This is a genomic window from Mycobacterium innocens, assembly GCF_900566055.1.
In the GTDB taxonomy this organism is placed as follows: Bacteria; Actinomycetota; Actinomycetes; order Mycobacteriales; family Mycobacteriaceae; genus Mycobacterium; species Mycobacterium innocens.
Window position 1 is genome coordinate 1 of the sequence record NZ_UPHQ01000242.1, and the last position, 48877, is coordinate 48877.

The 48877-nt window shown below is 66.6% G+C and carries 45 protein-coding genes and 8 pseudogenes; 15 read left to right on the forward strand and 38 right to left on the reverse strand.

The features are described from left to right. Positions 1 to 648 precede the first annotated feature (648 nt). The 9 genes from EET03_RS23020 to EET03_RS23060 all read right to left on the reverse strand — a co-directional run bounded on the left by EET03_RS23020 (position 649) and on the right by EET03_RS23060 (position 10499). Positions 649 to 1449, reverse strand: a complete 801-nt coding sequence (locus EET03_RS23020; RefSeq protein ID WP_075540710.1) for an SDR family NAD(P)-dependent oxidoreductase — start codon at positions 1447 to 1449, stop codon at positions 649 to 651. An 8-nt stretch (positions 1450 to 1457) separates the two neighbouring features. Further along, on the reverse strand, positions 1458 to 3884 hold the full coding sequence (locus EET03_RS23025; protein WP_244232495.1) for a CaiB/BaiF CoA transferase family protein: 2427 nt from the start codon (positions 3882 to 3884) through the stop codon (positions 1458 to 1460). Next, complete coding sequence (locus EET03_RS23030) at positions 3884 to 4852, reverse strand: enoyl-CoA hydratase/isomerase family protein (protein ID WP_063473218.1); 969 nt, start codon at positions 4850 to 4852, stop codon at positions 3884 to 3886. The genes EET03_RS23025 and EET03_RS23030 overlap by 1 nt, the downstream gene beginning before the upstream one ends. A gap of 2 nt (positions 4853 to 4854) precedes the next feature. Further along, positions 4855 to 5973: a M24 family metallopeptidase gene (locus EET03_RS23035; protein WP_075540709.1), complete on the reverse strand. Its 1119-nt coding sequence runs from the start codon at positions 5971 to 5973 to the stop codon at positions 4855 to 4857. Then, positions 5963 to 7183, reverse strand: coding sequence for a M24 family metallopeptidase (locus EET03_RS23040; RefSeq protein WP_075540708.1), 1221 nt, complete (start codon positions 7181 to 7183; stop codon positions 5963 to 5965). The genes EET03_RS23035 and EET03_RS23040 overlap by 11 nt, the downstream gene beginning before the upstream one ends. A 2-nt stretch (positions 7184 to 7185) precedes the next feature. After that, entirely contained in the window at positions 7186 to 8247 is a 1062-nt protein-coding gene (locus tag EET03_RS23045) for an amidohydrolase family protein (protein ID WP_208649121.1), read from the reverse strand. A 142-nt stretch (positions 8248 to 8389) separates the two neighbouring features. Beyond that, positions 8390 to 9574: a cytochrome P450 gene (locus tag EET03_RS23050; RefSeq protein ID WP_425271555.1), complete on the reverse strand. Its 1185-nt coding sequence runs from the start codon at positions 9572 to 9574 to the stop codon at positions 8390 to 8392. 62 nt (positions 9575 to 9636) lie between these two features. Then, the gene (locus tag EET03_RS23055; RefSeq protein ID WP_063473293.1) at positions 9637 to 9831 is read right to left on the reverse strand and encodes a ferredoxin; all 195 of its coding nucleotides are present in this window, start codon (positions 9829 to 9831) and stop codon (positions 9637 to 9639) included. Between the two features lie 11 nt (positions 9832 to 9842). Then, positions 9843 to 10499 carry a TetR/AcrR family transcriptional regulator gene (locus EET03_RS23060; protein WP_075540707.1) on the reverse strand — a complete coding sequence of 219 codons (657 nt, stop codon included), beginning with the start codon at positions 10497 to 10499 and terminating at the stop codon, positions 9843 to 9845. A gap of 99 nt (positions 10500 to 10598) precedes the next feature. On the opposite strand from EET03_RS23060, the gene EET03_RS30415 reads away from it, so the two are divergent. Both EET03_RS30415 and EET03_RS23065 read left to right on the forward strand, forming a co-directional pair. Next, the gene (locus EET03_RS30415; protein ID WP_167470686.1) at positions 10599 to 10775 is read left to right on the forward strand and encodes a FitA-like ribbon-helix-helix domain-containing protein; all 177 of its coding nucleotides are present in this window, start codon (positions 10599 to 10601) and stop codon (positions 10773 to 10775) included. 55 nt (positions 10776 to 10830) lie between these two features. Next, the gene (locus EET03_RS23065) at positions 10831 to 11226 is read left to right on the forward strand and encodes a type II toxin-antitoxin system VapC family toxin (protein WP_075540706.1); all 396 of its coding nucleotides are present in this window, start codon (positions 10831 to 10833) and stop codon (positions 11224 to 11226) included. Here the strand turns inward: EET03_RS23065 and EET03_RS29905 are convergent. Beyond that, positions 11223 to 11501 (reverse strand): annotated as a pseudogene (locus EET03_RS29905) (cytochrome P450); the annotation flags it as partial. The gene EET03_RS23065 and the pseudogene EET03_RS29905 overlap by 4 nt on opposite strands. Before the next feature lie 2 nt (positions 11502 to 11503). On the opposite strand from EET03_RS29905, the pseudogene EET03_RS31915 reads away from it, so the two are divergent. After that, positions 11504 to 11635, forward strand: a pseudogene (locus EET03_RS31915) (response regulator transcription factor); the annotation flags it as partial. A gap of 9 nt (positions 11636 to 11644) precedes the next feature. Here the strand turns inward: EET03_RS31915 and EET03_RS23075 are convergent. Together EET03_RS23075 and EET03_RS23080 are read right to left on the reverse strand one after the other, a co-directional pair. Then, positions 11645 to 12022, reverse strand: a pseudogene (locus EET03_RS23075) (type II toxin-antitoxin system death-on-curing family toxin); the annotation flags it as partial. Continuing rightward, positions 12019 to 12225, reverse strand: coding sequence for a hypothetical protein (locus EET03_RS23080; RefSeq protein ID WP_063473294.1), 207 nt, complete (start codon positions 12223 to 12225; stop codon positions 12019 to 12021). The gene EET03_RS23080 and the pseudogene EET03_RS23075, both read right to left, overlap by 4 nt. A 328-nt stretch (positions 12226 to 12553) precedes the next feature. On the opposite strand from EET03_RS23080, the pseudogene EET03_RS23085 reads away from it, so the two are divergent. After that, positions 12554 to 13837 (forward strand): annotated as a pseudogene (locus EET03_RS23085) (ATP-binding protein); the annotation flags it as partial. A gap of 207 nt (positions 13838 to 14044) precedes the next feature. On the opposite strand, the gene EET03_RS23095 reads toward EET03_RS23085, so the two are convergent. Then, on the reverse strand, positions 14045 to 14854 hold the full coding sequence (locus EET03_RS23095; protein ID WP_075540704.1) for an SDR family NAD(P)-dependent oxidoreductase: 810 nt from the start codon (positions 14852 to 14854) through the stop codon (positions 14045 to 14047). A gap of 51 nt (positions 14855 to 14905) precedes the next feature. Between EET03_RS23095 and EET03_RS23100 the strand changes: the two genes are divergently transcribed. Further along, on the forward strand, positions 14906 to 15226 hold the full coding sequence (locus tag EET03_RS23100) for a hypothetical protein (RefSeq protein ID WP_075540703.1): 321 nt from the start codon (positions 14906 to 14908) through the stop codon (positions 15224 to 15226). Between the two features lie 109 nt (positions 15227 to 15335). Here the strand turns inward: EET03_RS23100 and EET03_RS23105 are convergent. Both EET03_RS23105 and lpqS read right to left on the reverse strand, forming a co-directional pair. Then, a pseudogene (locus EET03_RS23105) lies at positions 15336 to 16523 on the reverse strand (MFS transporter); the annotation flags it as partial. Between the two features lie 17 nt (positions 16524 to 16540). Continuing rightward, positions 16541 to 16948: a putative copper homeostasis (lipo)protein LpqS gene (gene lpqS / locus EET03_RS23110; protein WP_099193754.1), complete on the reverse strand. Its 408-nt coding sequence runs from the start codon at positions 16946 to 16948 to the stop codon at positions 16541 to 16543. A gap of 122 nt (positions 16949 to 17070) precedes the next feature. On the opposite strand from lpqS, the gene EET03_RS23115 reads away from it, so the two are divergent. Further along, positions 17071 to 18687: a multicopper oxidase family protein gene (locus tag EET03_RS23115; RefSeq protein ID WP_099193755.1), complete on the forward strand. Its 1617-nt coding sequence runs from the start codon at positions 17071 to 17073 to the stop codon at positions 18685 to 18687. Here the strand turns inward: EET03_RS23115 and EET03_RS23120 are convergent. Genes EET03_RS23120 through EET03_RS23155 form a run of 8 tightly spaced genes read right to left on the reverse strand, consistent with a single transcriptional unit; the run spans position 18675 to position 27819 of the window. Further along, positions 18675 to 19526, reverse strand: coding sequence for an alpha/beta fold hydrolase (locus tag EET03_RS23120; protein ID WP_099193756.1), 852 nt, complete (start codon positions 19524 to 19526; stop codon positions 18675 to 18677). The genes EET03_RS23115 and EET03_RS23120 overlap by 13 nt on opposite strands. Further along, a complete protein-coding gene (locus EET03_RS23125; protein ID WP_075544151.1) occupies positions 19526 to 20515 on the reverse strand; it encodes a cyclase family protein in 990 nt (329 codons plus the stop codon). Before EET03_RS23125 ends, EET03_RS23120 begins: the two co-directional genes overlap by 1 nt. After that, positions 20503 to 21330, reverse strand: a complete 828-nt coding sequence (locus EET03_RS23130) for a coniferyl-alcohol dehydrogenase (RefSeq protein ID WP_075544152.1) — start codon at positions 21328 to 21330, stop codon at positions 20503 to 20505. Before EET03_RS23130 ends, EET03_RS23125 begins: the two co-directional genes overlap by 13 nt. Before the next feature lie 20 nt (positions 21331 to 21350). Further along, positions 21351 to 22661 (reverse strand): LLM class flavin-dependent oxidoreductase, encoded by a 1311-nt coding sequence (locus tag EET03_RS23135; RefSeq protein ID WP_075544153.1) that lies wholly within the window; start codon positions 22659 to 22661, stop codon positions 21351 to 21353. Positions 22662 to 22663: 2 nt separating this feature from the next. After that, complete coding sequence (locus EET03_RS23140; RefSeq protein ID WP_099193757.1) at positions 22664 to 24394, reverse strand: FAD-binding protein; 1731 nt, start codon at positions 24392 to 24394, stop codon at positions 22664 to 22666. Next, positions 24391 to 25311, reverse strand: a complete 921-nt coding sequence (locus EET03_RS23145; protein ID WP_075544155.1) for a 3-carboxyethylcatechol 2,3-dioxygenase — start codon at positions 25309 to 25311, stop codon at positions 24391 to 24393. Before EET03_RS23145 ends, EET03_RS23140 begins: the two co-directional genes overlap by 4 nt. Further along, entirely contained in the window at positions 25259 to 26956 is a 1698-nt protein-coding gene (locus tag EET03_RS23150) for a bifunctional 3-(3-hydroxy-phenyl)propionate/3-hydroxycinnamic acid hydroxylase (RefSeq protein WP_075544156.1), read from the reverse strand. Before EET03_RS23150 ends, EET03_RS23145 begins: the two co-directional genes overlap by 53 nt. After that, a complete protein-coding gene (locus tag EET03_RS23155) occupies positions 26956 to 27819 on the reverse strand; it encodes an alpha/beta fold hydrolase (RefSeq protein ID WP_075544157.1) in 864 nt (287 codons plus the stop codon). Before EET03_RS23155 ends, EET03_RS23150 begins: the two co-directional genes overlap by 1 nt. 115 nt (positions 27820 to 27934) lie before the next feature. Between EET03_RS23155 and EET03_RS23160 the strand changes: the two genes are divergently transcribed. Both EET03_RS23160 and EET03_RS23165 read left to right on the forward strand, forming a co-directional pair. Then, the gene (locus tag EET03_RS23160; protein ID WP_099193758.1) at positions 27935 to 28600 is read left to right on the forward strand and encodes an IclR family transcriptional regulator; all 666 of its coding nucleotides are present in this window, start codon (positions 27935 to 27937) and stop codon (positions 28598 to 28600) included. Positions 28601 to 28613: 13 nt separating this feature from the next. Next, on the forward strand, positions 28614 to 30230 hold the full coding sequence (locus EET03_RS23165; RefSeq protein WP_075544159.1) for an FAD-dependent oxidoreductase: 1617 nt from the start codon (positions 28614 to 28616) through the stop codon (positions 30228 to 30230). Positions 30231 to 30238: 8 nt separating this feature from the next. On the opposite strand, the gene EET03_RS23170 is transcribed toward EET03_RS23165, so the two are convergent. Together EET03_RS23170 and EET03_RS30420 are read right to left on the reverse strand one after the other, a co-directional pair. Further along, on the reverse strand, positions 30239 to 31459 hold the full coding sequence (locus tag EET03_RS23170) for a sensor histidine kinase (protein WP_075544160.1): 1221 nt from the start codon (positions 31457 to 31459) through the stop codon (positions 30239 to 30241). Continuing rightward, entirely contained in the window at positions 31453 to 31599 is a 147-nt protein-coding gene (locus EET03_RS30420) for a hypothetical protein (RefSeq protein WP_167470685.1), read from the reverse strand. Before EET03_RS30420 ends, EET03_RS23170 begins: the two co-directional genes overlap by 7 nt. A 35-nt stretch (positions 31600 to 31634) precedes the next feature. On the opposite strand from EET03_RS30420, the gene narL reads away from it, so the two are divergent. After that, positions 31635 to 32279, forward strand: a complete 645-nt coding sequence (narL, locus tag EET03_RS23175; RefSeq protein WP_075544161.1) for a two-component system response regulator NarL — start codon at positions 31635 to 31637, stop codon at positions 32277 to 32279. Positions 32280 to 32325: 46 nt separating this feature from the next. Here the strand turns inward: narL and EET03_RS23180 are convergent, their stop codons facing one another. From EET03_RS23180 to EET03_RS23220, 7 genes and pseudogenes are all read right to left on the reverse strand, one after another. Beyond that, positions 32326 to 33546, reverse strand: a complete 1221-nt coding sequence (locus EET03_RS23180; RefSeq protein WP_075544174.1) for a sensor histidine kinase — start codon at positions 33544 to 33546, stop codon at positions 32326 to 32328. 83 nt (positions 33547 to 33629) lie between these two features. Beyond that, positions 33630 to 34648: pseudogene (locus EET03_RS23185) on the reverse strand (MFS transporter); the annotation flags it as partial. Positions 34649 to 34755: 107 nt separating this feature from the next. Further along, positions 34756 to 36090, reverse strand: coding sequence for an MFS transporter (locus tag EET03_RS23190; protein WP_082274808.1), 1335 nt, complete (start codon positions 36088 to 36090; stop codon positions 34756 to 34758). Between the two features lie 426 nt (positions 36091 to 36516). Next, positions 36517 to 37653, reverse strand: coding sequence for a PPE family protein (locus EET03_RS30425; protein WP_075544163.1), 1137 nt, complete (start codon positions 37651 to 37653; stop codon positions 36517 to 36519). A gap of 17 nt (positions 37654 to 37670) precedes the next feature. Continuing rightward, on the reverse strand, positions 37671 to 37970 hold the full coding sequence (locus EET03_RS23210; protein ID WP_063473244.1) for a PE family protein: 300 nt from the start codon (positions 37968 to 37970) through the stop codon (positions 37671 to 37673). A gap of 135 nt (positions 37971 to 38105) precedes the next feature. Continuing rightward, positions 38106 to 38990 carry an ArgK/MeaB family GTPase gene (locus tag EET03_RS23215; protein ID WP_075544164.1) on the reverse strand — a complete coding sequence of 295 codons (885 nt, stop codon included), beginning with the start codon at positions 38988 to 38990 and terminating at the stop codon, positions 38106 to 38108. Positions 38991 to 39013: 23 nt separating this feature from the next. Then, complete coding sequence (locus tag EET03_RS23220) at positions 39014 to 40165, reverse strand: thiolase family protein (RefSeq protein WP_075544165.1); 1152 nt, start codon at positions 40163 to 40165, stop codon at positions 39014 to 39016. A gap of 193 nt (positions 40166 to 40358) precedes the next feature. Here EET03_RS23220 and EET03_RS23225 point away from each other — a divergent pair, with 193 nt between their 5' ends. Further along, positions 40359 to 40628: a hypothetical protein gene (locus EET03_RS23225; protein WP_136625757.1), complete on the forward strand. Its 270-nt coding sequence runs from the start codon at positions 40359 to 40361 to the stop codon at positions 40626 to 40628. Continuing rightward, the gene (locus EET03_RS23230; protein WP_075544166.1) at positions 40625 to 41512 is read left to right on the forward strand and encodes a proline iminopeptidase-family hydrolase; all 888 of its coding nucleotides are present in this window, start codon (positions 40625 to 40627) and stop codon (positions 41510 to 41512) included. Before EET03_RS23225 ends, EET03_RS23230 begins: the two co-directional genes overlap by 4 nt. Before the next feature lie 51 nt (positions 41513 to 41563). Here EET03_RS23230 and EET03_RS23235 read toward each other — a convergent pair whose 3' ends face one another. The 4 genes from EET03_RS23235 to EET03_RS23250 are packed head-to-tail and all read right to left on the reverse strand — an operon-like array spanning position 41564 to position 45701. Beyond that, the gene (locus EET03_RS23235) at positions 41564 to 42331 is read right to left on the reverse strand and encodes an enoyl-CoA hydratase/isomerase family protein (RefSeq protein WP_075544167.1); all 768 of its coding nucleotides are present in this window, start codon (positions 42329 to 42331) and stop codon (positions 41564 to 41566) included. Further along, the gene (locus tag EET03_RS23240) at positions 42331 to 43419 is read right to left on the reverse strand and encodes an acyl-CoA dehydrogenase family protein (RefSeq protein WP_075544168.1); all 1089 of its coding nucleotides are present in this window, start codon (positions 43417 to 43419) and stop codon (positions 42331 to 42333) included. Before EET03_RS23240 ends, EET03_RS23235 begins: the two co-directional genes overlap by 1 nt. Continuing rightward, a complete protein-coding gene (locus EET03_RS23245; RefSeq protein WP_075544169.1) occupies positions 43406 to 44311 on the reverse strand; it encodes an acyl-CoA dehydrogenase family protein in 906 nt (301 codons plus the stop codon). Before EET03_RS23245 ends, EET03_RS23240 begins: the two co-directional genes overlap by 14 nt. Continuing rightward, the gene (locus tag EET03_RS23250; protein WP_075544170.1) at positions 44289 to 45701 is read right to left on the reverse strand and encodes a class I adenylate-forming enzyme family protein; all 1413 of its coding nucleotides are present in this window, start codon (positions 45699 to 45701) and stop codon (positions 44289 to 44291) included. The genes EET03_RS23245 and EET03_RS23250 overlap by 23 nt, the downstream gene beginning before the upstream one ends. Before the next feature lie 112 nt (positions 45702 to 45813). Between EET03_RS23250 and EET03_RS23255 the strand changes: the two genes are divergently transcribed. Both EET03_RS23255 and EET03_RS23260 read left to right on the forward strand, forming a co-directional pair. Continuing rightward, positions 45814 to 46095: a 2Fe-2S iron-sulfur cluster-binding protein gene (locus EET03_RS23255; RefSeq protein WP_075544175.1), complete on the forward strand. Its 282-nt coding sequence runs from the start codon at positions 45814 to 45816 to the stop codon at positions 46093 to 46095. Between the two features lie 20 nt (positions 46096 to 46115). After that, positions 46116 to 46436 (forward strand): DUF4286 family protein, encoded by a 321-nt coding sequence (locus EET03_RS23260; protein WP_075544171.1) that lies wholly within the window; start codon positions 46116 to 46118, stop codon positions 46434 to 46436. An 18-nt stretch (positions 46437 to 46454) separates the two neighbouring features. On the opposite strand, the gene EET03_RS23265 is transcribed toward EET03_RS23260, so the two are convergent. After that, on the reverse strand, positions 46455 to 47360 hold the full coding sequence (locus EET03_RS23265) for an RDD family protein (protein ID WP_075544172.1): 906 nt from the start codon (positions 47358 to 47360) through the stop codon (positions 46455 to 46457). A gap of 338 nt (positions 47361 to 47698) precedes the next feature. On the opposite strand from EET03_RS23265, the gene EET03_RS23270 reads away from it, so the two are divergent. Next, on the forward strand, positions 47699 to 47992 hold the full coding sequence (locus EET03_RS23270; RefSeq protein WP_063473255.1) for a hypothetical protein: 294 nt from the start codon (positions 47699 to 47701) through the stop codon (positions 47990 to 47992). 159 nt (positions 47993 to 48151) lie between these two features. After that, positions 48152 to 48511: pseudogene (locus tag EET03_RS32780) on the forward strand (hypothetical protein); the annotation flags it as partial. Positions 48512 to 48770: 259 nt separating this feature from the next. On the opposite strand, the pseudogene EET03_RS23280 reads toward EET03_RS32780, so the two are convergent. Continuing rightward, positions 48771 to 48877 (reverse strand): annotated as a pseudogene (locus EET03_RS23280) (IS982 family transposase); the annotation flags it as partial.

Consider the following 48877-nt stretch of genomic DNA (forward strand, 5'->3'; position numbering starts at 1 on the left):
ATGTGGCGGTTTGAAGCCACCCCCCGCAGGGCGACTCCGAAGGGCCGACAATCCCTCATCTCCTGCACAGCACCGCTTCGGAAAGCTCTACCTACATCGAACTCCCTTCCACGTTCGGGACACACCCGTCACCGCACACTCGATCCGCCGGCATCACAGTCGACCTGGCGAATACGTGAGTCTTCTCTGTCCTCCCCGAACACCTGCCATAGCAACAGGTTTGAGCGAAGATGCGGGTATCGACATACCAGAAACGGACGCCAAGGCGTGCATGCGCATGACGTACCTGGTTACCGAGTCGACGCAGCGTCCTAGGCCTAAAAGCGTCCTAGAAGCGTCCTGGAAAGCCGTTGCCAGCCGGCCGGATCGGATCGGCCCGGCAACCGCCACCTAGCAACCGCCCTGAAGCACCGCCGGGTCAGGATTCCCATTCACCGCCGGGCGAACCGCGATCGGTGCGCTCGAACATCCGATGCTCACCCGCGCCCAACACCAGCAGCCAGCCCCTCACCAGCCCACTCACGTCAAATTGTCGCTATGAGGCGGGCACAACGCGCACCCCAACTCCCAGTGACTGTCGTGACTGCCGTGACTGCCGTGACCGATTCCTCGTCACGTATATCGGCCCACATCAACTGGACAGCCGGGTTAGCCCAGCCGATAGTCGCCGGTCTGCGAGCCATGATGCCAGCCGCCCGCGGCGTGCGTACCACCGTCCACGTGCAGCGTTTCACCGGTGAGGTAGCTCGACATATCGGAGGCGAGAAACACCGCTACACTGGCGATTTCGTCGATGCGTCCGGCGCGCCCCAACGGCACTACGGTGCCGATGCCGGCCGTCTCCGCGCCACCGCCGAGGCGCTCCAGGCCTTCCGTCAGGGTGATATCAGGTGCGATCGCGTTGACTCGGATGCCGTGCGGCGCCAGTTCCAGCGCCGCGGTCTTGGTGTAGCTGATCACGCCCGCCTTGGCCGCGGCGTATGCCGCATAACCTGGTGCGGCGCGCGCGCCTTCAATCGAGGTCAGGTTGACAATGCTGCCCGGCAGTCCGGCGGTCACCAGACGCCTCGCCACACGCTGGGTACACAGCAACACGTGGCGTAAGTTGGCGCGGTACAGCGCATCCCAACCATTCTCGCTGGTCTCCAGCAGCGGCGACAAGAAGACGCCGCCGGCATTGTTGACCACGATGCTCGCCGGCCCCAATTCGGTTTCGGTGCGCCGCAGTGCGGCATCGACCTGGCCGCTGTCCCGAACATCGGTGGTGATACCCACTACTCCGAGGGATTCTGCTGTCCGCGCGCATGTTTCCGGGTCGCGTTCCCAGATGGCCACCGAAGCGCCGAAGGCCGACAGACCGGCGGCGATACCGCGCCCGATCCCCGACCCGCCGCCGGTTACCACCGCGACGCGGCCGTTGAGCAGCATGTCCGACGGGTCAATCGCCATGGCGCACTTCAGGTTGCCGAGTACATAGCCGGTTCCTGGCCGATCACTCCGTCGGCTTCCAATTCGGCGATCTCGGCGGCCGACAGGCCCAGTTCGGTCAGTAACTCGCGATTGTGCTGTCCCAGCAACGGCGCCGGCTCGGTGTGGAACCGGCAAGGCCCGCCGGAGAACCGCATCGGCATGCTGCTGAGCCTAACCGCGCCATTCACCGGGTGATCGATAATCTCGAAAAAGCCGCGAGCGACCAGTTGCGCCAACTCCGGCTGCCGGTGTGGCTGCATCACCTTGGCCACCGGCACACCGGCATTCCATAGCGTTGCCACAATCTCGTCGCTACTTCGCACGGCACACCATGCCGCCAGATGATCGTCGATCACATCCTCGTGGGCACGCCGGCCGCCGGTGGTCGCCAGCGCGGGGTCCGTTGCCCAGGAGGGTGATTCAAGTGCGTTGCACAGGTGTTTCCACTGGTCGTCGGTCGCCACCGCGATGGCCACCCAGCTGTCGGGGCGGCCGAACTCGTCGATGTCGGTGGTGCGGTAGAGGTTCTGCGGCACCGCTGTCGGGCCGTGGTTACCGGCACGCTGCAGCAGTGCCCCATAGGCCGTGTATTCGATCACCTGCTCGGCGGCGATGTTCAGTGCCGAATCCACCATCGCCGCTTCCACCAGCACGCCCTGACCGGTACGACGGCGGTGCTCGAGCGCCAACAGCAGCGCGTTCACCGCATGCACACCCGAATTGGGGTCACCGACCGAATACGGCTCGAACGGCGGAAGGTCCGGATAGCCGGTCAGCCAGCTGATTCCGGCCACGGATTCGATGACGTAGGCGAATGCCGGATTGTCGCGCCACGGCCCGTCGAGGCCGAACCCGGGCATGCGCAGCATCACCACATCGGGACGAATCGATTGAACGGTCGCGAAATCCAGGCCCATCTGGTCTATTACCCGGGGCGTGAAATTCTCCGCAATCACGTCACAGGTCGCGATGAGCCGATGCAGCACCTCTCGGCCGCGATGGCTGCCCAGGTCCAGGGTGAGGTCCTTCTTGTTGGTGTTCAGTGCCGCGAAAATCGGCGACTTCTCCCACCACTGATCCTCGGTCACCGGGATGCCGGCGATCAGCCGGGTCCCATCCGGGTGACGGGTGGACTCGATATGGATGACCTCGGCGCCGAGCATGGCAAGGAAATGAGTGCAGCAGGGGCCGGCCCAGAAAGTCGTCATGTCGAGGACACGAAGACCGCCGAGCGGCAATGACGTCGCTGTATCGGTGGGCGCCGGCTGGGGAGTATGGCAGGCGTCCCGGTAACGGTCGCTATGTTCCCCCAGCCGCGGTGCCGGTTCTGGCCGGCGAAGCTGCGCGGGCCACATCCGATACGGATGACCCGGCTGCAGGAACCCGTCGCGGGGATTGCTCACGAAGGAACCCCTTTCCCGGAAGTGCTCGAGCGACGCGATGTTTGCGCCGTTGGCCACCGGTGCGTTGGGAATCCGGAAAGCCGTCGCGAGTTCCCGGATTTCGTCGACCGGGTGACTGCGTACCCAAGCGTAAATCTCGTCGGCGTGGACGTTGGCCTGTTCGGTGATCGACAGCGGTGACTCTCCGTCGATCCATTCGGCGTGGCCGACCATGGTGCACAGGTCGAACCACTGCTGGGCGGTCCCACATCCGAGGTCCACCAACCCGTCTCGCGCCTGCGCCACCCCCGGCACGGTGAGCTTGCGGGCGTCGCGCCACGCCCGCCCCAGCATCTCGAAATGGGTGACGGGATAGTAGGTCAGACCGAGGATCTGGGTTTCCAGCATCGACAAGTCGATCAGTTCGCCTGTACCACTGCCGATCTGCCGAACACGGTACGCCAGGGTGGCGGCGCTCGCGTAAGCCCCGGCGAGGTATTCGCCGACCTGGCCAGCGACGAACACCGGCGCCCGGTCCGGGACCCCGCGTCCCAAACCGACTATTCCGCCCGACCACGCCTGCAGCGTGAATTCGGTTGCGGGACGGTCGCGCCAGGGACCCTGCAGTCCGAAGGGGGTGATCGAAGTGACGATGAGGTGCCGGTAGCGGCGATGCATCTCCTCAGGTCTGAAACGCGCGGCGACCGCCGAACCGGCTGACCACACCACCGAGTCAGCCGAGGCCAACAGCGTCTCGACCAAGTCGACGTCGGCCTCGCTGGCGGGATCGGCTACCACGCTGTGCTTGGCGCCGTTCAGGAAACTGAACAACGCCCCGTCGGCGCCCGGCTCGACGACCGCTCCCGAAGCAGACCAGGAGCGCAGCGGATCACCTTCTGGCGGTTCGACTTTGATGACGTCAGCGCCGCCGTCGGCCAGCAGTTTGGTGCAGTAGGCGCCCGCGATACCGGTGGACAGCTCCACCACCGTGTAGCCGGCCAGAGGCGGCTCGAGCGCTGGTGTCGCCGCCACTAACCCTTCTTCTTCTTGCGGTTGGGGCGATCCTTCTTGCTCAGCCGCCATTCCGGGGGGAACCTGCTGTCGTTGTCCTTGACCGCAGCACCGAGCCCCTGTTCGATGGCGTCGTCGAGCATCAGGTCGTCAGTGTCGGCCCGCACACCGCTGCCCATCGATTCGAAGAAACCGCTGAGCAGGCTGCCCATATACTCCCCCTGAAACTGCTTCATGATCTCGAAGAACACCTTCTGCATGAAAACGGTGTCGTTGGGCCGGTTGCGTGCGCACGCCAGCGCGTACTTCTGCACCTCGGCTTCGAGTTGGTCGCGGGGCACCACGCTGTTGAGGAAGTTGCAGTCATACATCTCCGCGGCGGTGAAAGCCCGTCCGGTGAACACCATCTCCTGAAACTTCCGGATACCCATGGTCTGTGCCCACCACCACATCCGCGGACCCCACCCGTAGTACCGAAACGACGGATGCCCGAACAGCGCATCGTCGCTGGAGATCACCAAATCAGCGTCGGCCGCCTGATAGAAGTGCCACCCATAGCAATAACCCTTGACCTCCAGGATGCTGATCTTCTTGAAATCCTGCAGACCACGGATCCCCGAGTTCGGGTTGGCATACCACTGGCTGACCGACGCGCCGTGGCGAAACGATCCCGGTGGCGGATACCTGACTTCGTCTGCCCCGATGCGGAATTCGGCAAGCCGCGGACCCTGATCGGCCGAATTCATGACATCCATGAATTCCTCGAGATCGGCGCCCGAACCGAGATCCTCCCCGGCTCCGCGGATCACCAACACCTTGACGTCGTCGTCGATGCTCGCGCGGTGCAGCAGGTCGGCGTAGCGCAACCGGGCGGCGATCGTCGGTGCGTTGAGGTGGCCAGGCCGGTCGAACGTGATGGTGGCGATGCGGGTCTTGCGGTCCTTCTCGTAGCGGATGACCTTTTCCACCGGTGGATCCGATTCGGCCATGGCTATGCCCGCCACATCGGGCTGGAGGTCAGCACTTCGGGTCCGTCGGCGGTGATCAGCACGGCCTCGCGGCCGAACACCGCGCCGATCCCCGGTTCCCACACGTACCCCGTAACGGCAAGAACCATTCCCGGCTCCAATCGCTCGTCGGCTGCTGTCTGCGGTAGCTGTGCGGAGATCACCGGCGGGTCAAAGCCCATGCCCAGGCCCCGTGCCACGGGCATCGGCGGGTCCGGCTCCCCGGATGCGGCATAGGCCGCCAGCAGTTGGCCGGCTCCGGAATCCGGTCGGCATGCCGCAATCAACTTCTGCCACAGGGCTTCCCAGCGCCGGTAAAGAGCCGCGGCGGGGGCAGCACCGCCGGCAGGCCAGGTCCGGCCCACCTCGCCGATGTACCCGCCGGCCAGCACTCCGGCCGCGAAGGCGACCATGTCGCCGTCGTGCACGCGGCCGTCGCGGCTCACCAGGCGCCACGGGTGATCGCGCGAAGTCGCCCACACCACATCCTGATTCGACGGAGTACTCACCCCGCCCGCGGCCAGGGCTTCCAGCAGCACCCCGGCCAAGAGCTGTTCGCTGACCCCGGGTCGCAGCTCGGCGACCGCTGCGGCCAGGCCCGATTCGGCCACCGCGATGGCTTGGCGCAGCGCGGCCACTTCCTCGTCGATCTTGATCCGCCGCGCCGCGCGCATGGCCAGTTCGCCGTCCACCAGTTCGGCGTGGGGGAAGGCCGTCGGTAACAGGCGGGCGAAAACCGGTGACAGCGCATCGGTTCCCACCCGCAGGGCGGTCGCGGCGCCCTCGATGCGCTGCAACACCGCAATGGTGTTCAGCGGATTCCAGGAGATCCCATACAGGTTCTCGTGCGGGATATCGTCGGGAACACCTTCGTCCCAGGTGCTGAGCAGATGAACGGCACCGGTGGCGCGCACCAGCACACAGGTCGGGCCGAACGGGCGGGTCCCGGCGACCCACAGTTGCGGTGTGCCCGAGACATACCGGACATTGGCCTGGCGACCGAGAACCAGGACATCGAGGTCATGCGCCGCCATCTGCTCCAGCGCCCGTTGCCGGCGTCCCGAACGCAGTGCCCGGTCGTCGGGCAGGACTTCAGTCGGCATAAGGGTCGTAGGGGTAGTCGGTCAGCCGGGTCGAGCCCTGCTCGGTGATCACCAGCACCTCTTCGCTGCGGTAGCCGCCGGTGCCGTCCTCCCACACCACCGGCTCCAGGACCAGCACCATTCCCGGTTGCAGGACAAAGCTTTCGTCGAATGAGTCGCCGAGATCCGTCCCGATCATCGGCATTTCGGCGGCATTGACACCGATGCCGTGGCCCAGGTAGAAGTGCGGCAGCCAGGGCCGGGCGCCGCCGTTGGCGTCCGTTGCGGCCCGGCCCAGCTCGGCGGCGGTGGCCCCGGCGCGGGCCACGCCCACCACCGCGGCCATGATCTCGCGCCATCTGTCGAACTGTGCCTGCTGCCGCGGCGCGGGGTCACGCCCGACGATCCAGGTCCGCCCGAAGTCCGAGCAATAACCCCGATAGGTGATGCTGACGTCGGTCCACAACACGTCACCCGCGCGCAGTTCCCGCTCGGTGGTGAGCAGCGGCAGCGCCAGGTCGCCGTGGGTGGTCCAGACTCCCTCGGCCCTGCTCGGCGGCATCACCTGCCAGATCGGTTCGAGCATGCTGGCGGTGGCACCCAACTCGAAGGCCCGGCGCAGAAACCGTGCAGACAAATCGATTTGGCGAACGCCAGGCGCCAATCCACGGTGGACGTCGACCATCGCCTCGTCGGTGATCCGGACGGCGGTGCGGATGCACGCCAATTCGTCGCGAGTCTTGACCACCTTGGCGGCGCTGACGACGGCGCTGGCATCCTCAGGAGCGCCATTGGGGAACAACGTGCCACGGGCTCGCGACATGGCGCCGGTCAGTTCGTCGACCCCTATCGTCGCGCCGCCGGGGATCAGGCCGGCCAGCAGGCGGGCGAAAATCTCGACACCCTCGTCGAATTCGAGATAGACCGGCCCGTGCAGGTGATCGGCCGGCAACTCCGCCTCCTGGGAGGCGCCGGCACGGTACGGCAGAAAAAGATGCGGCCACTCGTCGTCGGCGAGCACCACCGCCACCGGCCGCTCGACGTAAGACAGCCCGGCGTCCCCCAGGGGCCAACTGGTTCCGGTGGCGTAGCCGACGGCACTGTTGCCGAGCAGGATCAGCACGTCAATTCCGCGTTCGGCCATCGCCGTTCGCAGCCGGGCACCGGTTTCCCGGCGCATCCGGGTCAGATCCGGGGTGTCGGGAATCTGCAGCTGCGCGAGCGTCGTCACCGTTACAGGCCCAGGAAGTCGCTGATATTGCCGCTGACGATCCGCGCCGCGTTGGCCGGCCCGACGGCTTGCACCACGGCCGCCAGTGATTTCTCGGAATAGCCGTAGGTGCTTTCGTTGTGCGGGTAGTCCGACGACCACATGACCTTGTCGATGCCGATTCGGTCGATCAGCTCCAGCCCCAGCGGGTCGACCATGAACGAGGCGCTCATGTGCCGGTCCCAGTAGTAGCGGATGTCGTGCTCCAGCGGCCGGTTGAACATGTGCCGATAGGACGCGACCAGATGCTCGGCGTCTTGCAAGGCCCACGGCACCCAGGCGATGCCGCCTTCGAACCAGCCGATTCGCACCCCCGGGTGCCGGTCCAGGATGCCGCCGAAGATGTACTTGGAGAAGGTTTCCCGGAACCCGTCGATGTTGATCATCATCCCGACGACCACGCTGTTGAACTCGCACGGACTCTTCGGCGGGGTCTCCCCGATATGGTGGCTGATCGGAATACCGGAAGCCTCGATTTCGTCCCACACCGGGCTCATCGAGGTGCTCGCATAGTCGATCGGATTGCCGTCGTCGTCCTTGCCCGGGTTGAGTGGCATCAGGAAGGTCCTGAGCCCCAACGACTTAAGCTCGGCCAGGGTGCGCCGTGTCCCTTCCGGATCCCACCAGTTGATCAGCCCGGCGCCGTAGAAATGCCCACCCGAGCGCTCTTGCAGATCCGCGATGTACTCGTTGTAGATGCGGAACGCCAGCTCGCGAAGTTTCTTGTCCGGGTAGTGAAACAGCGCCAAGACGGCGTTGGGGAACGCCAGCTCCTTGTCGACGCCGTCGTCGCGCAGCTCTTGAATCCGGGCCTCGATGTTGGTGCTGGCCGCCCCGGGCAGGTCGTCGTACTGCATGAGCACCGCGCTGAAGTCGCCCGGCAGGAACGACTGCCCTTTGCGCCCCACCTGATATGCGCCGTCCTCGTACCAGATGCGCGGCGCCTTGTCCTTCAGGTCATCCGGGAAGCGCTCGTAGAAGATGTCCGCGGCCAACGAGATGTGGTTGTCCGCGGAAAATACCACGGTGCCTTCGGGTAGGCCGGGATCGGTGCCCACGGCATGGCCCCGTCGGTTTTTCGGTGCGCCAAAACCTTCGGGCGGGTAGAGCGAGAGTGTGCTGGGTTGAGCCGACATCATTGGCCCTCCGTTCGGATCGCGGTAGTGGTCACCAGGTGACCGGCAGTTCGTAGACGCCGTAGGCGAGCCGGTCGTGTTTGAACGGGACATCTTCGACGGGGATGGCCAGCGCGAGTGTGGGGATGCGCCGCAACAACGTTCGGTAGATGATCTGCAGTTCGGCACGGGCCAGCTGCTGGCCCACGCACTGATGCCGGCCGTACCCGAACGCCACGTTGCGGTCGGCGCCCGAGCGGTGCAGATACAGCCGGTCCGGTTCGGTGAATGCGTGCGGATCCCAGTTCGCCGGCGCCAGGTCGATGATGATGCCCTCACCGGCGCGGATGGTTTCGCCGGCAATGTGAATGTCTTCGAGCGCAACCCGGCGCTGGCCGTTTTGGATGATGCTGAGATAGCGCAGCAGTTCCTCGACCGCGTTGGCGACGACCTTCGGGTCGTCGGCGTCGCGCAGGATGGCCGCCTGGTCCGGATGTTCCAGCAGGGCAAGCACACCGAGACCGATCATGTTCGCGGTGGTCTCATGCCCGGCGATCAGCAAGCCGGTACTCAACTGAGCGGCTTCTTTGACGCTGAGCTCGCCGGCCTTGACCCGTTCGGCCAGATCGGAAACCGCGTCGTGGGCCGGACTTTCTATTTTCAACTCGACCAGCCGGGCCAGGTACTTGTGCAGGCTCATCGCCCCTTTGACGGTGTCCTCGGCGGTGGCATACCGGGCCAAGCCGACCGTCGCGTGATGCTGGAACATCTCCGCGTCCTCATAGGGCACCCCCAACAGCTGGCTGATCACCAGCGACGGCACCGGCAAGGCAAGGGCCGCAACGAGATCGGCCGGTTTCGGTCCGGCCAGCATCGCGTCGATATGGTCGTCGGTGATCTGCTGGATGGTCGGGCGCAGCCCCTCAACCCTCTTGAAGGTGAACGGTTTTGACAACATCCGCCGAAAACGGGTGTGCTCTTCGCCGTCGGAAGTGAACACCGATCTGGGGCGTTTGTGGACGGTTGACAACATGCCGGCGTTCCAGTGCGGAAAGCCGGGAAGCCGGTCATCGACGCTGACCCGCGAATCCGAAAAAAGTTCACGCACTTGCTCGTAGCCCGTGATGAGCCACGGCGTGCTGCCGTCCCAGATCCGGACCCGCGACAGCGGCCTGGCGGCGCCCAGCACCATCACGTCGGGAGGCGGCGCGAATGGGCACCGTGCGGCCCGGGGCATCGGATAGTCGGGGACCTCCGCGGCCGCCTCGGGGGTGCTACTGGCGAGTGGGTGCAACACGGTCACTCCTCGATGCGGATGGCCATTGCCGGGCAGGCGGCGGCGGCTTTGCGGGCGGCTTCGGCGTGCTCTGCGGGCGGGTGCGCGGTGAGCAGGACGACGACACCGTCCTCGTCACGCTGGTCGAACACCTCGGGTGCGTGCATGACGCAGTTCCCGGACGAGGCGCAAACATTCTGGTCCACGGTCACTTTCATCTGCCGGCCCTTCACTCGGGCGATGTCACGGGGGCCAGCCATAGGCCCACGATCGCGTCGATGAGTGCGTCAGCCGCGGCCCGCCAGGAAGGCCGGGGCGTCGAAGTGCCCGTCGCCAGCGCACGTTCGAGATCAGCGCAGGTGTGCATCAACAGGTTTCGGGCCATCAGGTTGCGCTGGTAGCGGATGTCGACCGGCAGATCGGGAAGGCAGCTGTTGATGCCGTCGATCACCCGAACCAGCGACGGCGAGCTCAGCGCGTCCTTGACGACGATGTTGTGGTAGGCGGGATCGGTCATCGCCTGGGCAGCGAACCGGGCGTACCACGTCGGATTGCCCAGAGCCTCCAGGTGCTCGGTGAGCGGGCACACCAGGCATGCCACCCAATCGCGCATGTCGGCGGTCTCGTCCAACTCGGCCACCATCTGCTCGCGAAGTCGTTCGACCGGCAGGCGATGCTTCTGCTCGATGGCACGCACCAAGTCGGCCTTGGTCCCGAAGTGATAGCCGACCGCGGCGTTGTTGCCCTGCCCGGCGGCCTCGCTGACCTGCCGGTTGGACACCGCGAACACTCCGTGCTCGGCGAACAGCCGCTCGGCGGCCGCCAGGATCGCCTCCTGCGTCGAGCTGGCCCGCTCGCCGCGCACGGCCCTCCCGGCGGTGGTCATATCGACAAGTCAACCGCTCGGCCCGTCATTAAGTCAAGCGCTTGATTTAGACTGCGTATCTGCACCGAGTCATGCAACATCGCATGACATAATGCAGCTGTGCCTAAGACGGTTCAAATTCGCGACATAGACGACGAGGTATACGCAGCTTTGGTCCAGCGCGCCGCGGCAGAGGGCATTACGGTGCCCGAGCTGCTGCGCCGCGAGGCCGCTCGGCTGGCGGCCCGGCCGTCGGTTACCCAGTGGCTGGCACGCACCGGGCGGCGGCCCTCGTAGATATCCACGGCCGAGGTGCTGGCGACGCTGGACGAGTGGCGCGGCGAGTGGCCCGATGCTGGTCGTTGATGCCTCCTGCCTGTTCGAGGTCGTCGCGGACACACCGCGGGCGAGTGAGATCTCGACCCGCCTGGCGTCCGACACCGACCAGGCAGCGCCGCACGTTATCGACGTCGAGGTGATGGCAGTGATCCGCGCTCAACACCTGCGCGGGCGCCTGGACGGCACGGCCGCCGCACAGGCACTCGCCGATCTACGGGACTGGCCCGGCGAACGATTCGGGCACCGCCGGCTGCTGGAGCGGGCATGGCAACTGCGGAACTCGGTACGCGGATGGGACGCGTTCTACGTGGCACTCGCGGAGGCGTTCGACGCGACGCTGCTCACGCTGGACACTCGGCTCGCCCGTGCGCACGGGCCGAGTTGCCGGATCGAGGTCCTCGATCGCTAGCGGGAGTGTCGGGCGCGGAATTCGATCGGCAGCGCGATCGGGCCGCTGATTCCCGCGATGGGCCGCCACGTGACCGGTCCGCAACGGCGTGCCTGCGGTATGCGACGGGTGATGACTTTCGATGCTTCGGCAAGTTCGATTCTGGCCAGATGCGCACCGAGCCAGTAGTGCCCGCCACCGCCGAAGGTCAGCATCGGCGCCGGGCCCTGCCGGGTGATGTCGAGACGATCGGGGTCGGCGTAGACCGCTGGGTCGCGATTGGCCGCGGCCGTATTGGGCGAACAAGGACATCGCCACCCGGCTATTCGTCTCACCGCGCACCGTGCAGGCCCACCTCACTCACGTCTACACCAAACTCGGCCTGACTTCTCGCGTGCAGCTGGCTCGGGAGGCAGTTCGCCGCAGCTGACTCAGCCCTCTCGTCGTAGCTCCATGCGCGTAGTTGTTCGGCCAGCTTGGGAAGGTCGGGCAATGCGCCCGTCGCGACCTGGATGACGAATTCGAAGCGGTCATCCTCGGGGGCACTAATCCACTGGCCGTTGATGGCGAGGAAAGTCCGGCAGGCCGTCCACGCCAGTCGCTTGTTTCCATCTACCAGCGCGTGGTTCCGCGCCAGGGAGTGCAGCAGCGCGGCGGCCTTGAGGTGCAGACTCGGGTAGGCATCTTGACCGAACACCGACGCGCGGGGGCGCGCCAGAGCTGATTCGAGCAAGCCGTAATCCCCGACCACGACATCAGCGCCGACAGCCTCGTGGGCAATGTCGAGCAGATCGTCGAGATCCAGGTACTCGGTCATGCGTCCTTAAGGCGCCGCAGGACCCCGGCCTCCTCCCGCACTACGCGCTGCAGAGCCGCGGCAACCTTCGCCTTGTGCGTGCGCCGCGCGATGTATTCGTCGATGGCCGACAGTGCCACGGCCTGCATCGACCGTCCTTCCGCGGCCGCCTGCCTGCGCAGCGCTTCCGCCTGCTCAGCACTGGTGCGTAGCGTCATGCCCATGACGGCATGATACCTGATTGATACCACAGCTTTCGTCGCCACCTGAGCCACGTCTACCGATCCGGCCCGGCATGCGCGCAATCACATCCGCCACACAAATCACTAGAAGCAGCCGGTACCCCGACTTGCCCGGCTACCAGCGACAACCTCAGGCGCGCAACGAACTTGTCGCTGACAGGCGGGCACAACACCCACCCCGACCCTCAGTGACTCCGGTGACTGAAGGGACCACTCGCCATCGCACCCAGCGCCGCGGGCACGGGGGATCCGCACCGGGGACAGACCGTTCTACGCGTTTGTGCTGATGTTTCGCCGCCGATGAAACCGCATGCTGGCTAGCATGAGCGACACGGATCCAGGCACGGATTTTACGCTGGCGGACTGGAGTGAGCCGGGTATGAGCACCTTGCCGACCGGAACGGTGACGTTGGCTGTTGGCCGATGTCGAGGGATCGACCCAGCTGTGGGAAACCCAGCCGGAGCAGACGGCGGCGGCGATCGTCCAACTCGACCGCGCCCTCGCCGGACTCATCGCCGACCACGACGGGGTACGTCCGGTCGAACAGGGCGAGGGCGACAGCTTCGTGATCGCGTTCAGCCGTGCCAGCGATGCACTTGAATGTGCGCTGGCGCTGCAGCGCGCCCCGCTGGCCCGCTGCGGCTGCGAATTGGGCTGCACACCGGCGAGGTGCGGATGCGCGACCCGGAAGACCCGACCAACTATGTTGGTCCAGCCATCAACCGCACGGCGCGGCTGCGCGATCTGGCCCACGGCGGCCAGACCGGACTGTCCGGCACGACAACCGATTTGGTCATCGACAAACTCCCGGCCGGCGTCTGGCTGACCGACCTGGGGACCCACGCCCTGCGTGGCCTGCCGCGGCCCGAACGGGTGGCGCAACTGTGCCATCCGGATCTGCGCAACGATTTCCCGCCGCTGCGGCTACCGAAGAACATTGCGGCCCACGGACTCCCACCTCAGTTGGCGAGTTTTGTCGGCCGTGAACAGGAAATGGTCCACGGGCGCCAACTGCTGACCGCGCATCGGTTGGTAACGCTCACCGGTGCGGGCGGGGTGGGCAAGACCCGGCTGGCAACACAGATCGCCGAGGCCGCAGGCGGGTTCGACGGCGGGGTGTGGTACGTCGACCTGGCGCCGATCACCGACCCCGATGCCGTCCCGCCCGCGATGATGCGCGCGCTGGGGCTGCCCAATCAACCCGGGCGATCGACGCTGGACACCCTGCTGTGGTTCGTCGCCGATCGGTGCCTGCTTGTGGTGCTCGACAATTGCGAGCATCTGCTCGACGCGGTAGCGGAGCTGGTCGTCGCTCTGCTCGGCGGCTCCAGTCAATTGACCTTGCTGGCGACCAGTCGCGAACCGATCGGGGCGCCCGGTGAAGTGACCTGGCGGGTGCCGTCGCTGTCGCTGGCCGACGAAGCCGTGGCGTTGTTCAGCGATCGCGCCCGACGGGTGGTGCCCGACTTCCGCATCGACGCCGAGACGGCGCCGGCGGTGACCGACATCTGCCGTCGGCTGGATGGAATGCCGCTGGCGATCGAGCTGGCCGCGGCCAGAGTGCGGGCGCTGTCGCTGATCGAGATCGTCGATCGCCGGACTCAGCAACAACGACGTCGCCGCACGACTTTTCGTCTCACCACGCACCGTGCATCACACCTCACCCACGTCTACACCAAGCTGGGTATGACCTCCCGGGTGCAACTCGCCCAAGAAGCGGCCCGCCATAGCCATGCACCCGCCGCACCTTCGCCGAACGTGTACTGAGTGCGACAATTCCGCGAAATGTTCGCAGTGGCTTCACGTTCGGCGCGCGGATCGAATCACCTTGCCCGCCACCGTCCCGCCGTCCACCGGGAGCACGGTTCCGGTGACATAGCGGGACCGCTCGCCGGCGAAATACAACACCGCCTCCGCGATGTCCTCGGGCGTGCCCTCGCGCTTCAGCGGCCGGTCGTCCCGCATGGCCTGGCGAATCGCCGCCTCATACCGCTCGAGTTCGTCTCGACTCATCCCCGCCGCCGACGAGGCCAATAATGGCGTGGGTATGTTGCCGGGCGCGATGGCGTTGACTCGAATTTCATAGTGCGCCAACTCGATTGCCGCCGATTTGGTGAACTGGATGACCGCCGCCTTCGACGCGCGGTAGGTCATCACGCCGCCGCCGGCCTGGATGCCGCCAATCGAGGTGAGGTTGACGACGGATCCGCCGCCGTGAGCGGCCATATGCCGGGCGGCATCGCGGGTGCCCACCATCACCCCCAGGACATTGACGGCCATGACCCGGTGAAAATCGGCCAGGTCGTCATCGAGGAATCGGCGGTGCATGGTTCCGGAGACACCGGCGTTGTTCACCATGATGTGCAAGCCGCCGAACGTGTCAACGGCGGCTGCCACCACCGCCGCGACCTGTCCGGGATCGGAGACGTCGGTGCGCCGGAACATGGTTTCGGGTCCCAGGCGGGCCGCCAGCGCCTGACCCATGTCCGCTTGGACGTCGGCGATGACCACCCGCGCGCCCTCGTCCACAAACCGCTCAGCCGTAGCACGGCCGATACCGGATGCCCCACCGGTGACGACGGCGACCTTGCCGGCCAGTTCGTTGACCACACGACGAGTTAATCGGCGCCCGCCGCCTTAAGTCAAGCAGTTGATTTAGCGGTGAAACGGAGACCGGTTGCGCCGAACGCGGCCGCACCCCAACTGCGTGGCACCGACAACCTGCCGACCAAGACGGCGCGACTCCAGGCCGCCGACACCACCAGCCGAGATGAGCCGGACATCGTCGTGGCCATCGCCGCCGGCGTCCCGCTCGACGTCATGGCCAGCGGGGCACTGATCGCCGCCACGAAGCCGCTCACCGGCGACGGGAAAGGCTTGAGCCGCAGCATGTTCGCGATCGTCGAAGCGGCAGACACCGATTGCACCGGCCGCCCGAGGCTGCGCAGCGCAGCGGGCAGGACCCGCATACATTCTCGCTGAAGTGATCTCGGGTGGTAGTGCTCCGAACTCCACCTCGCCGCACCTCCCGGTCGCCGCCTGGCTTCGGGATAGCCGATTTCCGGGCCGAAGTCAGTTACCTTGGCGCTCTTCATAACCGCCGGCTGCGCGGGGTCGAAAAGCTGGCGCGAGGTTCGGCCGGCATCGTTATCGGACCTACTGTCAATCGTGATGTCGGAGCCGGGCAGCGCCCGAAGGAAGGCGGGGTTGGGCGCCGTTGCGAAGATCTGTCCAGCGCGTAGAGCCCGGCGACGGTCGCGAGTCCCACGAGAATCAAACCGCCCCACACGGCATCGGCGTTCACCCGGTGCACCGCGCTCCACAGCGAGCCGACGCCCAGGTTTCCCAGCAGGATGCCGACTCCCACGATGGTGCTGTAGAACCCGTAGTGAGTCGCCACCAACCGGTCGCCCGACAATGCCACCACGGTCCGCATTTCCAACGGAAACAACGCCGCCGAGGCAATCGCAAGCAGACTCGCCGACAGCAACAATGCCGTGACTGCTGCGACGGTCCCGAACCGTTCGACGTCCGGGACCACCGCGAGCGGTACGAACGACGCACCCAGGATGGTGGCCCCGACAACCAGGCTGCGGCCGGCGCTCCAGCGTGCGGCGAACCATCGGGTAATGCGCAGCTGCCCGGCGACCGCGACCACGCCCGATACCGCGAACATTGCTGCCACCAACAGAGATTGGTTGCGCGGCACCAGCACCGATGCTTGCATGGGCAGCGCCGGGTAGATCTGGAACGACAGCAGATAGGCGCTGGTCATGGCCGCGGCGAAGCACCAGAACGCGCGGTTGCGGGCAACTGTCCGCCAGCCCTGCCGGATTGAGGTCTTCTCGTATTCGGGGTCGGCCGACGGCCGCGGCAGCGCCAGCAGCTGGGCCACGGTCAGCGCGGCGAACGCTGCCGCGGCGCCCAGCACGGTCATCCGGAAGTCCAATGCCAGCAATGCCAATCCCACCAGCGGGCCGAGCAGGATGCCCGCCTGATAGAAGATGTTGCACATCGCAAAGGCTTCGATCTTCCGGTCGCCGGAGTCGACGGCGAGGTAGGCGCGCACCGCCGGGTTGAACAGTGCCCCAGCGAAACCGGTTGCACCCGAGGCGATCAGCACGGTGGGCAAGGACTGCGCGAACACCAGCATGGCGAACCCGCCGGTACGGATCAGACAGCTGGCCACGATCAGCGGTTTATAGCCGAACCGGTCCGCCAGTGTGCCGCCCACGAAGAACATGCCCTGCTGGGAGAAGTTGCGCACCCCCATCACCAGGGCCTGACACTGACCGGTCAGCAACGAGACAGGCAGAACCGAGTCAACAAGTCTTGACCGGTGCGCACATCAACCGGGAGGGTCGGCGGTCCGCGCCCGGCGACCACCACGGCAGCGGTGAGTACGCCCGCGATGCCGCTGGCGACCACCACCACGGCAGCTTCGAACGCCGGCGTGTGCGATCGCGGTATCACCGCGCTGGCCTGCAGCGGAGGGCACGGCGACGCCGAGTCGTCGGTGAGATGTGCGTGACCGATGTTCACCGCGAATTCACTGCCCACAGCCGTCGACAGCGGGTGGCTCAGATGCGCCGGTTGACGATCCAACTGCGGCAGCCAACATTGAGCGGCTACCGCGGCGACGACCACGACCAGGACGATTGCGATCCGCGCGGACCGCGTCCACACCGCCTGCCGAAGGTTCACGTCGGCGACTATATACCCCCAGCGGGTATCACCTAAGGTGCGGCATTGCGGCTTGCGCGGCGGTCGATGTCCTAGCAGGGTAGTAGCGCGGGCCCGAATTAACGCCAGACGAGGAGCTGTCCATGCCGGTACTGCCAACGAGCGGTCATCCCCTGGGCGGAGTACAGCTCAGCAGGCGCGGCTTTATCGGCGCCGGAATCGCCAGTGGGTTCGCGCTGGCCGGTTGCGGCCACCCACAGACACACTCGGCAGGCGAGGCGGCCATGGCTGCCGCAATCGACGCGGCCGAGCGGGCCCGGCCGCACAGCGGTCGAACCGTTACCGCCAGCCTGGTCCCTCAGCAGGTGGAGATCGACCTCGGTGGGCCGATCGCCCGTACGCTGGCCTACGGCAACACGGTCCCGGGACCGCTGATCCGGGCCGCCGTCGGCGATGAGATTGTCGTCGCGGTGACGAATCGGCTCGACCGCCCGACGTCGTTGCACTGGCACGGCATCGCGCTGCGCAACGACATGGACGGCGTCGTGCCCGCCGCCCCGAACATCGAGGCCGGCCACGACTTCACCTACCGATTCTCCGCCCCTGATCCGGGCACCTACTGGGCTCATCCGCACGTCGGCCTCGAAGAGGACATGGGGCTCTATCTGCCGGTCATCATTGACGATCCGACCGAACCGGGACGCTACGACGCGGAATGGATTGTCGTGCTTGACGATTGGACCGACGGCGTCGGCAAGAGTCCGCAACAGATTTACGACGCCCTGGTGGACCCGAACAAGCCCACCGCAATGCCCATGCCCACCCCGCCGACCCAGCCGACCCCGCCAACCACGACAAGTACGACGAGCACGACAAGTACGACGAGCACGACCGAGACGCCGCCGCCATCCCCGATGCCCGGTATGCCGGGCGGCGACGTGGCCAGCAGCGAGCTGCTCGGCGGCGACGCGGGCGACGTCGCCTACCCCTACTATCTGATCAACGGCCGGATCCCCGCGGCCCCCACGACCTTCAATGCGAAGCCGGGCCAGCGAATCCGAATCCGGATCATCAATGCCGCTGCCGATACGGCATTCCGCGTCGCGCTGGCCGGACATTCGATGACGGTCACCCACACCGACGGTTACCCGGTGCTTGCGACACCGGTCAACGCGCTGCTGATCGGCATGGGTGAACGTTACGACGTCATCGTGAGGGCGGCATCCGGTGTCTTCCCGCTCGTCGCACTCGCCGAAGGCAAGAACGCCGTGGCACGCTCGCTGCTGTCCACCGGTGCGGGCAGCGCGCCCGATCCGCAGTTCCAGCCGGCGGAACTCACCAAGAGGGTGGGCACCATCGAGATGTTCACCGCCACAACGTCGGCCAATCTGGGCCGGGCCGAACCCGGCCTCGAACTTCCTGTCGTGTTGGGCGGCACCATGGCGAAATACGACTGGACGATCAACGGTGAGCCCTACAGCAGGACCAAGCCGCTGCAGGTACACCAGGGCCAGCGCCAACTTCTGGTGTTCGACAACACCACCATGATGTGGCACCCCATGCACCTGCACGGCCACACCTATCAGATCGTCAAAGCCGACGGTTCCCTCGGCGCCCGTAAGGACACCGTGATCGTCCTGCCCAAGCAGAAGGTCCAGGCAGTGCTCGTCGCCGATAATCCGGGTACGTGGGTGATGCACTGCCACAACATGTATCACCTGGCGGCCGGTATGATGACGCGCCTGGATTACGTCTTCTGACGGCTGAAGAAGTCCAGCAGGAGTTCGTCGACGGCCGAGGATTGCTCGATTTGCGGACAGTGGCCCGCGTCGTCGATCACCACCGCGCGTCCATCCCTGACCTGCTTGGCGAGCTGCGCGGCCCACCCGGCGGGCAGGAGCTTGTCGTTACGCCCCTCGACCACGAGCGTCGGCACGGTGATGCGCTGATAGCGGCGCGCACTCGACGATTCCGAGGCCGGTTCCGAGGCCGGCTCAGATTCCGGCTCAGCGCCGGGGCGGCGAAAACGCGCTGCCGCCACGGCTTCCCACGCTCCCGGAGCGATGCTCGACTGGTAGCGGCGCCGCACGTAGTCCTCGTCGGCCGGATAGCGCGCGTCGTGGAACAGTGCCTCGACGATACGGCGCATCCCCGCAAAGGTGGCGTCGTAGCGCTGCAGCGCGTCGAAGTGCCGATTCTGCTGAATCTCTCCCCCGCCGCAGATGATCGCCATGGTGCGGATCGGCAGCCGGGATACATTCGAGGTGGCATCGGTCAGCAGCATGATGGCGCCCATGGAATTGCCGGCGAAATGCGCGGAGTCGACGCCGACAACGTCGCAGAACCGTGCCACATGCCGGATGCGCATCCCGCGGCCGTCGACGAAGTCTACGACCTTGGCCGACTGTCCGAACCCGAGGAGATCGGGCGCCAGCACCCGGTAGCGCGCAGCCAGCGCGGCGATGTTGTGCTCCCAGCCCAATTCGGCGCTGGCCCCGAATTCGCCGCCGTGCAGCAGCACCACCGGGTCACCCGCGCCCGACTCCAGATAACTGGTGACCAGACCGTCGACCACGGCGGTGCGGCGGTGTATCGGCATCACTTGATCGCGATGGGATTCACCGGCGATCCCACCGCACCAATGAATCTCAGCGGCGGCGCGATCAGCTGAAACTCGTAGACGCCGTCGCTGGCGCAGTCGGCCGCCAGGGCCGTGAGATCCCAGTATTCGCCCAGCATCAGCCCCATGTCACGCAGGCACAGCAGATGAAACGGCAGGAACAGGCCTTCGACTCCCGAGACGGGGTCTTCGACCTGGAGATTGTCGGAGGCCACCGCGGCGATCTCGTGATCGTGCAGCCACTGGGCGCAGCGCCAGTCCAGCCCGGAGTACCACTCGGTCTTGTTGCCGGTCATCAGAAACCTTGCCCACCAACCGGTTCGGATCAGCACGATGTCTCCGCGGCCGACCGTGACGCCTTGGGCACGGACGACGTCGTCCAGTTCCTCCGGAGTGATCGGGTTGCCATGCTCGAGAAAGACTTCCGCGCCGCGATGACGCACCAGGTCCAGTAGCACGCCGCGCGAGGTGATGCCCTTGACGTCGACCTTGTCGATGCCGCAGTGATAGGCCCCCAGACTGGTCACCGATCCGGCCGGGAAGCCGTTGTAGAGCTGGTCGTCGTAGTAGACGTGCGACAGCGCGTCCCACTGGGTGGCCGCCTGCAACGGCATGATGACCATGTCGTCGTTGAACCGGAACGGATTGTCGACCAGGTAGTTGCCCATCTCTTCGGCCGTCGGGTTCTGCGTCCATCCGGGCCCGTACCGACCCAGGGTGTTCGCATCGCCACCGTCCACGGTCATCACGTGTATGGGGTTGTGCCGGAACCCGAAAGCGCCCTGCGGGCCGGACGACCCGAAATCCACGCCGAGCGGAAACACCTTCCCGTGCCGGACCAGGCTGGCGGCGTGCCGGATGGTGTCGGCGGTGATGAAGTTCAACGTCCCGAGTTCGTCCGTGTCACCCCACCGGCCCCAGTTACTGAGATCGCTTGCCACCCGCCTGAATTCGGTTAGGCTGGCCATGGCGCCCGTCCTTTCTCGAGTTCGCCGGCGATTGCGGCGCCCAAGTTTCCGCCGTCCACCCAGACGACCTGACCCGAAATATAACTGGCGGCACGGCTGTTCAAGAACAGCAGCACCGCGGCTTGTTCGGCCGGATCGGCCACCCGGCTCAGCGGCTTGGCAATGTCGTCGAGGAATTCCGGCCCGTAGGCACGCCTCAGCTGGTCGAGGATCGGTGTCTCGGTCACCGCGGGCCCGGAGCAGTTGATCCGGATACTGCGTGCACCGAGGTCGGCCGTGCGTCGCATGGTGTAGAGGATGACTGCTTCCTTGGACAATTGGTAGCCGCTGCCCACCGCCTCGGGGTGGCGATGACACCATTCGATGCCTTCTTGCATCGTCGTGGTATTCAGCAGCGGAGCCACTGCCGACCGATGCTCCCGGTAGGCCGCCGCGGCAAGCGATGACACGCTGACAATCGATGCACCCGCGGCCATCATCGGAATCAGCGCCTCGGTGAGATGGCGCAGCCCTAGGAAATTGATGGTGACGACCAGTAGCGGGTCGCCGATCCCCGAGGAGACGCCGGCGACGTTGAACAGCGTGTCGACGCGTCCGCCGAGAGCCGCGACGGTCCGATCGATGGAATCCGGATCGGCGAGGTCAACCTCGTGAAAGTCGTTGATCTCGTGGCCCGTTCGCTGTTTGTCCAAGCCGACCACGTGCGCGCCGAGTGCGGTGAGTTGATGTACGACCTGCGCGCCGATACCCGAGGAACATCCGGTCACCACCGCACGGCGGCCGTCGTAGCGCCACAGGTCGTCGATTCGGCCCAACGCCTAGCCAACTTCCGGTGTCATTGACGCTGCTCCTTTGCGCGGCGCGCCGCCATGACGCGGCCCTCGTTGATCTCCGCCATGGCTTCGGGGATCTCGCTGGCCGTGAACTTACCGCCGCGTCCGGTGGGCAGGCCGCCGAATGAGTAGTTTTCGTCGAACGCGGGTGCGCCAAAGGGTCGTGTTTCCGGCCGGCGTGCCTCGATTCGCTCGATGACGGGAGCGAGCCTGGCGGCCTTGTCGGCGACCGCCTTGGCGTCGCGCTCGATGAATTCCGGCAGCACTTCGGCGCCCATGATTTCGATGGACTCCATGGTGCCCTCGTGACTTCGCGGGTTGAGCAGCAGGATGATCTCGTCCACGCCGCTCTCCTCGTAGCCGCGCAGGAACTCGCGCACGGTGGCCGGCGAGCCGATGGCGCCGCGTCCCGGCCCATAGGCCAGCGCCGGATCCTTCTGCACCTCTTCGAGATACCGGGTCCACACACCCGTGCGCCCGGGAGTGTGCACACCGGTCATGTAGTAGTGCATGATGCCGAACGAGAAGAAGCCGCCGCCCTGCCCGAGGCGCCGCAGCGCCTCGTCGTCTGTCCGCGCCACCATCATCGACAGGTCACCGCCGATGGCCAGGATGTTCGGGTTGATCCGTGGGGTCACCGGGACGCCGTTCTCCTCGAATTCCTTGTAATAGCCGTTCACCCGCTCGGTCAGTGGGCCGGGACCGGTGTAGGCGAAACTCAGTGCGCCGATGCACTTCTGGGCGGCCATCTGGACGGTGGCGGGCCGGGTGCAGGCGACCCAGACCGGCGGGTGCGGCTTTTGCATCGGCTTGGGAATGACGTTGCGGGCCGGCATCTGGATGTGCTCGCCCTGGAAACCGGAGAACGGTTCCTCGATCATGCAGCGAATCGCGACTTCCAGCGCCTCCTCCCATTGTGCCCGCTTGTCGGCGGGATCGATGTTGAATCCCCCCAGTTCGCCGACCGAGGATGATTCTCCGGTGCCGAACTCGACCCGCCCGTTGGACAGCAGGTCCAGGGTGGCAATGCGTTCGGCCACCCGGGCGGGGTGGTTGACTGCGGGCGGCAGGTGCATGATGCCGAATCCCAATCGGATGTTCTTGGTCCGCTGGCTGGCCGCGGCCAGAAGTATTTCAGGTGCGGTGGAATGACAGTATTCCTCGAGGAAGTGGTGCTCGGTGAGCCAGACGGTGGAAAAGCCGGCCTTGTCGGCGGCCTCGACCTCGTCGAGGCAATCCTGCAGCAGGATGCGTTCGTCGTCGGCGGTCCAGGGACGTGGCAGGGCGAATTCGTAGAACAACGAGATTTTCATGCTTACCTCCTATGAGCATTACGTGCCTGTGCCGCTACGTGTTTCGCTGCGACATAGCCAAAGGTCATGGCGGGTCCGATGGTCGCCCCGGCACCGGCGTAGCTGCGGCCCATCACCGGCGCGGAGGTGTTGCCCACCGCGTAGAGTCCACGCACCACGGTGTCGTCGCAGCGCAGCACCCGTGCGTGTTCATCGGTGCGCAGGCCTCCCGACGTGCCGAGGTCACCGAGAACGATGCGGAACGCATAGTAGGGCGGATCGCCCAGCGGGTACAGGTTGGGGTTGGGCAGCGTGGGGTCGCCGTAGTAGTTGTCGTAGGCGCTGTCGCCGCGGTGAAAGTCGTCGTCGTGGCCGTTGCGGGCGAGTTCGTTGAAACGCGTTGCCGTTTGCCGGAGTTGGGTGCCCGGGACGCCGACCTTGCCTGCCAGCTCCTCCCATGTCCGCGCCGCTTTGACGACGCCGGTCTGCAGCCAGGCCGCGGGGACCGTCCGCCCGGTGGGTACCGGCGCTCCGGGAATCTTCGGTATCGGCAGATGCCCGGCGATGACGTAGCGGTTCCAGGACCGGTGATCGGTGATGAGCCAGCAGGGGATGTGGGTGACTCCGGACTTCTGGCCCTCGATCATGGCGTGACCGAAGTCCATATAGGGCGCGGCCTCGTTGATGAAGCGCTTACCGTCGCCGTTGACGATGAACTGGGACGGCATCATCCGCTCATTGAGCATGAATTGCATTCGGCCGTCCGGCCATTGCATGGCCGGAAACCACCAGGCCTCGTCGAGCAGGTCGGTGGCCGCACCCAGCCGCTGGCCGGCACGGATCCCGTCACCGGTGGCCGCGGGATTGCCGAAGCTCCAGTCCCGGTCCACGATCGGCTGGTGTTCCTTGCGCCAGGCCAGGTCGTGGTCGAAACCTCCGCAAGCCAGGATCACCGCGTGCCGCGCGCCGATCCGCGCCGGTACGCCGGCTCTGTCCACCAGCGCACCGATCGCCGATCCGTCGGTGTCGGTGAGCAATTCGGTCATGGGCGAGTCCAGCCACAGCGCAATGTCGCGCTCCTTCATCGCCAGTCGCAGCCGCGCTGCCAGTGACTGGCCGATCGCCGCGATCCGCTCACCGAGCACCCTGGCCCTGACCATTCGGGCCAGCAGCTTCAGCAGCACCGCCTTTCCGCTCCAAGACTGGCGGATCCGGTAGAACGAACGCAATTCGTTTGGTCCCAGCCAGATTCCCTTGGGCGCCAGCGACAGCGGTGCGAGTAGCTTCTCCTCATCGGCGCCCAACGAACGCAGGTCGATCGGTGGCACGTTGATGGTGCTGCCCAGTTCGGAGCCGCCGGGTATGTCCGGGTAGTAGTCGGCGTAGCCGGGCTTCCAGACGAACTCCAGCCACGTCGAGAGCCCTTCCAGGAACTGCAGCATCTGCGGGGCCGACTCGACGTATTGGCGTATCCGCGCCGCACTGACCAGGCCGTCGGTGACCCGGCGCAGGTACTCGATCACATCAGCGGGTGCCGGGGCGTAGCCCGCTCGGCGCTGCGCCGGCGCGCCGGGTACCCAGATACCGCCACCGGACAAGGCGGTGGAACCGCCGAAGTGGCCGGACTTTTCCACCACCAGCGTCTGTAGGCCGGCGGCATCGGCGGTCAGTGCGGCCGTCATACCGCCCGCGCCGGACCCCACCACGAGCACGTCGACGACGTGGTCGAAGGCTTCGCTGCCGGTATAGGTCATGGGCTCGGCGCCGCCGTCCTGATGGCGAACGCGGTGATCAGGTCGGGAGCCTGTTTGTAGTAGCGAAGTGTGGTCCGGTACGGTCCCGCGGTCGCCAGGGCGGCGAAAGCGGCTATCCAGGTGCGGATTTCATGCGCGGAGCCGCCGCCCTCGTGCATCACGAACGAGTTCGACCACTGATCCAGGTCGTCCAGGTGTCCCCCGTCGACGATCTCCAGGAATCGCTGATCCCAGGCCGGGTTGAGGGGCGCAAGGTTGCTGTCTCCCGCGGCGAAGCTCTTGGCGGCGTCGATCACCGCGGTCTGCCGGGCTTGTCGTTGCTCGGAACTCATCGGCTGGCCGTGCACGATCCGCTCCAGACCGGCCGGGCCGGCATTGTCCAGCGTCGGCACCGGCGGGCTGTGCGACAGCCCACCGGACCCGATCACCAGCACCCGCTTGTCCAGTGAGGCAAGGAATTCGCCCACCGCGGTACCCAGTGCCCGGCAACGGCGCAGTGGTCCCAGCGGCGTGGCGATCGCATTGATGAAGATCGGTATCACCGGGCGCGACGTCGCGGTGCCGAAGAGCTTCTCCAGCGGCTGGACCGTTCCGTGATCGACGTCCATGCTGGCCGAGACGGCGATGTCGACGTCAGCGCCGAGCACGGCCTTGACGCACTGCTGCGCGATCTGCTCGGGAACGTCGAGGGGGCCGGCGTAGCTGCCGTAGTCGCCGACTCCGTTGGCGTGCATGCCGATACAAAATGGCGGCATCACCTTGTAGAAGAATCCGTTGTAGTGGTCGGGCGCGAAGATGACGACGACTTCGGGATCGTACTCGCCGACGAATTCCCGTGCCTTCCCGATCGCGGCATTGACGTCGTCAAGCAGGTCCCGCGGCGGCCCCGGTAGATTCAGCAGCGGGCTGTGGGACATACAGCACAGAGCCAGTGGCACTTTGGAAATCACCGCCTCTCGGAGTGAGGGTGAGGGCCTTGACGAGCGATGCGCTCAACTCGGGAGCGAGTTGGGCGATACACGCGCCGGCGATACACCGGTCGGGACGCAGGAACACCACCGACTCGTCGTGAGCGTCGAACCAGGACTTGAGGTCTCCGGTGTGGTCGCCGACGACCACGACATCGGGGTCGTCGTGTCCGGTCCAGTGCAGCTGCACCTCCGGACGCGCGACGACGAACCGCGCACCCAACGCCTGCCACGTTGCAAATGCGTGCTCGCCAAGGATTTTCCGCGGGTTGTTGTTCCAGCACAACACCGCGAACCAGGCGCCCAGCACGTCGTCCAGCAAGACGTTGCGGCGGGTGCGGGTGTTGACCCGGGGTTGAACGAATAAGGTACCCACCGGCGATCGTGGGTTGCGGGGCTCGGCGTGCACGACTGCGCCGCGCTCGTAGCGTGGCATCGGCTTGAACCGCATCTCGAGCACATAGCGCTTGAGCGACGGCACAATTGAGGCGGCGCGCACGATCAGGTCCCGGCCGGCCGCGATCCTGCGGTCGGTGGGGGAAATCACCCTTCCCACCATGGTGGACAGGTCAATCATCGCCCGGGCGTGTTTGCGGCGTTCCATGTCGTAGGTATCGAGCAGACAGTCGCCGGCCTGCCCGGTGACCACCGCGGCAAGCTTCCATCCCAGATTCGACGCGTCGCGGATGCCGCTGTTGTAGCCCTGCCCCTGCCATACCGGCATGAGGTGTGCGGCATCCCCGGCCAGCAGCAGGCGACCGCTGCGGAAGGCGCCGGCGATTCGCGAGTGATGGGTGTAGACGCGCCGGCGGATCACCTCAACCCGGTCGGGGTATGGGACCACGCGGGCCAGCATGCGGGTCAAAAACGCCGGATCCGCCGCCTGCTCGTCGGATTCGTCGGCGTGGATCATGAATTCGAACCGGCGAATCCCGTGTGCGACCGAGATCGACGCGTACGGGCGTTGCGGGTCGGCGCCGACCTCGCTGTTGGGGTGACCGAGTGGATCGTTGGCGATATCGACGACCAGCCACCGGGTCGGCGAGGTGGTGCCGTCGAACGACACACCCATTGTTCGGCGGATGATGCTGCGCCCACCATCGCAGCCGACGACATAGCCGGCGCGCACCCGCGACACGCCGCCCTCGCCACCACACTCGACCGTCACCGCGTCGCCGGTTTGCGCACAGGACATCACCGGGCGGTTCCACCACACTTCGACGTGGTCGAATCTGTCCAGCCCCCGCAACAATTCGGCATCGACCAGCGGCTGCACAAAGCCGTTGCGCCTGGGCCAGCCGAAACGCGCGTCGGGCGGTGCGATTTCGGCCAATATCCGGCGCTTGGCGTCGAAGAACCGCAGAATCTGGTTGGGCACCGTGTGCGGGAGGATCTCGTCGACCAGGCCGATCGACTGAAAGGTGCGTAACGCCTCGTCGTCCAGTCCGACCCCGCGGGGATAGTCGATCAGGCTGGCTCGCTCCTCGGCCACCAGCGTGCGAATACCTTGCAGCCCAAGAATATTGGCCAACGTCAGCCCGACCGGACCGGCGCCGACCAGCAACACGTCTACCTCGTGTCCGCTCCCGGTCATCAGCGTCCCAGCAGGAAATCGAGGTGCAGGCGATTGAACGTCTTGGCGTCCTCGTACTGGGGCCAGTGGCCACAGCCCGACATCACCTCAAAGCGCGCGCCGGGAATCATCGACGCGATCCGGCTGCCCTCCGACACGTCGGCCGTCGGGTCGTGGGTTGTCCAGAGCACCAGCGTCGGCGCGGTGATGGCCCCGTAATCGTCGGGCCCCAGCAGGTTGCGGGCCCGGATCTGCGGATCCTGCAAAGCCATGATGTCGCGCATGGCCGCGACGAACCCGGGCTGGCGATAGATGCGTTGCCGGGCGGCGACCAAGTCGTCGTAGCCCTTGGATTTGTCGGCCATCAGCCACTTGATCCGCGCCTGCACGGTCTCCCAGGTCGGGTTCTCCGCGGCTGCCATGGACAGCGCGATGATGCGCGCCATGATTTCCGGGTCGGCCTGCGAGCCGCCGGCGGTGTTGAGCACCAGGCGGTCGACGACGTCCGGGTGGTCGATGGCGGCCCGGGCGGCCACCCAGCCACCCAGCGATTCACCGCTCAGCTTGATCCGGTCGGTCCCGATGCTGCGCACCACCGCCATCAGGTGCTCGACGTAGTGCCGGATTTCGAGTGGATGCCCCGGTTTGTCGGTGTAGCCGTGACCCAGCATGTCGATCGACCAGGTCCAGAAATGTTCGCCGTGCGCCGCCAGGTTGCGGACGTAGGCCTCGGCGTGACCACCGGACCCGTGCAACAGCACCAGCACCGGCCTACCGGGATCGCCGGCGCGCAGGTAGCGCGTCCGGATCCCCGCGGCGTTGAGGTAGCCCTGCTCGAACGGGACACCTTGGAGATCGCTCCACACGCTCTCGAACTCCGCCACGGTTCCTTCCGTTGGAAGTCCGGTTCTCGTTTACGGATACCGGATTGTGCTAATATCGCACGTTAATGTGCGTTATTCATAGAGCTTTGCTCTCGTCCGGGGGCCTGTCAAGACTGTGACCGGCTCGCAGACCCTGGCCCGGGGGCTCACTGCGCTGCAACTGGTCGCGGGTTCGCCCAGCGGGCTCACCATGCAGCAGGTGGCCGACCAGGTTGGCGTACACCGGACCATCGCCTACCGATTGCTCTCGACGCTGACCCAGTTCCGGCTGGTCTCCAAGGGCGAGGACGGGCGCTATCGGCCGGCGGCGGCCCTGGCCGTCCTCGGCTCGTCCTTCGACCACAACCTGCGCCAGCTGAGTCTGCCGACGCTGCGGGCGTTGGCCGACGAACTGGGAACCACGGTGTCGTTGCTGGTCGCCGAGGGCGACGAGCAAGTGGCGATCGCGGTCATCGTGCCGACTCAGGTCGCCTACCAGCTCGCTTTCCACGAAGGCAGCAGGTATCCGCTGGTCCGCGGCGCCGCCGGAATAGCCCTGCTGGCGGGCATGTCGCCGCGTCCGGGTGAACGGGACCTGGTCACCGCCACCCGTGAGCGGGGCTGGGTGATGACCTACGGGGAGATCGAACCCAATACCTACGGCCTGGCCGTGCCCGTGCGCCGCGTCGCGCCATCACCGCCGACCTGCATCAACCTCATTTCCCACCGCGAAGACGTGGTGCGCCGGGGAAAGGACGCGGTCATCGCGGCCGCCACACAGTTGTCCACACTGCTGAGCTGAAGGGACGCCGGGCATGCGGTGGGATCAGGAATTCGATGTCGTCGTGCTCGGCAGCGGCGGCGCCGGGCTCACCGCCGCATTGACCGCGGCGGTCGCCGGCGCATCGGTAGCGGTGTTCGAGAAGGCGCCGACCATCGGCGGGACCACCGCCGTCTCGGGCGGCATCGCCTGGATTCCGGCTCATCACCGCTGTCCCGACCGTGAGCTGACGGTGGCCGACGCCCTGCAATACCTGCGCGCGCAATCGTGGGGATCGATGGACGACGCCCTGGTGGAAACGTTCGTGCAAACCGGTCCGGCCATGCTCGACTTCGTCGAGAAACACAGCGGTCTGCGCTTCGAGGTCGCCGACGGATTCCCGGATTACCGGCCCGAGCTGCCCGGAGGACAGCCCGCCGGTGGGCGCTCGCTCAGCGCGGCGCCGTTCGATCTCGACCGAATCGGCGAGTGGGCCGGCCGGATCACCACATTCCCCGCCGATTGGTCCAACGTCGGTTTCGACGCCGAGACCCGCGCCCGGTTGCATGCCGGCGTCGACGCGGGGCCGGGCAACGTGTGCGTGGCCGGCACCGCGCTGATCGCCGGACTGTTGAAGGGCCTGCTGGACACCGGAGTGCAACCGTGCCCGAACGCGCCGGCCGAGGAACTGATCGTCGACGGCTCAGCCGTCACCGGAGTGCGAATCGCGCGCCCCGAACACAGCATCAGCGTTGGGGCCCGGCGCGGGGTCATCCTGGCGACGGGCGGGTTTGAATGGGATCCGGTTCTGGTGCGGGCATTCCTGCGCGGACCGATGCACGGCGCGGTCTCGCCGCCCAACAACACCGGAGACGGACTGCGCATGGCGATGGCGCGCGGCGCCGAGCTGGCCAATATGGGTGAAGCGTGGTGGGTTCCGATCGTGCAGATCCCGGGCGACACCATCGACGGCCGGCAACGCAGCCGCAGCGTGCGCCTGGAGCGAACCCGCCCGCGCAGCATCATCGTCAACCGGGCCGGGCGGCGGTTCGTCAACGAGGCATGCGATTACAACTCGATGGCCGGCGCCTTCCACTACCTCGATCCCCGGGGCGGCTACGTCAACGACCGCGGCTGGATCGTCTTTGACTCGATTCACCTGCAGCGCTACGGGTTTCTGGGTGTCGCCCCCGCTCAACCGGTTCCCGGCTGGTTCTGCGAGTCGGCCGACCTGGCCGAATTGGGCGCCAAGGCCGGCCTCGACGTCGACGGGCTGACGCACACCATCGAGCGGTGGAACCGCAACGTCGCGGCCGGCGGCGACCCCGACTTCGGCCGCGGTTCCAGTGCCTACGACGGCTATTGGGGCGACCAGAGTGCCACCACGCTTGCCGGACGGACCCTCGGCCCGATCGACACCGGCCCCTACTATGCGGTACCGATCCGGGTGGGTGCGATGGGCACCAAGGGCGGACCGCGCACCGACCGCGATGGACGCGTGCTCCACGTCAGCGGCAACCCCATACCCGGTCTGTTCGCCGCCGGCAACACGATGGCCGGAGTTACCGGCCGAGCCTACGGCGGCGCGGGCGGAACCATCGGCCCCGCAATGGTTTTCGGGTACCGCGCCGGCTACGCTGTCGCCACCGGCGCATCCGTCGACCCGCGGTAGCGGTGGTTTCAGGACTTCAGCGGGACTTCCACGCAGACGTGGGTGCCCGCCGGGGTATCCAGGAAGACGAAAGTCCCGCCGGCGGCGTCGACCCGCGCCCGATGCGAAGCCAGCCCGATATGCCCCTCGCCGAGGCGGCGAGCCATGGTGTCGCCGCTGATGCCCACCCCGTCGTCGGCGACATCCAAAACGCAGGTGTCGTCGGTGATCCCGAGGGTGACCGACGCAGTGCGGGCCCGGGAATGGCGCACCACGTTTGACAGCAACTCGCGGGCCACACCGAACATGATCGGGTCGATCTCATTGCGCACCGGATAGTCGATGTCGGTGCTGACCTTGATGCCCGAACGCGCCGCGGTGGAGGCGGCCAGCTGTTCGACCGCCGCGCCGAGGCCAACCTGTTCCAGGACGGCCGGATGCAGCTCAAAGGTGGCCTGCCGCAGACGTTCCGATGCGCTCTGCAGACCGGCCAAAGCCCGGTTGACGCGCTCGTCGTCGGGCGCAGCCGTCTGTAACTCGATGAGCTCCTGGCGGGCGGCCAGCACATCTTGCAGCGGCCCATCGTGAATGGACTCCGAGATCCGGCGCTGCAACACTTCCGACGCGGTCATGGTTTGCGCCAGCAGCTCCTCACGCAACGCGCTCAGACCCGCGACCGAGCGGGCGTGGCGCTCTTCGATCCGAACGACGATCAATGCGGTGGCACACAGAAATGCATAGAGCACGAATCGGAATATCGCTTCGGGCCATCCGATTGCCCGCACCATTGCCGGGTCTTGGATCACCGCGAGGGCGAATCCGATGAGCGTGAAAGCCAGCACCACCGCCGCCCGCCGCGACGACACGTCCAAGCCCACCAGGACCGGCAGCAAGGTCATGATCAGCAAGGGATATATCCCGTCGGTGGACAGCAACTGAAAACCGGTCAACGCGAAAACGTCGGCGGCGGTGAACGCAAAGGGCTCGTATCTGGCCATCCTGACGAATCGGCGCAACACAATGACGCGTCGCGACGGTGCATACGCCAAGGCAAGGGCCCACAGTGCGGCCAACGCGTAGGCGACGATCAACGCGGATTGCTGCAGCCATTCGGAGTTGTTCGTGCCGACCAGCATGGCGGCGACCATCAACACCACAACTCCGATTCGAAGCACCGAAGCGATTCGGTAGGAGCGCAACTGGTGCAGCCTGCGCACCCGTTTCAGTTCTGCGTCGCTGGTCTCTACCACAAGAACACCGTAGTCATGACCGCGGATGCGATCGGGGCGTTGCGCGGCAATATCGCCGATCCGCGGAGCAAACTGTCGAGCAGGCCCGCGAGTTCTCCGGGAATTGCGGGCAGATGGTCGCGGCGAACGGCTACACTCATCGCCATGGTCGGCGCGACAGGGGCATGACTTGAACATGGCGGCGCCCGAGAAAGTCCGTGTGGTGGTCGGCGATGACCATCCGCTGTTTCGTGAGGGCGTGGTGCGCGCGCTTTCCTTGAGCGGCTCGGTCAACGTGGTCGGTGAGGCCGATGACGGCGCGACGGCGCTGGAGTTGATCAAGGCTGAGCTGCCCGACGTTGCCTTGCTCGACTACCGGATGCCGGGCATGGACGGCGCCCAGGTGGCCGCCGCGGTGCGCAGCTACGACTTGCCGACCCGCGTGCTGCTGATTTCGGCGCACGACGAATCGGCGATCGTCTACCAGGCATTGCAGCAGGGCGCTGCCGGGTTCCTGCTGAAGGATTCGACGCGCACCGAGATCGTCAAAGCCGTACTCGATTGCGCCAAGGGACGCGACGTCGTCGCGCCCTCCCTGGTCGGCGGGCTTGCCGGGGAGATCCGCCAGCGAGCGGCCCCGACGGCTCCGGTGCTCAGCGCCCGCGAGCGGGAGGTGCTCAATCGTATTGCCCGCGGCCAGAGCATCCCCGCGATCGCCGGCGAACTGTATGTGGCGCCGTCGACAGTCAAGACCCATGTGCAGCGGCTCTACGAAAAGCTCGGTGTCAGTGACCGTGCGGCCGCTGTGGCCGAAGCCATGCGGCAGGGGCTGCTCGACTGACTGCCGCTCGACCGACTGCCGCTTGGCCAGCAATCGCGTGCCACAATCAGGATTTCAGCGGTACTTCCACGCGGACGTGGGTGCCCGCCGGGGTATCCAGAAAAACGAATATGCCCCGCGCGGCGTCGACCCGCATCCGATGCGAGGCCAGGCCGATGTGCCCCTCGCCGAGGCGACGAGCCATGGTGTCGCCGCTGATGCCCACCCCGTCGTCGGCAACATCCAAAACGCAGGTGTCGTCGGTGATTCCGAGGGTGACCGACGCGGTGCGGGCCCGGGAATGGCGCACCACGTTCGACAGCAACTCGCGGGCCACACCGAACATGATCGGGTCGATCTCGTTGCGCACCGGATAGTCGATGTCGGTGCTGATCTCGATGCCCGAACGCGCCGCGGTGGAGGCGGCCAGCTGTTCGACCGCCGCCCCCAACCCAACTTGCTCGAGGACGGCCGGATGCAGCTCAAAGGTGGCCTGCCGCAGACGTTCTGAGGCATCCTGCAAGCCGGCCAACGCTCGGTCCACCCGCTCGTCGCCCGGCCATGCGATCTGCAGCTCGACGAGTTCCTGGCGCGCGGCCAGCACATCTTGCAACGGCCCGTCGTGAATGGACTCCGAGATCCGGCGCTGCAACACCTCAGAGGCCGTCATGGTCTGGGCCAGCAACTCCTCGCGCAACGCGCTCAAACCGGCCACCGAGCGTATATGGCGCTCCTCGATCCGCACCACCACCAACGCTGTGGCGCACAGAAATGCATACAGCGAGAAGAGAAAAGCGGTATGGGGCCAGCCCGTCGGGCCGAGGAGCACGCCGTCGTGGACCCCCGCCAGCATGAACCCGAGCAGGCTGAACGCCAGCACCGTCACAGCTCGCCGTGACGAGATATCGACGCCCGCCAGGACCGGCAGCAACGTCATGATCAGCAGTGGATACAGGCCGTGGGCCGACAGCAGCTGGAAGCCGGTCAACGCCACGATGTCGACGGCGGTGAACACCAGAGGCTCCCACCGGCGCACGCCCGACGATTCCTCCGCTTCGAGCTGTCGTCGCGCCGGGGAAAAGGCCAATGCCAGGGCACACAGTGCGGCAATGCCATACAAAGCGACCAAGGCAGTTTGCTGGGCCCATTCCTGCGCTGGGGTGCCGACGATCATCGCGGCAATGACGAACACCAGGACCCCAATGCGAAGTACCGAGACGATCCGGTACGAGCGCAGCTGGTGCAGGTTGCGCACCCGCTCCAGTTCCACATCGCTGGTGATTGCCACGGGAACACCGTACTCACGGCGGCGTTTCACCGCCGGATCCGGAGCCGGCCGGTGCCTCGGGACCGGCTTCACCGGCCGGCTGCTCAGTAGCATCTGCGGCCCTGGTTGCGCAGCGCCCCGCCGATGTCGGCCGCGGCCAAAACGCGTGCCAGGGGTGCGCACATGGCAGTGCCGAGCAGGCCGGCGGTCACGGTGGCGCCAACCATCAGTTGTCGCCCGCCGTGCACCAGACTGCAGGAAGCCAGAATTGGCGCGGTCACCGCCGCAGCCGCCGTCGTCATCGACCAAACCCCTTGGTAGCGGCCACTGCTGGCGGGCGGAGTGATTCGGCGGACGATGCCGGCGCTGACCACAAACCAGACGATCTCGCCCGGTGAGCACGCCGCCACGGCAGCACTGAAACCGGCCGTGGTGTGGGTGAACCCGGCCGCGCCCATGCACAGAGTCACCCACACTCCCGCGACGGCCAGCATGTCGAGCCCGGGGCCGACCGCCAGCTGCTTACTCAACCACGTTGTCGTCAAAGGGGTCAGGGCCACCACCGCCACGCCGTTGGCCACCTGCACCCAGCCGTAAGCGCCGGCACCCAGACCGGATGCCCTCATCAGCATCGGCACGACGGCGAAGATCCCCATGAGGACCGTGAGAGTCGCCAAGCCCGATGCGACCAACAGAACCAGCCGCTTGTCGGCGAAGACTTGCCGGTAATCACCACCGGCATGGGCAGTCACCGGCGTCGCCGCGTGGTACCGGCCTGCCGGTATGCAGCAGGCCGTCACCACCGCGAAAGTTGCGCATACGATCCCGTTGATCCAGTACAGCAGCGAGGTGCCCATCCATTCCGCGAGCAGACCGCCGACCCCGCCTGCGATCGCCGCGCCGATGTTGAGAACCCACCCGTAGCGCCAGGTGTCAAGTCTGGCCCCTGCCGGGGATCCGAAATCAACGCGGTAATCGCGGCACCGAGCACCAGACGCGGTGTTTCGCAGGCCAATCCGGCGATCATGGCCGCCAACAACAACACCGGAACGCGGTGCGCCTCGGCAATCAGCATCAGCACCGCGGCAGCCACGGCCATTGTGGACAGCAGCGTCGACCGGGCTCGGCGCGGGGGACCGCCGATCGGGCCCATCGCTTGATGAACGCCCGTTCCTCCGAACAGGGGACATGGTGCGGGTCGAGCGGTGATGAACGCGTGCACCCATGACGTCACCTCGGCGCGGCTTGGTGACCCGACTGCTCGATGCCGGTGACGTGCCGTGTGCGGCAAAGTGGCGCCGCCTCAGGGTGACTCAGGGCCGGCACTGAAGTGGGCCGGCGCAGCGCGCGGGCCAGCGGCAGACACAGCGCGGCGCCGGTCAGTCCGACCGCCACGGTGACGATCGCCACCAGACGATGACCGCCATGAATTAGGCTGTAGGAGGCGACGATTGGGGCTACCACTGAAGCGATAGCCAGCGTCATGGACCAGATGCCGTGGTAACGGCCGCCATTGGCGGGCGGAGCGATCCGATGCACGATGCCGGCGGCGATCACGAACCAGGCGATCTCGCCCGGGGTGCAGACCGCCGTGGCGACCGTGAAGCCGAGGGTGGTGTGTGCGAGCGCGGCGCCCGACATGCTCACCGCCGTCCACACGCCGGCGGCGGCCAGGATGTCGAGCCTCGGACGAAAGCGGGCCGCCGCTTTTCGGCCCAGCCACGGTGTCATCACCGGGGTCAGGCCAATGCCGGCAGCGGCATTGGCCAGTTGCGCCCAGCCGAATTCGCCTGCGCCCAAACCGCTGTCGGCCATCAGCATGGGTACCGCGGCATAAAGACCACGGACCGCCGTCAGTGTCGCCAGGCTGGACCCGAGCAGCAGGACCAGCCGAGCATCCGAAAACGCTCCGCGGTAACCGGTGTCAGCCGTCTGAGCAACCGGCTCGGTGACCGCCGAGGACCGGCGATGCTCCCTGGCCGGGATGCAGCAGGCCGCCAGCAGCGCCAGCATCGCGCACGCAACGGCGTTGATCCAGAACAGCACGGGCACGCCCGACCAGCCGGCGAGCAGACCGCCCACACCGCCGGTGATCGCGCGGCCGATGCTGACGATCCAGCCGAAGCGCCAGGCGTCGACCTTCGCCCGCCGTCCGGGATCGGGCACCAACCCGGCGATCGCGGCGCCCAGCACCGGGCGCGGCGCGTCGTAGACCACACCGGTGACCAGAGCTCCGATCAGCAATGCCGGCACGCTGCGGGCTTGGGCCATCAGCACCAGCACCGTGGCCGCCACCAGCATGGTGGACGCCAGCGTCGCGCGCGGGCCGGTGCGGTCCACCAGCCAGCCACATGCCAGTTGACCCACTGCCCAGCCAACCCCGAAGGCGGCCAGAACCGCGCCGACAGCGCCGGCGGCGTGCCCTCGCCCGGCCACGTGAAACGCCATGAACGGATAGGCGAACCCCGCCGCGCGCACCACCAGGTTGCCGCCCAGCAGCAGCCAAATGACGCCCGGAAGCCCATGCTGGCAGGACGGGTGGGATGACGTGTTCGAATCAGGCATCCGGCGACGCAGGGCGAGGCCGGCACGGGCGCCAAGTAGTGTGGCCGCGCCGGAGTGCGCGGCCCTCGCCGCCCTGGACCCGGCCCAGTGCCCGCCGGGATACCGGCTCGAATGAGTGGCGGCCACCGTTGGCAGCCGAAGAAAAGCAGTAGCGAGATCGACGTCCGATCCCGAAGTCAGCACCGGTTCGCTGCCGGCGATGGCCGCGGTTTTCGTCATCAATTGAACGGTAGAGATGATCACGTTGCGATAACTCCGCCGATCGGCCCAAAAAACCGCGGCGATCTCGGTCCACCGATCGGAGGACATGGCCGGGATAAGGCCGGCTGCCTGGACCCGCTAGGTTCTCGTCATTATCCGAGTCATTATCCGGGTCGCTGTCGGGAGTCGCTGTCGGAGTCGTTATCCGCGTCGTTATCCGAGTCGCTATCCGATCAGCTGCGGCAGCACCCGAAGCGGCTCGATGCCGTCCTGCGCGGCGTTGCCGGCCGCGGCCGCCCGTTCGGATGCGCTAGCCAGCGGCAACCCGCCCAGCAGACCGGGGGCCGCGCCGGAGCCGAGCGAGGAAGCGCCGGTGGAGACGGCGCCCGGCAACGCCGCGACCGCGGCATGACTCAGGGTGGGGGCGGAGGCGGCCCACGCCGCCGGCACCGACAAGCCGCCGACCGTCGCCGCTTCACCCACGCCGGCCGACACCGCGCCGGTCAGGCCTGCCATGCCCGCCGAACCCAGGGCTCCCGCGGCAGCTGACTCCGCCGCCGCCGCGATCTGGCTGCCGACCGCGGCCGCCGCCGGGAACAGGCCCTTGAAGGCCGACATCGCCGACATCATCAGTCCCGCAGAGGAAGTGCAGACGAAGAACGGGGTACCGAAAATGCTCATCACCGTCTGCAGGTCTTGCATCCAGTCCGGGAGTATCGACGTGCCGCTGGCGGCCAACACCGACATCAGCTCGGACAGCACCGTGGCGACGTTGGTGGCCGCCGAATTGCCGGCGGCTTGGTCAACCGCCGCGGCCTGGCTGACCAGCCCCGCCGGGTTGGCCGTCGGCGGCGGCGCGGTGAACGGGATCAAGCTGATTGCGGCGGACGACGCGGCGGCGTAGCCGTACATCGCGGCCGCGTCCTGAGCCCACATCTCGCCGTACTGGGCCTCGGTGGTCGCGATCGCCGGGGAGTTTTGGCCGAGCAAGTTGGTGGCGATCAGGACCGCCAGCTGCGCACGGTTGGCTGCCACGAGTGCCGGATGCACCGTCATCGCGTGGGCGCACTCGTAGGCCGCGCCCGCCGCTTTGGCTTGGCCGGCGGCCTGCTCAGCTTGAGCGGCGGTGGCTTTCAGCCACGTCACGTACGGCGTGGTGGCAGCGGCCATCCTGGTCACGGTCGCGCCGAGCCAGGGCCCGCTGATCAGTCCGAAGATCACCGACTCGACGGCGATTGCGATGGAGGTCAACTCGACGGCCAGGCCATCCCATGCACCGGCGGCGGCCAGCATCGATCCTGCCCCCGGCCCGGTGTACATGCGCCCGGAATTGATCTCGGGCGGCAGCGCCCCGTACACCATCGCTGCGCAATCCGTCCTTAGCGCGCTGCGATCGCGTTGGCCGCCTCGGTCGCCGCATAGGAACCGCCGCTGGCTCCGAGGGTGGTCACAAAGAGTTCGTGAATCGCCGCGGCCTGTGCGCTGACCGCTTGATAGAGAGTGCCGTGGGCAGCGAAGTGAGCTGCGGTCAACGCCGACACCTCGTCTGCGGCGGCCGGTATGACGCCGGTGATGGGAGCTATCGCGGCCGCATTACTCGCGTTCATGGCGCTACCGATCGACTGCAGGTTCCCCGCCGCCGAGATCAGCGCCTCGGGTTCACTGGTCACGAAAGACATGACTCAACAGTGCCGTGGGTCCCCTCCGATGTCTGTCGGGCGAGCGGGCACTTTGCTGGCGGAATCATGCTGTCCACCGATCGACGGAGTTGGTGTCCTCCGCCCGGCGCGATGGGCCGCGCTTCTGTCGGGGTTTCAGTCCTGTCGCGGGTGCGGGGACAACAACCGCTCGGCAGCCGTATACGGATCGTCGCGGCCATCGACCACCGACTCGGCGAGCCGATCGAGGTCCGCGCGGGCCCCCAGCCGGGTGTGTGCCAACGACAGGATCAGCGCTCGGGCGCGGGCCAGCCGGCGGTCCCGGCTGTCGCTGCGGTGATGTGCGTCGATCGCGGCCACCAAGTCCGCAACGCCGTCACCGCGCGCGGCCGCGAGTTTGACGATGGGAGCATCGGTTTCAGCCCGCAGATCCCGCACGGTCTGCTCGGCGCCGTCTCGGTCGGCCTTGTTGACCGCGACGATGTCGGCGACCTCGAGCAGACCCGCTTTGGCGGCCTGCACGGCATCACCCGTGCCGGGGTTGAGGATGACGACGGTCGGATCGGCGACGGCGGCGATCTCGATTTCCGACTGGCCCACGCCGACGGTTTCCAGCAGGACGACGTTGTAACAGATCGCTTGCAGCAGCCGGATGGCGGCGGGAACGGCGGCGGCCAGACCGCCCAGATGGCCGCGACTGGCCACCGAGCGGATCAGTACGTCGGAGTCGTCGATGTGTGCGGTCATCCGGATCCGATCGCCGAGCAGGGCGCCCCCACTGAACGGCGACGACGGGTCCACCGCCAGTACCGCCACCCGGCAGCCGCGCTCCCGGTAGGCGCCGACGAGGGCCGCGATCGTCGTCGATTTTCCGGCGCCCGGCGGTCCGGTGATACCGATGACGCGGATCTGCGACACCGGCGCAGGACCGATGGCGGCCAGTACCTCGTCGCGTCGATCGCCCTCGACGAGGCTCAGCAGCCGACCCGTCGCGCGGGGAGATCCGTTGCGCGCCCGGGCAATCAGATCGGCGATGTCCATGCGTAACGGCTCGCTACGGCTCGTTATGCCGCCGCAACCTCGATGACCGTTGCCGAGCCCATGCCGCCGCCGGCACACATCGCCGCGACGCCGATACCGCCGCCGCGGCGGCGTAGTTCGTGCACCAGCGTCACGAGCATCCTGGCACCGGTCGCCGCCACGGGATGGCCCAGCGAGCAGCCGCTGCCGCTGACGTTGACCCGGTCCGGGTCGAGGTCGAGCATTTTCACGGTGGCCACACACATCGACGCGAACGCTTCGTTGATTTCGAACAGGTCCACGTCGGAGACCGAAAGGCCAGCGCGGGCAAGGGCTTTCGGGATCACCTCGACGGGCGCCAAGCCGGTGGCCGCCGGGTCCACACCGACGGAAGCCCAGGACACGATGCGGGCCAGCGCGGGAAGTCCCAGCCGCTCACTTTGCCGGTCGCTCGCGATGGTCAGCACGGCGGCACCGTCGTTGGCGCCGCAGGCATTACCCGCGGTGATCGAGAAGCCCGCTATCTCGGGATGCAACGGCTTGAGCGCGGCCAGCTTCTCGATGGTCGTGTCGCGGCGTGGATGTTCGTCGACCGCGAACAGCCCGTGCGGCGTCTCGATGGGCACAACCTCTTCCTTGAACCGGCCTTCGTCGATCGCGGCGATCGCATTGCGGTGTGACCGCAGCGCCCACCCGTCCATCTCCTCGCGGCTGATGCCCGCTTTGAGCGCGGCGTTCCAGCCGACGGTGATGGACATGTCCAGGTTGGGCGCCTCGGGCCGGTCGGGGTGGGTCGGCGGGAACCAGTCGACCCATTCGCCGTCGACCTGCATCCGAGACCGCGGCGACGTGGACGCCGAGTTCACTCCGCCGGCGATGACGAGCTGATCCATTCCCGCGCGCACACCGGCGGCAGCGCTCTGCACGGCCGCCTGCCCGGCCGCACAGTGCCGATTGTTCGCCAGGCCGGGCACGTGGCTCAGGCCCGCGGTGATGGCCGCGTGGCGGGCGATCACGCCGCCGCCGTAGAGACCCTCGCCCAGGATCACGTCGTCGACCAGTACCGGGTCCAGACCGGCGGCGGCTTCGCCGACCACGTGATGGGCCAGATCGAATGCGCTGGTGTCGCGCAGGGTTCCTTTGCGAGCAGTGCCGATGGGCGTACGCAGGGCGGACACGATGACGGCTTCTGGCACAGGTCTTCTCCATCCACAGGTTGGCGAGAACACTATTCTCTCATTCTGAGAGTGCGAGTTGCAAGGAGGTGGGCCGTCCGCGACCTGGGGATAGGCCTCGTCGCCGGTGGCAATGGCTAGTTCACTATGGAACCGACCCCGGGCTGCGCAACGCCGGCAATACCCACCGCCCAACGCCACCCAGGAGCAAGCAATGTCCCCTATTGCTGAAGTCCGCCGGCCAAGCACCGCTGACATCGTGTTAACGCCGATCCTGACGGTCCTGGTGCCGCTGGTGGCGATCGGCTCCTACTTTGGCACCTATGCCTTCAACAATGCGGCGCGCTGCTCGTGCAAAATCTCGCCCAAAGGGACCTGCAACCCGGACCACGGCGGGGCAAGCAGTGCCCTCGGCCCACGCCAGCTGGCGGCGGACCGGCGCAGCACAGCCTTCGTCGGGGTCGGTGGTTGGCTGGTGGCATGACTCGACCAGAGGCGACAATTGCGGTCCCAGGCGGAAACGTGTGGTTCAAGCGGGTCGGCGGCGGACCCGGCCTTCCGCTGCTTGTGGTGCACGGCGGCCCGGGTCTGCCGCACTACTACTTGACCTCGCTGAAACGTCTGGCAACCGAGCGCGAAGTCATCTTCTGGGATCAGCTCGGCTGCGGGAACTCCGACTGCCCGCCGAATCCGGATCTTTGGACGATGCAACGCTCGGTGGCCGAAATGGATGCCGTGGTAAACGCGCTGGGCCTCAATGCCTTTCACATCTTCGGCAACTCGTGGGGCGGGATGCTCGCCCAGCAGTATGTCCTTGACGTGCCATCCGGTGCCGCCACCCTGATCATCTCGAACAGCACCGCGTCCATACCACAGTTCGCCGATCACGTGATCCGACTGAAGTCACGATTGGACCAAGCGACCCAAGCCGCCATCGACCGCCACGAAGCCGCCGGCACCACGCATTCCGCCGAATACCAGGCCGCGATCACCACCTGGAACGAAACCTATCTGTGCCGCACCCGACCCTGGCCCGACGAACTCTACGAAGCATTCCGCAACATGGGCACCGAAATTTTCGAAACGATGTTCGGCCCCAGCGACTTTCACATCGTCGGGACCATCCGAACCTGGGACATCGTCGACCGGTTGGCTGAGATCACCCTGCCAACGCTGCTGATCGCCGGCAGGTATGACGAATGTTCGCCGGAACACATGCGCGACATGCACCGCCGTATCACCGGCTCGCGGTTCGAGTTCTTCGAGCAAAGTGCCCACCTGCCCTTCATCGAAGAACCGGACCGCTTCGATGCGCTGCTGCGGGACTTCCTGGGTCACCACGACCGAGGCGGCTCACCGCGAGCGTAACGCCACGGCCAAAACCGACCCTCCCGAAATTTCGCCGTGACGTTACGCTCGTCAGTTCTTGCCCGCCGTCAACTTGCCGATGATCGACCGGAAATCCTCCGTCACGAACGACTGCTGTTCGGCCGACAGGGCATAGTCCAGGCTGGCCAGCACCGCACGCTCGAGATGGATGTTGAGCACCCGCTTGGTGCTCTCGACGGCCTGCTGGGGCAACTCCATGATTCGCTGGGCGCAGGCCACCGCCTCGGCGACCGGGTCGGCGACGACGTGGTTGGCCAGCCCGAGCTCGACGGCCCGCTGAGCGCGAATTCGGGTACCGGTCAACGCATATTCCTTGGCCAGCATCAGGCTGATGTGCAACGGCCAGGTCAGCGGACCGCCGTCGGCGGCCACCAATCCCACCTGCACATGCGGGTCGGCCAGGTAGGCGTCTTCGGCGATGTAGACGATGTCACTCAGTGCGACCAGGCTGCAGCCCAGCCCGACGGCCGGGCCGTTGACCGCTGCCACCACCGGCACTCGGCAGCGTGCCATACCCAGCACGATGTCGCGCCCGTGCGCGATGGTCTTGGCGCGCAGATCGGCGTCGTGGGCCAATTCGGCCAGATACGTGAAATCGCCCCCTGCCGAGAACGCCCGGCCGGCGCCGGTGAGCACCGCAGCGCGGGCAGTGCGATCGTCGCTCAATCGCGGCCATAGCTGCGCCAGCCCGACGTGCAGATTGTCGTTGACGGCGTTGAGGGCATCGGGGCGGTTGAGGGTGATGATCCGCAAGCCTCCGTCGGCACGAACGTCGATTTCTGTTGGCATGTCGTACATCAGACTCCCAATCCCAGGATTCGCGACGCGATGATGTTCTTCTGTATCTGTGACGTGCCGCCCATCACGCTTTGCGCGCGGCTGTACAGGTAGGCGCTGAGCAGGTCCGGGTCGCGGGTTCCGCCGACGGCCAGTGCGGCGTGTCCGACGGACTGCTCCACCCACGTCATCAGCAGCTTGTCCAGCGATCCTTCGGGTCCGTGCGAGACCCCGTCGAGCTGTTCGGACAGCCTCCGGCGGACGTGGTGGGTCAACATCTCCGCCTGAACAGCCGCCCATGCGAGTTCGTCGGTTATCGGATCATCGTTGCGCGCCAGCAACTCTCGTACCAGCTTGGCGTAGCGGGCCGCATAGCCCAGCGTCGACGGCTCGCGTTCGTGCCCGACCACGGTCATGGCCACCGCCCAGCCGTCACCGGGACCGCCCACCATGCGGTTCGCGGGAACGGTTGCACCGTCGAAGAACACCTGACCGAATTCGTTGCTGACGCCGTTCATCATGCACAGCGGACGTTGTTGCACGCCAGGCTGTTTCATCTCGATGACGAACGCCGAGAGGCCGCGATGGCGCTGCGCCTCCCGATCGGTGCGGGCCAGCAGCAGACACCAGTCGGCGACGTCGGAGTAGCTGGTCCAGATCTTGTGTCCGTGCACCACATAGTGGTCGCCCTCGCGGGTGGCGGTGGTGGTCAGTGACGCCAGATCCGAGCCCGCACCCGGCTCGCTGAAGCCCTGACACCAGCGCTGGCTGCCGTCGATGATGCCGGGCAGGAAGCGTTGCCGCAGTGCGTCGTTGCCGTGCCTGCCGATCCCGAAGACCAGGTAGCCCACGCTGGGGCGCGGCGGAGCGCCGGCACCCGCCAGCTCTTCGTCGACGATGACGTCGTAGACCGGAGGCAACTCCTGGCCGCCGTACTCGCGCGGCCAGGACAATCCGAAGAACCCGGCTCGGTAGAGCGCCCGGTGCCAATCGGCCTGACGGGCCCAGTATTCGTCGTCGGTAGCGCAGAACTCCTTGGCATGCAAGGTAAGCCAGGATCGCAGTCGTTCCCGGAAAGCGGCCTCCTGCGGGGAATCACGAAAGTCCACGACCGACCTCCTTCAGGCTCACCGGCCACAGCTCGGTCGACGTCAAGGCCCGGCGCAGATACACCTGCGCCAGGCAATCCCAGGTATTGCCGATGCCGCCGTGTACCTGCACCGCGGTCTCGCAGACCGTTCGGGTGGCACGCGCGCAGTACACCTTGGCGACCCGGGCAGCGTGCAGCGCCACGGCCGGTTCGAGTTCGTCCACCGCCCACGCGGCGTGCCGCAGGATGCTGATCGATCCTTCGATCAGGGCCAGGCTTTCGGCCAGCAGATGCGCGACGGCCTGATACGAACCGATTGGCTTTCCGTACTGTTCGCGGATTTTCGCGTAGTCACAGGCCAGCGCGTGCGCGCCGCGGGCGTCACCGACCAGATCCGCCGCGGTGGCTACCAGCGCGAGCGCTCGCCATCGGCCGGCGGCGTCGGCGGATACCTCGCCGACGGGAAGCGGCGGTTCGACAATGCCCGTCGTCACCCGGGTCAGGTCCGCACCGCCGTGGCCCGTATCCAGTTCGGCCGCAAGCACTGTGGTGCCCGATAGCAGCAGGGCCCGCCGGTAGCCGCGGGTATCGAATGCCAGGCCGTCGACGGCGATGGTCGCGTCGCCCCGCTCGGTGTCCAGGTGGCGGGCCAGGTCGTCGGCCAGCACCGGCCCGAGAAACGGGGCATCGACAAGTCGGCGGCCGAATTCCTCTGCGACAATGGCGACTTCGACGCCTGATGCCCCGTCGGAGCGTAGCGATCGCCAGGCCGTCGCGGCAATCTGGCGGTCCAGCCGGGCAATCCGGTCCTCACCGGCCAGGTCCGACACGGACCCGGGCCCCAGGTCGTCGGCCAATTTCGTCGCGGCGTCGCGCAATTGCCGTTGTTCAGCTGTCAGACGGGCATCCATGAAGCTCCTTGAGCACTCGGCGCAGCACCTTGCCCGACGGCAGGCGCGGAATGTCGGGCACGAACACGACCCGGTTCAGCCGTTTGTAGGGCGCCAGCCTCGCCGCTACTCGCTCGGTAAGCTCGGCGGCGACCCCGGCATTGTCGGGCGTATGCGTGGCGACCGCGGCGACGACCGCTTCCCCGTTGATGCCGTCGGGAACACCGAATACCGCGCAATCGCGGACCGCCGGATGACCGTGCAACACGGTCTCGACTTCGGCCGGCGCGACCTGGAACCCGCGCACTTTGATCATCTCCTTGAGTCGGTCGGTAATTCGGAGCCAACCCTCGTCATCGAGCCAGCCGACGTCCCCGGTCCGATACCAGCCGTCGCACCACGCCTCAGCACCGGCCGCAGCCGGCAGGTAGCCGGCCATCAGCGACGCCGAGCGGGCCTGAATCTCACCGGTGTCCCCCGGGCCGACCGGTTCGCCGGTGTCCGGCGACACGATCCGCACGTCCACACCGGCAACCGGGCGCCCCACCGTGTCCAAGCGGGCCTGGTGGACGGGATTGCAGGCGATGACGGGTAACTCGGTGGTGCCATAGGCGGGCACCCATCCGACGCCGGTCCGCCGAGTCACCGCTTCGGCGATGCTGGCGGTGACCGGTGTGGCACCCCACATGATGAACCGCAGCGAAGACAGATCGTAGGACTCGAGCTGCGGGTGCGACGCAAGGGCCTGTGCGATCGGCGCGACCGCCATTTCGATTGTGATGCGGTCGTTTTCGATGTGCTGCAACATCCGGTCGACGTCGAAGCGCCGATGCAGCCGCACCCACGAGCCGGTCCGCACGGCGGTCAGGATGTTGAGCAGGCCGAGGATGTGCGACGGCGGCGTGGCGACCTGGATGCGGTCACTCTCGGTCAGCTGCAGCGCGTCGCGCCACTGGCGAACGGCGGCGTCCAGCGATGCATGGGTGTGCCGCACGGCTTTTGGCATACCCGTGGTGCCCGAGCTGAACACCAGCACCGCGTCGTCCCCGGGCTGCGGAGAACCGGTCAACGGCGCTGCGGGCGCGACCGGGTCGTCCAGGTCCAGCATCGGCATCAGGTCGGCCAGCACCGGCTGGTCGCCGACGGCGTGGGTCGGTTCGGTCAGTGCGAGGGCGTGGTCGACCTCGTCGCGCCTCCAGGCGGGGCTGATCAGCACCGCCGCCGCCCCCAGCCGCCAGATCGCGTGCAACGCGGCGACGAACTCCGGCCGGTTGGACGCCATCATCGCGACCCGTTCGCCGGCGATGACACCGCGTTTCTGCAAGGCCGTACCCAGACCGTCGGCCAGCCCGTCGAGTACGCGCAGGCTGAAGCGCCGATCCTCGACCACGAGCGCGGCCGGCTCGGTCACTTCTCGTTCCTTCCCCGGGGCACTGACAGTCTTGAGAAGATGCTATCGCGTTAGGAGAATTGTATTCTCTATAATGAAGAATGCAAGTGTTGGTCAGTTCGAGAAGGCGGTCATGACGGGGCCTGGCATGGTGACGATCCAGCTCGACCGCAAGAAGGTATCGGTTCCCCTGGTCCCCGGCGAGACGCTGTTGGAAAGCGCCCGCCGCGCGGGCCTGGACCCACCGTTCAGCTGCGAGGCCGGCAACTGTGGAACCTGCATGGCCAGGCTCGTCGAAGGCAGCGCGACCATGCGGGTCAACGACGCGCTCGAGGAAGACGAGGTAGCCGAGGGCTACATTCTGACCTGCCAGGGCGTTCCCGAAACCGCATCGATCACCGTGCGCTACGAGTAGTCAGCAGAGAGGCACCGACCATGGCCAGGGGAATCATCTATGTCGAAACTCGTCCCAGCTCACCCGAACGCGAACCGGAATACCACAGCTGGTACGACGCCGTCCACATTCCCGAACTGGTGGCGCTCGACGGATTCGTCTCGGCGCGACGCCTCAGACCGGTCAATGATGACGGGCCATACGTGGCCCTCTACGAGATCGAAGGCGATGACTTGCAGGCGATCCTGGACAACATGATTGCCTCGGCCGGCCGCTTGCACATGTCCGACGCGCTGCAGTTCGATCCCCCGCCGGTGATGCGGCTGCTGGAGGTGACGAGTGTGTATCCGCCGGCAGGTTGATCGCCGGCCCATCCCTGGCTAAACCCGGCGTGCCGCAACGGAATGGGTGATGCTTCGCGCGATCAGCACGCACACCGCCGTCGTCCCGGCAACGCATGCCAGGAACGCGAACCAATTGTGGTGCCAGCCCCATTCGTAACGACCCTGCGCGAAGATCATCATCGCGACGATGCCCGCAATCGGGACCAGCACGTAGGTCGCCCGGTAGTACCGCCGCAGGATGAAGATCCCCGCGGTCCACAGCGGCGTTACCAGTGCCGCCTGGACATAGGGATCGAAAATCTTTGGGGCGCCGTAGGAGATCGGGCCGACCGACACCTGCGGCCCGCAGTGCGGATACCGCCCGCCGCCCGTGCAGACCCAGTGGCTGGTGGTGTTCAAACAAGCCAGCACGGTGATCGCGGCTGCGCTTGCGAGCACCACGACACCGAGTGCCATTCGCAGTCTCGGTCTTGGTTGGCGGCTACTCGGCCCCTGAGGCCGCTCGTCGAGCAAGCAAACCGTATCCATGACCATGTCGGCGATCGTCTGCCGTTTGGCCGTGAACAACGGCAGCAGGTAACCGATGCCGAAAGTGACCGCATCCAGGATGTGGGCGAAGTAGCGCGCGATCGACGATCCGACGCCAATGGGCTCGCCGGTCCGTTCGCTGAGTACCTTGAACTTCAGCACCGACTTACCCACGGTCGAGCCGGTAATCCCTTGGCGGAAGCCCCAATTCCAGACCCAGTAGACCAGCATCGCCAGATTGACGATCAATCCGACGACGCCCTGCAAGATTGAGCCCCCGTCGGCCCAGGCGATGATCAACCCGCCGACGATCCCGAGCGCCACGCCGATCGCCAACCCCAGCATGTGGTCGATGAGATAGGCGCCTACCCGCCGGATCCACGACGCGTAGGCCGCCATCGGCAAGTCATGCATCGGTTGACCAGGGGCCGGTGGATATCCCGCGCGTGCCGGCGGTGGATAGCCGGAGGGCGGGGGCATAGGCGGCTGTTCAGGCATTTGCCGGGCCTTCCACTGGCGGGTGGGTGCAACCCTACCCGAAACGGCCCGTGCCCTGGTCGAATTCGCGGGCGGCGCGGGCTACGACGCACTTCCACGCAAGTTCTGTCCGGCGCGACGCCATTGCTGACCGGAAAGCAGGGAATGCGCATTCGGCTGTTCCGTAAGGCGTTGGTGGCCCTTCAATAGACGGGGGCGCGGTGTCATTCGGCCTCCGATGTGTTGCTCGAGTCCCGCCGCTACACTTCCCGGGGATGGAGCAGGATCGGTTGCGGATCGATGTCGGTCAGCTAGAAGCTACGGCGGGTCAATGGAGTCAGCGAAGCGTCGAACTTGCCGTCTTAGCACCGCCCCTGCCGGGGCAACCGTTTCAACCCACCGCCGTAGCGGTGGGCAGTGCCCACGCAGCGGTTGACCTGGCTGCGGCGGCGTTGACCGCCCGCACCCAAGCGACGGCCAGCACGGTGCGGGCCGGTGCTACGGGATATGCCAGCAACGAAGCGACGGCTGTGGCCGAGATGGCAGCCGTGCAAGCCAGGCTGGTGTAATCGGTGGCCACCCTTTCCCAAGTCCGGACCTGGAGCACCCAGCATCTGATCGAGGCGGCCAGCTACTGGACCAAGACCGCCGATCAGTGGGAAGACGTGTTTTTGCAGATGCGCAACCAATCCCACACCCTGGTATGGGAAGGCGCCGGTGGTGATGCGCTGCGGGCGCGAACCGGCGCTGACTTCACAGTCGTGAGCGCCAAAGCCGACCAACTACGCCAAGCCAGCAAGATCGCCCGCGACGGCGCCGGCACCATCGGCACCGCCCAACGCCGGGTCCTCTATGCCGTCGAGGACGCTCACAACGCGGGTTTCGCTGTCGCAGAAGACTTCTCGGTGACCGATACCCGAGCCAGCGGCAACGCCGCCGAACGGGCGGCGCGCCAAGCCCAAGCCGAGGCATTCGCTGCCGACATCCGCCAGCGCGCCACCCAACTGCTGGCGGTCGAACATGAAGTGGCCGGCAAGATCACCGCCGCAACCGCCGGAATCGCGACTACTGCCTTTCCGGAAACACCCCACGACCACAGACCGCACATTCAGGCCGTCGACCACCACACCTTCAAAGACAGCCCACAGCAACCACAGCCGGGTGATCCGGCGGGTATGACAGCTGAGCAGGCACGGACCGCCTATGACCAACTCAAGGAGGAGATCCGCAAGCATAATTCGTGGCGGCCCCCACTCAACGATGCTGGCGCGGTCAGCGCCTACGATCGAGAAGCTGATGCGCTCAACGCCAGAAAGGCCGCCCTAGATGAGTAATTCCCAACCTTGGTCAGTGGTCGTAGGCGATCAGTGACCTCTTGACTGGGCTGTTGATCTTCCAGTTGTGCCAGATCACAGCGGCAAGGGCGAGGAGGCGCTGGGCGACGCGGGCGTAGA

Coding starts and splice junctions, on each gene's coding strand:
- EET03_RS23215 (WP_075544164.1), bottom strand. CDS start 38,990: ATGGACATCGCCGATCTGATTGCCCGGGCGCGCAACGGATCTCCCCGC.
- EET03_RS23080 (WP_063473294.1), bottom strand. CDS start 12,225: ATGGGCATGACGCTACGCACCAGTGCTGAGCAGGCGGAAGCGCTGCGC.
- EET03_RS30425 (WP_075544163.1), bottom strand. CDS start 37,653: ATGGTGTACGGGGCGCTGCCGCCCGAGATCAATTCCGGGCGCATGTAC.
- EET03_RS23145 (WP_075544155.1), bottom strand. CDS start 25,311: ATGTCCCACAGCCCGCTGCTGAATCTACCGGGGCCGCCGCGGGACCTG.
- EET03_RS23055 (WP_063473293.1), bottom strand. CDS start 9,831: ATGAAAGTGACCGTGGACCAGAATGTTTGCGCCTCGTCCGGGAACTGC.
- EET03_RS23210 (WP_063473244.1), bottom strand. CDS start 37,970: ATGTCTTTCGTGACCAGTGAACCCGAGGCGCTGATCTCGGCGGCGGGG.
- EET03_RS23265 (WP_075544172.1), bottom strand. CDS start 47,360: ATGCATGACTTGCCGATGGCGGCCTACGCGTCGTGGATCCGGCGGGTA.
- EET03_RS23020 (WP_075540710.1), bottom strand. CDS start 1,449: ATGGCGATTGACCCGTCGGACATGCTGCTCAACGGCCGCGTCGCGGTG.
- EET03_RS23150 (WP_075544156.1), bottom strand. CDS start 26,956: ATGACCGGGAGCGGACACGAGGTAGACGTGTTGCTGGTCGGCGCCGGT.
- EET03_RS23050 (WP_425271555.1), bottom strand. CDS start 9,574: ATGCCCCGGGCCGCACGGTGCCCATTCGCGCCGCCTCCCGACGTGATG.
- EET03_RS23140 (WP_099193757.1), bottom strand. CDS start 24,394: ATGACCTATACCGGCAGCGAAGCCTTCGACCACGTCGTCGACGTGCTC.
- EET03_RS23135 (WP_075544153.1), bottom strand. CDS start 22,661: ATGAAAATCTCGTTGTTCTACGAATTCGCCCTGCCACGTCCCTGGACC.
- EET03_RS23165 (WP_075544159.1), top strand. CDS start 28,614: ATGCGGTGGGATCAGGAATTCGATGTCGTCGTGCTCGGCAGCGGCGGC.
- EET03_RS23245 (WP_075544169.1), bottom strand. CDS start 44,311: ATGGATGCCCGTCTGACAGCTGAACAACGGCAATTGCGCGACGCCGCG.
- EET03_RS30420 (WP_167470685.1), bottom strand. CDS start 31,599: ATGAGTGTAGCCGTTCGCCGCGACCATCTGCCCGCAATTCCCGGAGAA.
- EET03_RS23120 (WP_099193756.1), bottom strand. CDS start 19,526: ATGCCGATACACCGCCGCACCGCCGTGGTCGACGGTCTGGTCACCAGT.
- EET03_RS23035 (WP_075540709.1), bottom strand. CDS start 5,973: ATGCCGACTGAAGTCCTGCCCGACGACCGGGCACTGCGTTCGGGACGC.
- EET03_RS23270 (WP_063473255.1), top strand. CDS start 47,699: ATGGAGCAGGATCGGTTGCGGATCGATGTCGGTCAGCTAGAAGCTACG.
- EET03_RS23115 (WP_099193755.1), top strand. CDS start 17,071: ATGCCGGTACTGCCAACGAGCGGTCATCCCCTGGGCGGAGTACAGCTC.
- EET03_RS23260 (WP_075544171.1), top strand. CDS start 46,116: ATGGCCAGGGGAATCATCTATGTCGAAACTCGTCCCAGCTCACCCGAA.
- EET03_RS23125 (WP_075544151.1), bottom strand. CDS start 20,515: ATGGCCAGCCTAACCGAATTCAGGCGGGTGGCAAGCGATCTCAGTAAC.
- EET03_RS23030 (WP_063473218.1), bottom strand. CDS start 4,852: ATGGCCGAATCGGATCCACCGGTGGAAAAGGTCATCCGCTACGAGAAG.
- EET03_RS23060 (WP_075540707.1), bottom strand. CDS start 10,499: ATGACCACCGCCGGGAGGGCCGTGCGCGGCGAGCGGGCCAGCTCGACG.
- EET03_RS23235 (WP_075544167.1), bottom strand. CDS start 42,331: ATGTACGACATGCCAACAGAAATCGACGTTCGTGCCGACGGAGGCTTG.
- EET03_RS23255 (WP_075544175.1), top strand. CDS start 45,814: ATGACGGGGCCTGGCATGGTGACGATCCAGCTCGACCGCAAGAAGGTA.
- EET03_RS23190 (WP_082274808.1), bottom strand. CDS start 36,090: ATGCCTGATTCGAACACGTCATCCCACCCGTCCTGCCAGCATGGGCTT.
- EET03_RS23225 (WP_136625757.1), top strand. CDS start 40,359: ATGTCCCCTATTGCTGAAGTCCGCCGGCCAAGCACCGCTGACATCGTG.
- narL (WP_075544161.1), top strand. CDS start 31,635: ATGGCGGCGCCCGAGAAAGTCCGTGTGGTGGTCGGCGATGACCATCCG.
- EET03_RS23230 (WP_075544166.1), top strand. CDS start 40,625: ATGACTCGACCAGAGGCGACAATTGCGGTCCCAGGCGGAAACGTGTGG.
- EET03_RS23065 (WP_075540706.1), top strand. CDS start 10,831: ATGCTGGTCGTTGATGCCTCCTGCCTGTTCGAGGTCGTCGCGGACACA.